The 52,819-nt window shown below is 43.0% G+C and carries 41 protein-coding genes, 1 rRNA gene and 3 pseudogenes; 16 read left to right on the top strand and 29 right to left on the bottom strand.

Features of this window, described 5'->3' with window-relative positions:
- From Phpb_RS22245 to pepQ, 5 genes are all read right to left on the bottom strand, one after another.
- Positions 1-231: ribosomal RNA gene (locus Phpb_RS22245) — 16S ribosomal RNA — on the bottom strand; the annotation flags it as partial.
- A gap of 377 nt (positions 232-608) precedes the next feature.
- Positions 609-1,145, bottom strand: coding sequence for a menaquinone-dependent protoporphyrinogen IX dehydrogenase (gene hemG / locus Phpb_RS22240; protein ID WP_065392270.1), 537 nt, complete (start codon positions 1,143-1,145; stop codon positions 609-611).
- 23 nt (positions 1,146-1,168) lie between these two features.
- Entirely contained in the window at positions 1,169-2,620 is a 1,452-nt protein-coding gene (gene trkH / locus Phpb_RS22235; RefSeq protein WP_065392262.1) for a Trk system potassium transporter TrkH, read from the bottom strand.
- Positions 2,621-2,657: 37 nt separating this feature from the next.
- Entirely contained in the window at positions 2,658-3,269 is a 612-nt protein-coding gene (locus Phpb_RS22230; protein WP_065392261.1) for an IMPACT family protein, read from the bottom strand.
- Positions 3,269-4,603 carry a Xaa-Pro dipeptidase gene (pepQ, locus tag Phpb_RS22225; protein ID WP_065392260.1) on the bottom strand — a complete coding sequence of 445 codons (1,335 nt, stop codon included), beginning with the start codon at positions 4,601-4,603 and terminating at the stop codon, positions 3,269-3,271. The genes Phpb_RS22230 and pepQ overlap by 1 nt, the downstream gene beginning before the upstream one ends.
- Positions 4,604-4,875: 272 nt before the next feature.
- Between pepQ and fadB the strand changes: the two genes are divergently transcribed.
- Positions 4,876-7,062: a fatty acid oxidation complex subunit alpha FadB gene (gene fadB / locus Phpb_RS22220; RefSeq protein ID WP_065392259.1), complete on the top strand. Its 2,187-nt coding sequence runs from the start codon at positions 4,876-4,878 to the stop codon at positions 7,060-7,062.
- Positions 7,063-7,073: 11 nt separating this feature from the next.
- A complete protein-coding gene (gene fadA, locus Phpb_RS22215) occupies positions 7,074-8,240 on the top strand; it encodes an acetyl-CoA C-acyltransferase FadA (RefSeq protein ID WP_065392258.1) in 1,167 nt (388 codons plus the stop codon).
- Positions 8,241-8,320: 80 nt separating this feature from the next.
- Here the strand turns inward: fadA and fre are convergent, their stop codons facing one another.
- Both fre and ubiD read right to left on the bottom strand, forming a co-directional pair.
- A complete protein-coding gene (gene fre, locus Phpb_RS22210) occupies positions 8,321-9,022 on the bottom strand; it encodes an NAD(P)H-flavin reductase (RefSeq protein ID WP_065392257.1) in 702 nt (233 codons plus the stop codon).
- A 10-nt stretch (positions 9,023-9,032) separates the two neighbouring features.
- Entirely contained in the window at positions 9,033-10,505 is a 1,473-nt protein-coding gene (gene ubiD, locus Phpb_RS22205) for a 4-hydroxy-3-polyprenylbenzoate decarboxylase (protein WP_065392256.1), read from the bottom strand.
- 611 nt (positions 10,506-11,116) lie between these two features.
- Between ubiD and rfaH the strand changes: the two genes are divergently transcribed.
- Entirely contained in the window at positions 11,117-11,605 is a 489-nt protein-coding gene (gene rfaH, locus Phpb_RS22200) for a transcription/translation regulatory transformer protein RfaH (RefSeq protein ID WP_065392255.1), read from the top strand.
- 49 nt (positions 11,606-11,654) lie between these two features.
- On the opposite strand, the gene hemB is transcribed toward rfaH, so the two are convergent.
- The 12 genes from hemB to udp all read right to left on the bottom strand — a co-directional run bounded on the left by hemB (position 11,655) and on the right by udp (position 21,323).
- Positions 11,655-12,668 (bottom strand): porphobilinogen synthase, encoded by a 1,014-nt coding sequence (gene hemB, locus Phpb_RS22195; RefSeq protein ID WP_065392254.1) that lies wholly within the window; start codon positions 12,666-12,668, stop codon positions 11,655-11,657.
- Positions 12,669-12,776: 108 nt separating this feature from the next.
- Positions 12,777-13,559 carry a Sec-independent protein translocase subunit TatC gene (tatC, locus tag Phpb_RS22190; protein WP_036778273.1) on the bottom strand — a complete coding sequence of 261 codons (783 nt, stop codon included), beginning with the start codon at positions 13,557-13,559 and terminating at the stop codon, positions 12,777-12,779.
- A 21-nt stretch (positions 13,560-13,580) separates the two neighbouring features.
- Positions 13,581-14,024, bottom strand: a complete 444-nt coding sequence (gene tatB, locus Phpb_RS22185; protein WP_065392253.1) for a Sec-independent protein translocase protein TatB — start codon at positions 14,022-14,024, stop codon at positions 13,581-13,583.
- Between the two features lie 3 nt (positions 14,025-14,027).
- Positions 14,028-14,288: a Sec-independent protein translocase subunit TatA gene (tatA, locus tag Phpb_RS22180; protein WP_065392252.1), complete on the bottom strand. Its 261-nt coding sequence runs from the start codon at positions 14,286-14,288 to the stop codon at positions 14,028-14,030.
- 103 nt (positions 14,289-14,391) lie between these two features.
- Complete coding sequence (gene ubiB / locus Phpb_RS22175; RefSeq protein WP_065392251.1) at positions 14,392-16,032, bottom strand: ubiquinone biosynthesis regulatory protein kinase UbiB; 1,641 nt, start codon at positions 16,030-16,032, stop codon at positions 14,392-14,394.
- Positions 16,019-16,669 carry a ubiquinone biosynthesis protein UbiJ gene (gene ubiJ / locus Phpb_RS22170; protein WP_065392250.1) on the bottom strand — a complete coding sequence of 217 codons (651 nt, stop codon included), beginning with the start codon at positions 16,667-16,669 and terminating at the stop codon, positions 16,019-16,021. The genes ubiB and ubiJ overlap by 14 nt, the downstream gene beginning before the upstream one ends.
- 1 nt (position 16,670) lies before the next feature.
- Entirely contained in the window at positions 16,671-17,426 is a 756-nt protein-coding gene (ubiE, locus tag Phpb_RS22165) for a bifunctional demethylmenaquinone methyltransferase/2-methoxy-6-polyprenyl-1,4-benzoquinol methylase UbiE (RefSeq protein ID WP_065392249.1), read from the bottom strand.
- Between the two features lie 72 nt (positions 17,427-17,498).
- On the bottom strand, positions 17,499-18,794 hold the full coding sequence (rmuC, locus tag Phpb_RS22160; protein ID WP_420848370.1) for a DNA recombination protein RmuC: 1,296 nt from the start codon (positions 18,792-18,794) through the stop codon (positions 17,499-17,501).
- 165 nt (positions 18,795-18,959) lie between these two features.
- Positions 18,960-19,496: a DedA family protein gene (locus Phpb_RS22155; protein WP_377312254.1), complete on the bottom strand. Its 537-nt coding sequence runs from the start codon at positions 19,494-19,496 to the stop codon at positions 18,960-18,962.
- Positions 19,497-19,528: 32 nt separating this feature from the next.
- Complete coding sequence (locus Phpb_RS27330; protein ID WP_276204289.1) at positions 19,529-19,660, bottom strand: hypothetical protein; 132 nt, start codon at positions 19,658-19,660, stop codon at positions 19,529-19,531.
- A 30-nt stretch (positions 19,661-19,690) separates the two neighbouring features.
- Positions 19,691-20,473, bottom strand: coding sequence for a tyrosine-protein phosphatase (locus Phpb_RS22150; protein ID WP_065392248.1), 783 nt, complete (start codon positions 20,471-20,473; stop codon positions 19,691-19,693).
- 94 nt (positions 20,474-20,567) lie between these two features.
- Complete coding sequence (gene udp, locus Phpb_RS22145; RefSeq protein WP_065392247.1) at positions 20,568-21,323, bottom strand: uridine phosphorylase; 756 nt, start codon at positions 21,321-21,323, stop codon at positions 20,568-20,570.
- Between the two features lie 710 nt (positions 21,324-22,033).
- On the opposite strand from udp, the gene pcp reads away from it, so the two are divergent.
- Complete coding sequence (gene pcp / locus Phpb_RS22140; RefSeq protein ID WP_065392246.1) at positions 22,034-22,690, top strand: pyroglutamyl-peptidase I; 657 nt, start codon at positions 22,034-22,036, stop codon at positions 22,688-22,690.
- 244 nt (positions 22,691-22,934) lie between these two features.
- On the opposite strand, the gene Phpb_RS22135 is transcribed toward pcp, so the two are convergent.
- Together Phpb_RS22135 and metE are read right to left on the bottom strand one after the other, a co-directional pair.
- A complete protein-coding gene (locus Phpb_RS22135) occupies positions 22,935-23,768 on the bottom strand; it encodes an intradiol ring-cleavage dioxygenase (RefSeq protein WP_065392245.1) in 834 nt (277 codons plus the stop codon).
- Between the two features lie 243 nt (positions 23,769-24,011).
- Positions 24,012-26,288, bottom strand: a complete 2,277-nt coding sequence (gene metE, locus Phpb_RS22130) for a 5-methyltetrahydropteroyltriglutamate--homocysteine S-methyltransferase (RefSeq protein WP_065392244.1) — start codon at positions 26,286-26,288, stop codon at positions 24,012-24,014.
- A gap of 108 nt (positions 26,289-26,396) precedes the next feature.
- Between metE and metR the strand changes: the two genes are divergently transcribed.
- Entirely contained in the window at positions 26,397-27,347 is a 951-nt protein-coding gene (gene metR / locus Phpb_RS22125) for an HTH-type transcriptional regulator MetR (protein WP_065392243.1), read from the top strand.
- A 211-nt stretch (positions 27,348-27,558) separates the two neighbouring features.
- On the opposite strand, the gene Phpb_RS22120 is transcribed toward metR, so the two are convergent.
- Entirely contained in the window at positions 27,559-29,208 is a 1,650-nt protein-coding gene (locus tag Phpb_RS22120) for a Na+/H+ antiporter (RefSeq protein WP_065392242.1), read from the bottom strand.
- Between the two features lie 197 nt (positions 29,209-29,405).
- Positions 29,406-30,752 carry an NCS2 family permease gene (locus Phpb_RS22115; RefSeq protein WP_065392241.1) on the bottom strand — a complete coding sequence of 449 codons (1,347 nt, stop codon included), beginning with the start codon at positions 30,750-30,752 and terminating at the stop codon, positions 29,406-29,408.
- 492 nt (positions 30,753-31,244) lie between these two features.
- Between Phpb_RS22115 and Phpb_RS22110 the strand changes: the two genes are divergently transcribed.
- The gene (locus Phpb_RS22110; RefSeq protein ID WP_036778251.1) at positions 31,245-31,481 is read left to right on the top strand and encodes a type II toxin-antitoxin system CcdA family antitoxin; all 237 of its coding nucleotides are present in this window, start codon (positions 31,245-31,247) and stop codon (positions 31,479-31,481) included.
- Between the two features lie 2 nt (positions 31,482-31,483).
- Positions 31,484-31,798 (top strand): CcdB family protein, encoded by a 315-nt coding sequence (locus Phpb_RS22105; RefSeq protein ID WP_065392240.1) that lies wholly within the window; start codon positions 31,484-31,486, stop codon positions 31,796-31,798.
- Between the two features lie 50 nt (positions 31,799-31,848).
- On the opposite strand, the gene Phpb_RS22100 is transcribed toward Phpb_RS22105, so the two are convergent.
- On the bottom strand, positions 31,849-33,036 hold the full coding sequence (locus tag Phpb_RS22100) for an MFS transporter (RefSeq protein ID WP_065392239.1): 1,188 nt from the start codon (positions 33,034-33,036) through the stop codon (positions 31,849-31,851).
- A 108-nt stretch (positions 33,037-33,144) separates the two neighbouring features.
- Entirely contained in the window at positions 33,145-33,897 is a 753-nt protein-coding gene (locus Phpb_RS22095) for a sulfite exporter TauE/SafE family protein (RefSeq protein WP_065392238.1), read from the bottom strand.
- A gap of 2,591 nt (positions 33,898-36,488) precedes the next feature.
- Here Phpb_RS22095 and fecI point away from each other — a divergent pair.
- The 7 genes from fecI to fecE all read left to right on the top strand — a co-directional run bounded on the left by fecI (position 36,489) and on the right by fecE (position 44,114).
- Positions 36,489-37,016, top strand: a complete 528-nt coding sequence (gene fecI, locus Phpb_RS22090; protein ID WP_065392237.1) for a ferric citrate uptake sigma factor FecI — start codon at positions 36,489-36,491, stop codon at positions 37,014-37,016.
- A 2-nt stretch (positions 37,017-37,018) separates the two neighbouring features.
- The gene (fecR, locus tag Phpb_RS22085) at positions 37,019-37,984 is read left to right on the top strand and encodes a ferric citrate uptake sigma factor regulator FecR (protein WP_065392236.1); all 966 of its coding nucleotides are present in this window, start codon (positions 37,019-37,021) and stop codon (positions 37,982-37,984) included.
- Between the two features lie 85 nt (positions 37,985-38,069).
- Complete coding sequence (fecA, locus tag Phpb_RS22080) at positions 38,070-40,430, top strand: TonB-dependent Fe(3+) dicitrate receptor FecA (protein WP_065392235.1); 2,361 nt, start codon at positions 38,070-38,072, stop codon at positions 40,428-40,430.
- A 59-nt stretch (positions 40,431-40,489) separates the two neighbouring features.
- On the top strand, positions 40,490-41,398 hold the full coding sequence (locus tag Phpb_RS22075; protein ID WP_065392234.1) for a Fe(3+) dicitrate ABC transporter substrate-binding protein FecB: 909 nt from the start codon (positions 40,490-40,492) through the stop codon (positions 41,396-41,398).
- Positions 41,395-42,393, top strand: a complete 999-nt coding sequence (gene fecC, locus Phpb_RS22070) for an iron-dicitrate ABC transporter permease FecC (RefSeq protein WP_065392233.1) — start codon at positions 41,395-41,397, stop codon at positions 42,391-42,393. Before Phpb_RS22075 ends, fecC begins: the two co-directional genes overlap by 4 nt.
- Positions 42,390-43,346 (top strand): Fe(3+) dicitrate ABC transporter permease subunit FecD, encoded by a 957-nt coding sequence (gene fecD / locus Phpb_RS22065; RefSeq protein WP_065392232.1) that lies wholly within the window; start codon positions 42,390-42,392, stop codon positions 43,344-43,346. The genes fecC and fecD overlap by 4 nt, the downstream gene beginning before the upstream one ends.
- A complete protein-coding gene (gene fecE / locus Phpb_RS22060) occupies positions 43,347-44,114 on the top strand; it encodes a Fe(3+) dicitrate ABC transporter ATP-binding protein FecE (RefSeq protein WP_065392231.1) in 768 nt (255 codons plus the stop codon).
- Between the two features lie 488 nt (positions 44,115-44,602).
- Here the strand turns inward: fecE and Phpb_RS22055 are convergent.
- A pseudogene (locus Phpb_RS22055) lies at positions 44,603-44,970 on the bottom strand (Arm DNA-binding domain-containing protein); the annotation flags it as partial.
- Positions 44,971-45,058: 88 nt separating this feature from the next.
- A pseudogene (locus Phpb_RS22050) lies at positions 45,059-45,921 on the bottom strand (IS30 family transposase); the annotation flags it as partial.
- 608 nt (positions 45,922-46,529) lie between these two features.
- Here Phpb_RS22050 and Phpb_RS22045 point away from each other — a divergent pair.
- A complete protein-coding gene (locus Phpb_RS22045) occupies positions 46,530-47,648 on the top strand; it encodes a hypothetical protein (protein WP_065392228.1) in 1,119 nt (372 codons plus the stop codon).
- Between the two features lie 382 nt (positions 47,649-48,030).
- On the opposite strand, the gene drt2 is transcribed toward Phpb_RS22045, so the two are convergent.
- A complete protein-coding gene (gene drt2, locus Phpb_RS22040) occupies positions 48,031-49,305 on the bottom strand; it encodes an antiviral reverse transcriptase Drt2 (protein ID WP_065392268.1) in 1,275 nt (424 codons plus the stop codon).
- Positions 49,306-49,950: 645 nt separating this feature from the next.
- A pseudogene (locus Phpb_RS25660) lies at positions 49,951-50,112 on the bottom strand (Arm DNA-binding domain-containing protein); the annotation flags it as partial.
- 604 nt (positions 50,113-50,716) lie between these two features.
- Here Phpb_RS25660 and Phpb_RS22030 point away from each other — a divergent pair.
- Complete coding sequence (locus Phpb_RS22030; RefSeq protein WP_065392226.1) at positions 50,717-52,750, top strand: hypothetical protein; 2,034 nt, start codon at positions 50,717-50,719, stop codon at positions 52,748-52,750.
- Positions 52,751-52,819 lie beyond the last annotated feature (69 nt).

Raw genomic sequence — 52,819 nt, 5'->3', positions numbered from 1 at the left:
ATCCGACGGCGTGAGGCCCTTTCAGGTCCCCCACTTTGGTCTTGCGACATTATGCGGTATTAGCCACCGTTTCCAGTGGTTATCCCCCACCCTCGGGCAGATCCCCAGACATTACTCACCCGTCCGCCGCTCGTCAGCAAAAGCGCAGGCGCTTTCCTGTTACCGCCCGACTTGCATGTGTTAGGCCTGCCGCCAGCGTTCAATCTGAGCCATGATCAAACTCTTCAATTTAAAGTTTGATGCTCAAAGAATTCTGACTCATTAGTTCGTAATGAATTAACTGTTGTTCACTCTTCAAGACTTTAAAACATATTTTTTGTGATACGGTCTTGTGAGTGCCCACACAGATTGTCTGATTAATTGTTAAAGAGCAGACTGAATCAAAAAATAACATTCTCGTTCAGCCGGGCTGCGTATATTACGCTTCTCGCCCGCAGAGTCAAGCGCTTATTCGCTTTCCTCTGCCTGACCTCACAATGTTTATCAGCGTTGTGTCGGTCAGTGGTGGCGCATTATAGGGAGTTCTTTGACGCTGGCAAGCGTTTATTGAAAAAAAATTGCTATTCGCAGATTTTTTCAACAAAACACTGACAAAAAGAACAAATCAGTTATTTTTCACTCACTATTTCAAGGAAATCATTAGCAAAACGATCGACTTGCTGCCAGTCGGTATATTCAATTTCTTTGGTTGTATCAGTTTCCCCACCGGTCATCTTCATAATTATTTTCACCATAACCCGATCCAACCAATGATAACGGGGATAAAGTAATGCACCAGCAAAAACACCACATAAATCTGGCTTCCAGGGAGTATTAAGCAGAAATTTACGAACATACACATTCGTTTCTGGTGTACGTTTCGCTGGCTTCCTTGCTGTCAGATTCACACCAAAAAACGCAGTTGGCATTTTATTAAGTTGTTGTTGATGACAGATCGCAAACTTTTTCAGTGCCGAATTAAAATGACCATATCTGATCGAAGCCCCAATCATAACTTTGTCATAAGCTTCCAAATTGATCATTTTTACTGTTGCTAAATCTATGAGCTCGCATACCCCCGCTGATTTGCGTAGATTTTCAGCAATGCGGGTAATAATTTTCTTAGTCTGCCCATCCCGACTGGAATAAAGTAACAAACAATTCATAGCCATACCCCTCTCCTAATAGACTATTCACGCCAGAAGGTTGGTGTAAATAAAACTAATAAAGTGAATACTTCCAAGCGACCAAACAACATCGTTATAACTAATATCCATTTGGCTGCCGGATTCATTGCAGTGAAGTTATCCGCAACAACACCCAACCCAGGCCCTAGATTATTTAGTGTAGCGGCTATTGCAGAAAACGCAGAAAGTTCATCTACACCAGTTGCAATAAGTAATAACAAGCTAATGATAAATACCAAGGCATAAGCAGAGAAGAATCCCCAAACAGCTTCAATAATCCGTTCAGGTAATGCTCTTCGCCCTAGCTTGAGGGTATAAACCGCATTTGGATGAACCAATCTCTTCAATTCACGGGAACCTTGCAGGAATAGTAATAAGATACGAATGACTTTCAGCCCTCCTCCCGTTGACCCCGCACAACCACCAATAAACGCGGAACACAACAGTAATATTGGCAAAAATGATGGCCAACGTGCAAAGCTATCTGTGCTGAACCCTGCCGTTGTCGCCATTGAAACAACCTGGAAAAAAGCTTGGTTTAGTGTCTCCATCCCCGACTTATAAACAGAGTGATGCCATAAGATCAGAGTGCAAATAATAACAAGCACTAATTGAATGGAGATAAACATGCGGAATTCAGGGTCCCGCCAATATACTGTCAGGCTACGTCCCGTTAATACCGAGAAGTGCAAACCAAAATTACAACCAGAAATCAGCAGAAAAATCGCAATAATGGTATTTATCGCGGGGCTATTGAAATAACCAATACTTGCGTCATGTGTAGAAAATCCACCAATTGCGATAGTTGAAAAACTATGAGAAATGGCATCAAAAACTGACATTCCCGCAGCCCACAATGCCAAAGCACAAGCAATTGTCAGTAACACATAAATCAACCATAAGGTTTTTGCCGTTTCAGCAATTCGTGGGCGCATTTTATTATCTTTCAAAGGGCCAGGCATTTCAGCCCGATAGAGTTGCATTCCCCCAACCCCAAGTAGAGGCAATATTGCAACAGCCAGCACAATAATCCCCATACCACCTAACCATTGCAGCATCTGCCGGTAGAAAAGAACCGCTTTAGGCAAGGAATCAAGCCCAATTAGGGTTGTAGCGCCCGTTGTTGTTAAACCGGAGAAAGACTCAAAAAATGCATCTGTAATAGAAAGATTTGGCTGTTCAGAAAAGATGAAAGGTAAAGCCCCAACACTACCAAGTACTATCCAAAATAAAGCAACGATAAGAAACCCTTCTCGGGGCTTTAATTCATGTTTTTGCTCCCGATTTGGTATCCAAAGCATCAAACCAATAATTAAGGCAAAAATAAATGTCTGACTAAATGCACGCCCAGCGCCATCACGATAGATAAGTGCTACCAATCCTGGAATTATCATGGTGACAGAGAAAAGAATGACAAGTAGCCCAACAATACGGGTTATGGCACGAAAATGCATTTAGCTGGTTCCTTAGAAATCCAGTTACAGAGAATATTTACAGATCAGGTGTTAAATGCAGTACACCACGACTTAGATCACGTAATTTATCACCGACTTCCCCCACTAAGGTAGTTGGAAGTGAAATCCGCAAAGTAACATTCTCTGCATACTCACTGGAAATAATTTGCCCTGATGATTTCTGTAATAACTGTTCAATCATAGAGATATGGGCATATTCACACTGCAAGGAACAGAGTTTCTGTGGAACCTTATATTTTGTTTCCAGCAATTTCAGCGCCTGTTGAACACCACTTCCATATGCCCTTACTAACCCACCGGTACCTAATTTTATTCCACCAAAATAACGAACAACGACCGCGGTTATTTCACCAACATTATTTCCCATAAGCTGGGATAGCATCGGTTTACCTGCGGTCCCTGAAGGCTCGCCATCATCTGAAAAACCCAACTGTTGTGAATCATCCGGCGCACCAGCAACAAAGGCCCAGCAATGATGGCGGGCATCAGGGTACTGAGCTTTGATTCGCTGGATAAACTCCTTGGCCTCATCCACCCCGCAAGTATGCTCCAACAAGGTAATAAAGCGACTTTTTTTAATCTCCTCAGTAAAACTCACTGAAGCTGCGGGTATCAAATAAGGCTTCATTATGGCAATTGAAGATCCCTAGTCATGTTTTCCACTTTATTTTCATGGATCACAATATTGTCTTCGATACGAATACCACCGAAAGGTTTAAACATCCCAATTTTATTCCAGTCAAAATGTCTGTTGAACTCACTGTCACGCCAAGGTGCAAGCAGCGACTCGATGAAATAAAGACCTGGCTCGATAGTCAGCACCATGCGAGGTTCCAGAATACGGGTACAACGCAGATAAGGATACATATCCGGAGCTGCCAAATGTGTACCTGTATCATCCTGCATAAACCCTGCCGCATCATGGACCTGTAATCCAAGAGGATGACCAATACCATGTGGAAAGAATGGCGTTGTCAGACCTTTTTCAACCATGACTTCTTCACTAACATCTTTCACGATACCATATTTTTTCAACAATTTAGCAATCCGATAATGCATCTGAATATGATATTCGGTATAGCGAACGCCTGCTTTAATTGTACTGATTAGCGCTTTTTGTTCAGCGTTCATATCTTTAATTAAAGAGGAAAATTCGTTATTGCTTTTTGCTGAATAAGTACGGGTGATATCTGCTGCATAGCCATTATATTCAGCACCGGCATCAATCAGGAAACTACGTATCTCTGAAGGTACATTGTGTTGCAATACAGTGTAATGCAAAACAGCCGCATTCTCATTCATAGCAATAATATTGTCATAAGGTACATCTGTATCACGATGACCTGTTGCCGTAAGATAAGAGATATTAATATCAAATTCACTCATCCCAACCTGAAATGCTTCATAAGCGGCCAAATGCCCGACAATAGCTGTTTTTTGTGCTTCACGCATACAAGCTAATTCATAATCTGTTTTGTATGAACGATAGAAATGCAAATAATCAAGGACAGGCTTTGGATTAATATTGTGTTCAGAGAAACCAATCTCTTTTGCTCTTTGTGGTGAGCAACCAATGTAAGCAACATTCTGCTTCACATAAGTGCTTAACTCTGCATTGATATCTCCAGCATTTGTCAGATGGATCATTTCAACTTCTTTAGTCCAGTAGCTAGTCGGTAGCGGTTCTACGCTGTGCCAATAATCTACCGGTGAGTAAAACCATAATTTAGGCTTATTAATACCATCTACCCACAACCAACAATTAGGTACTTTAGTTACTGGCACCCAAGCTTTGAAGTGAGCGTTAACTTTGAAAGGGTAGTCTCTATCATCAAGAAAAATACGCTGTAACTCACCAGAGTGAATCAGCAAAGCATCTAATTGATTACGGGCCAATGCTTCACAGGTACGTTGCTGCAATGTAGAGATATGTTCGTGGTACAGAGATGCCAACTTTTCCATTTCAATTGACCTTTTTTATTTTATGGCTAGACCATTAGCTTATCACAGCCATTGATATTTGCAGGTATCACGCAAAACCCGCTCAATTTATCGGCTCCCGCTAACACCTTATTTACCAAAATATAAAAACAATTATTGTCAATGAGATACAAATCTCACTTGTGATCACCCTTGCAAAAAACTAATCACTCATTTGCATTTACTTAACATAATAACCACAATCAAACCCATCTGGTCATACCAGATGGTATGCGCTCATTTAGGAGAACGACATGCTCTATCAAAGTGAAACAATTCAAGTAAGCTGGCTGAAAGATGGCATTGCTGAACTGGTTTTCAATGCCCCAGCCGCGATTAATAAACTAGATACCAAAACCGTTGCATCTCTCGATAAGGCTGTTGCTAGCCTGGAGCAACAAACTGGACTGAAAGGCGTTTTATTACGTTCTGAAAAAGCTGCATTTATTGTTGGTGCAGATATTACTGAATTCCTCTCTTTATTCGATTCACCTGTAGAAAAACTGCAAGAATGGCTTAACTTTTCAAATAGCATTTTAAACCGGATAGAAGATTTACCTGTACCAACCATTTCGGCAATAAACGGTTATGCTCTTGGTGGTGGTTGTGAATGTGTTCTATCTACAGATTTCCGTGTGGCCTCCCCGGATGTACGCATTGGGCTGCCAGAAACCAAACTTGGTATTATGCCTGGTTTTGGCGGCTCTGTTCGCCTTCCACGCTTGATCGGGACTGATAATGCTCTAGATATCATTGCAGCAGGTAAAGACATTGGTGCAGAAGATGCATTGAAAAACGGTTTGATTGATGCTGTTGTTCCCAAAGAAAAATTGGTTGACTCCGCAGTATCAATGCTGGAACAAGCAATTGCAGGGAACCTTGACTGGAAAGCCGCACGCCAGCCGAAATTAGAGCCTTTGAAACTCAATGAAATTGAACGAAGCATGAGTTTTAGTGTGGCAAAAGGTATGGTGATGAAAGTCGCCGGTCCTCATTATCCAGCTCCCATCGCCGCAGTTAAATCCATAGAAAAAGCCGCTACACTTGGTCGCGATGAAGCGTTGAAACAAGAAACCGCCAGCTTCATTCCTCTAGCACAGACAAATGTTGCCCGTGCCTTAGTGGGCATTTTTCTTAATGACCAATATGTAAAAGGGCTGGCAAAAAAACATCTGAAAGAAGTCACAACACCTGAGTATGCCGCAGTTCTAGGTGCAGGAATTATGGGTGGTGGTATAGCCTATCAATCTGCCCGCAAAGGGATGCCTGTCATGATGAAAGACATCAGCCAGCAAGCCCTTGAATTAGGTATGAGTGAAGCCGCGAAACTGCTAAACAAGCAGTTTGAACGTGGCCGTCTAGATGCCATAAAAATGGCGAAAACCCTCTCTTCTATTCAACCTACCTTAAATTATGCCGGTATCGAACAGGCTCAAATCGTGGTTGAAGCTGTAGTAGAAAATCCTAAGATCAAAGCGGCTGTACTATCAGAAGCTGAAACTCTGGTTAATGAAGATTGTGTCCTAGCTTCCAATACATCAACAATTCCGATTTCGGAATTGGCTAAATCCCTAAAACGCCCGGAAAACTTCTGTGGTATGCATTTCTTCAACCCGGTACACCGCATGCCGTTAGTTGAAATAATTCGCGGTGAAAAAACGTCTGAAAAGACAATTTCAACCGTAGTCGCCTATGCCAGCAAAATGGGTAAAACTCCGATCGTCGTTAACGACTGTCCAGGGTTCTTTGTAAACCGGGTACTGCTTCCTTATCTCCTTGGCTTCGGTCTGCTATTGCGTGATGGTGGTGATTTCCGCCAAATAGACAAAATCATGGAGAAAGAATTTGGTTGGCCAATGGGTCCTGCTTATCTTATTGATGTTATTGGTCTTGATACTGCACATCATGCTCAATCAGTCATGGCCCAAGGGTTCCCAGATCGAATGGAGCGTGATTATAAAGATGCCATTGATGTTCTATATGACAATCAACGTTACGGGCAGAAAAACGGCCTTGGTTTCTACAAGTACACTCAAGATAAGAAAGGTAAGCCTAAAAAAGAGCAGGACGAGCAAACAGACCAACTGCTGGCAACTATCTGCCAACAGAAGAGTAATTTCTCCGGTGAAGAGATCATTGCACGTACTATGATCCCGATGATCAACGAAGTTGTCCGTTGTCTGGAAGAAGGAGTCATTGCCAGCCCGGCAGAAGCAGATATGGCTCTGGTTTATGGCCTTGGTTTCCCTCCATTCCACGGTGGTGTTTTCCGTTATCTGGAAACAATGGGAACAGCAGCTTACGTAAAAATGGCTGAAAATTATGCTCACCTCGGTGCTCTTTATCAGGTACCACCTGGTCTGAAAGCCAAAGCTGAACGTAATGAAAGTTACTATCCTACAGCAGCAACGATTGCTGTCAGCACCGGAAAAACAGCGTGAGGTCTGGAAACATGGAAAATGTAGTCATTATTGATGGCATCCGCACCCCAATGGGGCGCTCAAAAGGTGGTGCATTCCGTCAGGTCCGGGCTGAAGATCTCTCCGCTCACCTGATGAAAGAGCTATTTAAACGTAATCCGGCAATACAGCAACATGAAATTGATGACATCTACTGGGGCTGTGTACAGCAAACTCTAGAGCAAGGTTTCAACATTGCCCGTAATGCAGCTTTACTGGCTGATATCCCTCACTCTGTACCAGCCGTGACTGTTAACCGGCTATGTGGTTCATCAATGCAAGCGCTGCATGATGGCGCTCGTATGATCATGACCGGAGAAGCCAATGTCACACTGATCGGTGGTGTAGAGCACATGGGCCACGTTCCAATGACTCATGGCGTGGATTTCCACCCTAAAATGAGTCTGAGCGTTGCCAAAGCCGCAGGAGTCATGGGTTTAACCGCTGAAATGTTGGCGAAGATTCACCATATCAGCCGTGAAATGCAAGATGAATTTGCACTTCGTTCGCACCAACGTGCAACACAGGCAACACAATCAGGCGCATTCTCCAATGAAATATCAGCAATTTATGGTCACGATGCCGATGGCATATTGAAGCTGTTTGATTACGATGAGGTAATTCGCCCGGATACTAATCTGAAAGATCTAGCCGCACTGCGTCCTGTATTCGATCCAGTAACAGGCTCAGTCACAGCAGGCAGCTCTTCTGCTTTATCCGATGGTGCGTCTGCAATGTTGATAACCAGTGAAAGTTACGCCAAGAATCTGGGGCTTAAACCTCGTGCCCGCATCCGTTCTATGGCAGCTGTTGGTTGCGATCCTTCCATTATGGGATATGGCCCGGTCCCAGCTACACAAATGGCGCTCAAGAAAGCAGGTTTAGAACTGAGTGATATTGGTGTGATGGAATTAAACGAAGCATTTGCTGCTCAGTCACTTGCCTGCCTGAAAGGTCTGAATTTGCTAGATAGTATGGATGACAAAGTTAACCTAAATGGCGGCGCAATTGCTCTCGGTCATCCTCTAGGCTGCTCAGGTGCTCGCATCACAACAACGTTGCTGAACTTAATGGAACGCCGTGATGTTCAATTTGGGCTGGCAACCATGTGTATCGGTTTAGGCCAAGGTATCGCCACCATTATAGAAAGAATGGATTAAGAACGTATCTGTAAGAATTATTATAACTGAGTCGTTGTTGCCGTAATTCCCGCCTGTCAGGGGCGGGTTTTTTTATTATTTTAAATGAATTCGAAAGCATCACCATACATGTTGTCAGCAGAAGCATCACGCTCGCCACAAAAGCGCTCACGAGCAATTTTTGCCATTTCAAATCGCCCTGCGATGTAAATATCATAATTGACCAAACTACCAAAATCCTCTAGTACTGCTTTAAGCACAGTTCCTGTACGTCCACACCAACCATTCTCTGACTGTTCAACAACCGGAACAACCTTCAAATTAGGATAGCACTCTGTAAGTAACTGTAATTCAGCAAGATCATATAAATGTTGTAATTCTCTACCTCCCCAATACATAGAGATCTGACGTTCAGGTTGTTCTTCTAACGCTGTCAGTAATATTGAACGGGTGTAAGAAAACCCCGTACCGCCGGCAATTAATAATAGCGGATTAGCGCTGCTTTGACGGAACCAAGCTTTACCATGAGGGATATCAATATTGATCATTTTCTGATCCAGAATTCTATCCATCACAGCCATTGCATACAAATTCAGTTCAGAAGCGCCAATATGTAATTCAATAAACTCCTTTTCTGAAGGCGTTGATGCCATTGAAAACGGACGTTTATCTCTCTCATCCATTACCACCATCAGGTACTGACCGGCACGGAATGAGAACGGAGAATCGGGAAGTAACCGTACCCGATAAACCGTATCAGTAATAGCCTCTACAGAGGTTACTTTGCAGCTCAGTGTTGTCATGCGTTCCCTCTTATGGTCCTAAAATATCTAATTCATCCCAGATTTTGTCGACGCGGGTACGCACTTCTTCACTCATCACAATAGGACGTCCCCATTCCCTCTGCGTCTCTCCCGGCCACTTATTCGTTGCATCCATTCCCATTTTCGAACCTAATCCTGAAACTGGCGATGCAAAATCGAGATAATCTATCGGAGTATTCTCCATTAATACTGTATCTCTCGCCGGGTCCATTCGCGTAGTGATTGCCCAAATGACATCGTTCCAGTCTCTGGCATTGATATCATCATCACAAACAATAACAAACTTTGTATACATAAATTGCCGTAGATATGACCAAACCCCCATCATGACCCGCTTGGCATGGCCCGGATATTGTTTCTTCATAGTCACGACGGCAAGACGATAGGAACAACCTTCAGGAGGCAGATAAAAATCGACAATTTCAGGAAACTGTTTTTGTAAAATCGGTACCAGCACCTCATTCAATGCAACCCCCAACACAGCAGGTTCATCTGGCGGGCGGCCAGTATAAGTCGAATGATAAATAGCATCATGACGCTGAGTAATATGTGTCACAGTGAACACCGGGAACATATCGACTTCATTATAATAGCCCGTATGATCACCATATGGCCCTTCTGGAGCTAACTCCCCAGGCTCAATATACCCCTCCAATACAATCTCAGCACTGGCTGGCACCTCCAAGTTACTTGAAAGACATTTCACAACTTCTGTTTTATATCCTCTTAATAACCCGGCAAATGCATATTCCGATAATGTATCAGGAACCGGCGTCACAGCCCCCAATATTGTCGCAGGATCAGCCCCCAAGGCAACAGCCACCGGGAAACGTTCTCCTGGATGTGCCTGACACCATTCCTGAAAATCAAGCGCACCACCACGGTGAGATAACCAGCGCATAATGAGTTTATTTTTACCTAATACTTGCTGGCGATAAATACCAAGATTTTGCCGCTCTTTATTCGGGCCACGAGTGACTGTCAGCCCCCAAGTAATCAATGGCGCAGCATCCTCTGGCCAACAGTGCATGATAGGAATACGGGTTAAATCTACATCGTCGCCAACCGAAACATATTCCTGACAAGGCGCAGTATTAAGCCGTTTAGTTGGCATATTAAGGACTTGCTTAAATTTCGGTAGCTTATCCAGTAAATCACGAAAACCTTTTGGAGGATCGGGTTCTTTCAAAAAAGCTAATAGCTTACCTACATCATGCAAAGCTTTAACATCTTTCTGCCCCATCCCCATAGCAACACGCTCAGTAGTACCGAACAAATTACACAATACAGGCATCGAATAACCTTTGGGATTTTCAAACAACAAGGCAGGCCCACCAGCGCGAAGGGTACGATCTGCAATCTCAGTCATCTCCAAATAAGGATCAACTTCAAGACTGATGCGTTTCAACTCACCTTTATGCTCCAATAAGGTTAGAAAATCTCTTAAATCACGGTATTTCATACTATTCATTTATGCCGGTTTTTAAGGGGAAAATCATTATAAGCCATCCCACTCAGCTTTTTTGTGTTTTTTTCAGAAGACTACAAAGTAAACCAATAAGTTACTAAAAAGCAACGGGGTTAATTCAACCTTGCGACCTTAAAGTCAAATACAACGAAATAGAGCCTAATGAGTTAATATTTGAGCATCAAATTACTCAGTAAGATGTTTAGTTGGAACATGTTACGCTAGAACAGTCTGATACCTTCACTCTTACCACCGAAATAATGTTATCACTATCTCCTCTGGGTTCACTGAGCAAGATACAGCCAATCGCTCACCACAAATTTCCCATATGACTGCTTAATGACTATCAAATTTTGCAATTACTCAACAGAAATACTGATATTTTTCTTTTATTAATATCTATTGAACAAATAACAATCGATTTTATATTAATTACTTTATCTGTCACTTATCAAAATATTACTTATCGCTTTTTTACTGAAAAACATAAGATCTACTCATAACAATAAATATGCATCATTAAACAATTATCACTAAGATAATGCCTGTAACGCCCTTTTCTATTTTGCTATGCTTAATAGTCATTGGATCAAGGTTAAATAAAGATGGAAAACTGGTACCTCATTTACTGTAAGCGTGGGCAAATTTCACGAGCAATAGAAAATCTGGAACGACAGGATGTTGCTTGCCTGACTCCTACCGCGAGAATTGAAAAAATAACCCGTGGTAAACGTACTGTGAATATAGAACCACTTTTTCCTAATTATCTGTTCGTTCAGTTTGACCCTGAAGTTATTCATACTACAACTATCAATTCAACACGCGGTGTTAGCCATTTTGTCCGTTTTGGCGTGCACCCTGCTATCGTACCAGAAACGCTGATTAAAGAGATCGTATCAGCAACTGAGCAAGAATACGTATCACCGGATACACCTGTAGCGGGCGATACCGTATTAATCACCGCAGGAATTTTTGAAGGATTGCAAGCTATCTACAATGAGCCAGATGGAGAAACCCGTTCTATTCTGTTACTTAATATTCTGAATAAACAATTACCTAAAGCGCTTGATAATAAGCAGTTTGTGAAAATTTAACCAAATAAAAAACGGGCAAAATTTACATTCGCCCGTTTTTTATCAAATATTAACGTTTCTGTTCATATAACTGTTGAGCAACCTGTTTCGCAAAATAGGTCAGTACACCATCTGCTCCTGCGCGTTTGAAACATAGCAGAGACTCCACAATTACCTGTTCCTGTAACCAACCATTCTGAATAGCAGCCATATGCATGGCATATTCGCCAGATACTTGATAAGCAAAGGTTGGTACACCGAATGTATCTTTTACCCTGCGGATAACATCCAAGTAGGGCATACCTGGTTTTACCATTACAGTATCAGCGCCTTCCTGCAAATCCTGTGCAATCTCCTGCAATGCTTCATCACTATTCGCAGGGTCCATCTGATAGGTTTTTTTATTACCTCCTTTCAGATTACGGTTTGAACCGATTGCATCACGGAATGGGCCGTAATAACCAGAAGCATACTTAGCGGAGTAAGCCATAATTTGAGTATTTACATGTCCTTCCGCTTCAAACAATTCACGGATTGCACCAATACGCCCATCCATCATGTCGCTCGGCGCCACAATCTCAGCACCAGCTTCGGCATGTGACAATGCCTGTTTGACCAAGATCTCTTTGGTGACATCATTCATTACATAGCCATCCTGGTCGATGATCCCATCCTGACCATGTGTCGTAAATGGATCCAATGCCACATCAGTTAGCAACCCTAATTCAGGAACAGCATCTTTCAACGCACGAACCGTACGCTGAATCAACCCATCAGGGTTATAAGCCTCTTCCGCACCCAGAGATTTTTTATCTGCTTCAATAACGGGGAACAGAGACAATACAGGAATCCCTAACCGGGCAATCTCTTCAGCTTCTTTCAGCAAAAGATCCATTGTCAGACGATATACTCCTGGCATGGAAGGCACTTCTTGACGACGATTAGTGCCTTCCATCACAAATACAGGATAGATTAAGTCATTAACAGTTAATTGGTTTTCAGCAACCAGACGGCGGGAAAAATCATGATAGCGCAACCGGCGCATACGTCGACCAGGGAAAGTCCCTGGAAATGCATAGCTCATATAGCTCTCCTAACTCAAACCCAGCGCACTCGCGCTGGGTTAATTAATATGCTATCGCTTCGTCTAATTATCTTAGCACCACAGAACAACATGTTAAGATTACTATTATCACTTTTCCGTATTCACTTCTGGCGTTTCCTGTTCATCTTCCTCTGAACGATCTCCCAATTTCCGCTGTCCGGTATAAAAACGGGAGAGCAAAATCCCCAGTTCAAACAGCAGATACATAGGAATAGCCAACAAAGTTTGCGAGAAAACATCCGGCGGCGTTAACAACATGCCAACAACAAAAGCACCGACCAAAATATACGGACGCTTTTTCTTCAAGGACTCAGGAGTAACTACCCCACTCCAACACAATAAAATAATGGCGACTGGTACTTCAAAAGAGACGCCAAAGGCCATAAACAGTGCCATCACAAAGCTTAAGTAGTTGCTGATATCCGTTGCAATCAGCACCCCTTCTGGCGCCGTTTTAGCAAAGAATCCAAAAGCAATCGGAAATACAACAAAATAAGCAAATGCCATCCCCAAATAAAACAACAAGCTACTGGAGACAAGCAGAGGGATCATCAAGCGGCGTTCATGTTTATATAACGCAGGTGCAATAAATGCCCATACTTGATAAAGAACCATAGGCGCAGATACAAATATCGACACCATAATGGTCAGTTTTATTGGCGTAAAAAAGGGAGAGGCGACATCTGTCGCTATCATACTGGCGCCTTGAGGCAATTGCTTAATCAAAGGCGCAGAAATCATTTGATAGATGTCGTTAGAAAAATAAACCAATGCTAAAAAAACCACTAATACAGTCAATAAACTGTTTAGAATTCGCTTACGCAGTTCAATAAGGTGACTGATAAGTGGTTGGGTATCATCAACAGCCATGTTTTAGTGTTCACCATTAACTTAATCAGAAGTTTTTTTCTTCGTTGCAGAAGCCGTTTGATCATCAACTGGAGCTAAAAGCTTAGATGAAGCCACAACCTGAGACGCTGCCGGCTTTTGTGCCGCCTCATTTATTCCTGATGCTTTCATACTCTCTGCATCAGGTTCATTTTGGTATGCTTTTTTCAAAGACTCAGCAGCTTCTTTTAGCTCATCCATCGAAGCTTTTAGTTCTGGGGATAAATTCTGCAACCCCGCCTCTTCTTGAACTTTTTTCAGGCTTTCCTGGAGCTCCTGCAATTTCAGCTCTTGGGCCAGCTCATTTTGGACGTTAGCCGCTAAAGAGCGCAGTGCTCTGATCCAACCAGCAACCGTTTTTACTGCCACCGGTAGCCGTTCTGGCCCCAAAACCACCAAGCCAATGACCATAACCAGCAGCAGCTCGCTAAAACCAATGTCAAACACGGCTTATACCTGCTCTTTGTTTTTGCTCTCAGATGTTTCAGATTGAGCTACAGGTTGTTTTTCAGTAATGTTTTTCGTCTCAAAATCGGCATCACTACCGGTTTTTTGGGCCTGCTGAGACTGATTATCATCCCCTATCGCCTTTTTAAAACCTTTAATAGATGCCCCAAGATCAGAACCCAAAGTACGGAGTTTATTCGTGCCAAACAACAGCACCACAATGACCGCAATAATGAGTAATTGCCAAATACTTATACCGCCCATGCTGACTTACCTCTATTTAATTAATAGGGATTATTTTGATAGCTCATTATACATACCACGAACTATAACCGACCTTCAAAAAAAATCTGCCATAAGACAAATTTTACTCGACCTTACTCAGACGACACCAGCCAAACAACCATGAAACGGTACCCGCGCCTATAAACAACCAAGGAATATTTGCCAAGCCAGACAACAAAAATAAACTGCCACAGAGAAACAATGTAGCACCAACACCAAGCAAATACTGAGACTGTCGCTGTTTTATCTGTTGCCCTTTCAAATGACCTGATAACTTCTCAATGCTCACTTGCAAATGTTTATGCTGCTGAAGACTGTCATACACTAATTCAGGTAGTTCTGGCAACTTTTCTGCCCAATAAGGCGCTTTTTCTTTCAACGCCCGAATAACAGCCGGTAATCCAACCTGGCTATGCAACCACTCCTCCAGAAACGGTTTTGCTGTTTTCCACAAATCAAGCTGCGGATAGAGCTGCCGTCCTAAGCCTTCCACATACAAAAGCGTCTTTTGTAACAGAACTAACTGAGGCTGCACCGCCATATTAAAACGACGGGCAGTATTAAATAGATTCAGAAGTACATGACCAAATGAAATTTCAGCCAGTGGCTTCTCAAATATTGGCTCACAAACTGTACGGATCGCAAATTCAAAATCTTCAACATTGGTATCACTAGGAACCCAGCCTGAATCCACATGAAGTTCAGCAACTTTCCGGTAATCACGATTAAAGAAAGCAATAAAATTCTCAGCCAGATAACGTTTATCATTTTTATTAAGAGAGCCAACAATGCCGTAATCAATACCAATATAAAACGGATCTTCGGGGCGTTCATAGCTGACAAAAATATTTCCCGGATGCATATCCGCATGGAAGAAACTATCGCGAAAGACCTGCGTAAAAAAGACCTGTACTCCCCGTTCAGCCAACAATTTCATATTGGTATTCTGCGCTTCTAATGCTTCAATATCAGAAACAGGGATACCATAAACCCGCTCCATCACCAGAACATTTTCACAGCAATAATCAGAATAAATTTCCGGTACATAAAGCGTCGCACTATTTTCGAAATTACGGCGGAGTTGAATTGCATTCGCCGCTTCACGCAGCAAATTCAGTTCATCAATTAACGTCTTCTCGTATTCCCGCACAACTTCACGAGGACGTAAACGGCGTCCATCGGGTAATAACATTGGTACCCAATTAGCCAGACGGTACATTAACCGGATATCCGCTTTGATAATCGGCAGAATATCAGGACGAATGACTTTGATAACAATTTCCTGTCCATTCTCTTTTAGCCGAGCAGTATGGACTTGAGCAATTGAAGCAGAGGCCAAAGCAATAGGTTCAAAATCATCGAACCAAGTTTCCAGTGGTCCCCCTAAAGCAGTTTCAATATATTGACGAGCCAAAGCACCATCAAAAGAGGCGACTCGATCTTGCAACAATGCCAGTTGATCCGCTATTGCCGGAGGAAACAGATCACGCCGCGTTGAAAGCATTTGTCCAAATTTAATCCAAACAGGCCCTAATTCCTGTAAGGCAAGTCTCAATCTCTCTCCAAGTGATTTATCTTTATATCTATTCGGGACCCAGAACAATAAATAACGACCAAAACGAAGAGGCCAGGTTAAGCGAATCCGAGGAATGAGTTCATCCAATCCATAAGAAAGAAAAACCCGTATGATCAAATAAAGGCGCCTTAATTCACCTGGAGTCATATTTTCCCTCTAATACTGCCAATCGTTGTTCTATTTGCCCGATATCTTTGGCCAACATGCTAACTTCTTCACTGAAATAAGCCACTTCAAGCTGATTTGGGGCCAATTTCCATTCTTCTGTTAACACTTCCGCCAAATAATTTTTCTGACATTCCATTGAACCGGAAACAAACTGAAATCCCTTTTTAATGACTTGACTAATACTTTCGGCAGCGATATCCCCGAAATAAGGAGAAAGATAATGGGCCAAATCCCATTCAACCATATCTAACAAAGCAGACCATTGCTGAACAACCTGCATATCCCCTTCAATAACCATTTCACCGCTATTGAGCAATTTGGAAATTTGTTGGCGATCCCGTAGTTTAAGCAAAGCAGCAAAGTGAGTTTTAACCGTGCAATCGGCAGATTCGCCCCATTGGCTTAATACGTCCACCTGTTTCTCACTGAACACCAATGTAAGTGGCGTGTTCATCTCTTTTAATTCGATCGACAAAACTTTGTCTACCAACCGCATACGGGCTGGCCTTAACACCGGTTCACGGTACAACAGGTAATTCAACGATGTTTCCATCACTGCGGTTAAAACCGGCGTAAGTGTGGAATTAATGGCTGTACTCAGTGATGGTCTTTCCATCTCAAAATTTAAAACCTCTGTGTAGTGCAACAATGCCGCCGGTCATATTGGTATAAGTCACCTGTTCAAAGCCAGCCTCTTCCATCATCGTTTTAAGCGTTTCCTGATCAGGATGCATACGGATGGATTCCGCCAGATAACGATAACTGTCAGCATCCCGCACAAAAACCTGACCAATTTTTGGCAGCACATGGAAAGAATAAGCATCATACGCTTTGCTTAACGGCGCGAGCAAAGGTTTAGAAAATTCAAGTACCAATAAACGCCCACCCGGCTTCAACACCCGAAACATAGAACGCAAGGCTTTTTCTTTTTCGGTAACATTGCGCAAACCAAAAGAGATAGTGATGCAATTAAAATAGTTATCAGGGAAAGGCAACGCTTCCGCATTGGCCTGCACATAGCTGACATTGCCAACAACACCAGCATCACGTAATTTCTCACGCCCAACTTTCAGCATAGATTCATTGATATCAGCAAGAACAACTTCGCCTTTTTCACCAACTATACGAGAAAATTTGGCGGTCAGATCGCCGGTACCACCCGCTAAATCAAGTATCCTCTGACCTCTTCGCACACCACTGGCATCAATAGCCACACGCTTCCAGATACGATGGATGCCAAACGACATTAAATCATTCATTAAATCGTATTTTGTCGCAACGGAATGAAACACATCAGCCACCATGCCTGCTTTTTCATCCTTTGCTACAGTACGGAAACCAAAATGTGTGGTTTGTTTCGTGTGGTCTACCATGTTATTTGCCCATTTTTTATTCAAAGCGTTATAAAAGTGTATCAGCCTTTCAGGTAAAACCCTATCCTGGTATTAATCATTAGCACAGAATGGTTGGCTGGCCTTATCAACCAGTTCGGGATCAATCGGCCGTTTCACCTCAACACCTAAATTACGAAAACTCTCTGCCTGATTTATCAGGTTGCCACGTCCCTCAGTCAGCTTTTTCATTGCCAGTCGATAATTAAGTTGAGCCTTATCCAAACTTTGCCCCAAACCTTGCATGTCATCGACAAACAAACGCATTTTATCGTACATACGGGCAGCCTTATCGGCGATTAAACGCGCATTTTGGCTTTGATACTCATAGCGCCACAAGTTATTAATAGTACGTACAGCAACTAACAATGTTGATGGACTAACTAGCATAATATTGTGTTTAAGGGCTTCATCAAGCAGCTCAGGCGCCTTGTTAAGCGCAACCAGATAAGCGGGTTCAACCGGAATAAACATCAATACATAGTCCAACGATTTCAGCCCGGGCAATTGTTGGTAATCTTTGCGGCTCAAACCACGAATATGGCCTTTAATTGAGTCGATATGTTCTTGAAGGGCTAACTCCTGCTGATGCCTGTCGCCACTGTTAAAATAACGCTCATAAGCGACCAGCGACATTTTGGCATCAATGACCACATCTTTTCCTTGCGGCAAATGAACAATAACATCGGGTTGGAAACGGCGGTTACCCTCTACCTTGATACTTACCTGAGTACAAAACTCATGCCCTTCTCGTAAACCAGAAGCTTCCAAAATACGGGATAACACAACTTCGCCCCAATCTCCCTGAATTTTATTATTACCTTTAAGGGCATTTGTCAGATTGATAGCTTCCTGCGCCATCTGGACATTCAGTTGCTGTAAATTACGGATTTCATGTGCAAGAGTATGACGCTCACGGGCTTCCTGACCAAAGCTCTCCTGTACCTGCCGATGAAGGCCATCAAGTTGTTCGCGAAATGGCGCTAAAAGCGTATTCAGACTCTGCCGATTTTGTTCATCAGTACGGCGACCCGTTTGTTCAAAAATACGATTAGCCAAATTCTCAAATTGCGTATTCAAACGTAGTTCACTGTTGATCAGCAACCGCTGTTTCTCTTCAGCCGCAAGGCGACTCTCTTCCAGACGTGTCGTCACTTCCCGCAGTTCAGATTCTTGCACGCTATTGACTTCTCTCTGAGCCCGTAATTCCTGGTTCAATTGTTCACATTCAACCCGCCAATAAGCGGATTGTTCAAGTTTCTCATTGGCAACGGCAAGCTGGCTGTCCAATTTCCGTAATTCCAGCTCTTGCTGTTGAATACGTTGATGAACGGAGAACCAAACGAGAATACCACCGCCCAGCAGGCCGCCAAGAGCGCCTATCAACGTATATAACAACTGGATACCCACCGGTACTTCCTCTATCTAATGCTTAGACCAGATAAACTAAATTGTCACTGTATAGATGTCCAGAATGATTTATACAGATGGTTCAGTCTGCGAAGCCGCTCCCAATTAACTCACCCATTTCACTAACCATTGCAAACCAAACGCGCCTGGAGCTAATACGCCAAAAGACCAGATAAGTGCGGAACAGATATTCGCTATCTGGAAATAACGCAATGGCATGGCACAAATACCCGCGACTAATGGCACAATTGCCCGGAATGGTCCAAAGAATCGCCCGAAGAAAATGCTCCAGATACCCCAACGTTCAAAGAAATGGTGTACTCGTGTCAGTAATTGCGGTTTACGGGAAATAGGCCAAATTTTACCAACATCACCTTTAAAATGGGCGCCTACAATATAAGATACCCAATCGCCCAAAAAAGCCCCCGCTGCGGCTGCCAACCAAATTGGCCAGAAATTAAGGCCACTTTCACCTATTAATGCCCCCAATCCAAGCAATATTATCGTTGCAGGTAATAACAAGGAGAAAAAAGCCAGAGATTCACCAAAAGCGAGCAAGAAAACAATCGGCATGATCCAAGTATCATGAGCTTTAACAAAAGCGATTACCAGATCAACTATTTCATGAAGACTCAAATTCATATTCCTATATTGATTAATATACCCTATGGATTTCAAGATGCATCGCGACGGTAAGGGAATGAATCCCCGGAAGCATAGCGAACTATGTGACTGGGGTGAGCGAGCGCAGCCAACAAAGAGGCAACTTGAAAGATAACGGGTAATACCACATTCAATTTAACCACCGCTGCATTAACCAGAATTAAACCAACTTTTTATTCGAGGAAATAATCTTGTAATTTCTTACGAGCAGCAAAATCAAGGCCAAGATCTTTTTCCAGCCATATATCTACACTGCCATAATGCTGGTTAATACTGTTTAATGCCGTCATTAAAAACTCTTCTCTCACGGAATAAACATAAGCGAATTTATCAACCACATCATCACTCATGGTTTTCGCATGCTCATTTAACAAATATTCACGGTAAGGAGCCAGAGTAGAGTGAGTCACTAAATAATCCTCCATTACCGTATCCAAATCAGCCCCCAATGCAAATAATACCAGAGCAGAACCTACACCGGTTCTGTCTTTACCCACCGCACAATGCTGGACGATTCCCCCCTTTTCAGGTTGTTGCAGTAACTTAACCAATGTCTTATAGGCTGAGTTTTTTAGAGGCAATAATTCATAAAGACGGAACATAAATGCCTGCGGATTAAATTGTTCCAACATCTCTGACGCTAATTTTTCCAAATTCGCATTCACTTCATCAGATAAGGGGTTGGCCGGAGCGTGATAATAATTAGCGCCATTCCATACCAAATCAGGCTTATCCTCTACTTCACTGATATCACGATAATCTATGATTTGAAAGAGATTTTTATTTGCCAGAAAAGATTGGTCTTTTTCTGTTAAGCGATCCAGAGAACCAGAACGGAAAAGTAAACCTGATTTGATTTTTCCACCATTCGCGACTTTTTTACCGCCTAAATCACGAAAATTAATCCCTCCATTGAGTGGAAGCACTGATGGATGCAATAAAGATGTTGTGATCATGATGACTCTTAATTAATTGTTAGGTGTTAAGACATTAACAGATTTCTCTTTAAAATAAGAGTGAGCCGGAATACTCCGGCCTAAAAAGTATGATTTACAACAAACGGCGAGCAGCTTCTACTACAATCCCTAATGCGTTACTTTCTGTTTTCTCAAGTAATTCAACATTAGGAATCTCCTGCTGAGTACGGTTAACAATAACACCGGCAACCATCCCCGCACGCAATCCTTGGCTTGCACACATTGTTAATAAAGTTGCCGATTCCATTTCATAATTCATGACCCCCATCGCCTGCCATTCAGCCATTGAACCTTTGAAACGGCTCACAATACGGCCAGAATAGGTATCGTAACGTTCCTGACCAGGATAAAAAGTATCGGAAGAGGCCGTTACCCCCACATGTACCGTCGCACCTAAATCTTTTGCTGCTTCGTACAAAGCAGTCGTACATTCAAAATCGGCAACCGCCGGGAATTCCATCGGAGCAAAATGCAGGCTAGCACCATCCAAACGAACAGCCGCAGTAGTCACCAACACATCACCAACATTGATATTTTCCTGAATTGCACCTGTTGTGCCAATACGCAAAAAAGTACGCACACCCAATTGCGCTAATTCTTCAACAGCGATAGAAGTTGATGGGCCACCGATACCCGTAGAGCACACAATGACAGCTTCACCATCAATTTCTGCCCGCCATGACGTAAATTCACGTAAAGAGGCAAGATGAACTGGGTTATCCATCAATCTTGCGATTTTTTCCACACGTTTCGGATCACCCGGGACAATAGCTAAAGTTGCACCTTGCAGGTCGTTTTTGGTCAGACCTAAGTGAAATACATCAGACATATCAGACTCCTCAGCAAGAAAAATTTATCATGAAATTAGTTGAGATTTACTGTATTGAGCATTTAGACATCTTTTAGTGATAAATGTCACTTCAAAGTAATATAAAAAAGAAAAACATACATTATTTTGAGACATAAATCACAAAATAGGCATGAAATGGATAAAAAAACAGGACATTTTCTTCCATCCATAAACTAACTTGAATGAATTCATATTATGGAAAAAACAATCCATTGTTTAGTTATATTTATATTTCAAACATGCCGAGAAAATATATCACAGATTATCTCATCGAAATATTTTCTCCCTGAGAGTTAATAGAGGCTAATATCCATCCCCTCAGAAAGAAAAAATTATCGTTTCACAACCCAGTCATAAAAAAATACTTATAATAAACTATCAACTTAACCAAATATAAATCACTGTTGTTATTAAAATATTCTCCTAACATTTATAAATCAACAACGCAATAAACTGGACTATTTTAAAAATAACTTTTTCTTATGATGAATATATTAAAAAATTAATTGCATCTTACTTCCATGACTAATAAACAATTTTCTTGCTTATTTACCAACATATTACAATTATATTTTCAACAAAAATAAAACAATTGCCAAATATAAATATCACAGTTATCTTTTTATAGAATGCATATTGTTTAGATATCCTAGACTCTTTCTATCTTCTATCATATAAGGGCACTATCTATGACGACACAAAAAACAGTTTTAATTACAGGTTTCGAACCTTTCGACAAAGAAAAAATTAATCCATCATGGGAAGCAGCTAAGCAATTGCAAGGGCGAGAATTATGTGGGGCTCGCGTTGAAGCACGCCAGCTTCCATGTGTGTTCGACGTCTCCCTAGCTTATCTGTATGCCGCTATTGATGATGTACAGCCTGATCTGATAATTGCTGTGGGACAAGCAGGCGGTAGACCAAATATTACCGTGGAACGCGTGGCGATTAATATCAATGATGCCAACATTCCTGACAATCAAGGCAATCAGCCTATCAATACCCCCATAGTCGCAACAGGCCCTGCCGCCTACTTCGCCACGTTACCGATCAATGCGATAGTCAAGGGTTTACGCGATGCTGGAGTCCCTGCCTCTATTTCACAAACCGCAGGCACTTTTGTCTGTAATCACGTCATGTACGGCTTGTTGCATCATTTGGCATACACCTACCCTGAAATACGCAGTGGACTTATCCATATTCCTTATTTGCCTGAACAAGCAGTTCGGTATTCAGGAACCCCAAGTATGACCCTAGAAACAGTTATAACAGCGCTGGAAATTGCTATCGATGAAGCATTAAAAAATAGTGAAGACATCTCTATTAATGGAGGCGCAACTCATTAATTTGATATTCTGCTTGCGGGACTGAAAGTTTTTCTCTGAGAAAATAACAGGCACAGACAGTATGCTCTACTGACAATATCAATCAAACAGTAAAGATAATCCTCTCTGTGCCTGCACAATATCCATATGTAAATATCAAGTACCTGATACTTTATTAAATTATTAATCAGCACACCATTTACATAAATTACTTTATAATTTCGGCTGTTATTATATTGAAATTTAGTTTATTCAATAAAACCGGTCATACCGTATGGGAATATAAATCATCTTTAGTTATAAAATTAGATACATTGTCCAAGTCTATTGATAGAATTATTTCACCCAGTATCCCACGGTTAATATCAGATTCGTCTATTTTTGTTACTTTTATTTCTGAAAGATGACCATTCATATTTTTAAAATATGTATCCTCATTATTTTTAGTTCTGATTACCCTCCGTCTTGAATACAGATCATATTTATAAACCTCTGAATTGATCTCTTCTGGAAAATACATTTGCCCCACGAAAGCAAAATGCTCTTTGTCAGTTACATTTGTGCTCAATTTTCTGATTGCAATATGAATATGAGTCGCTCTACCAGCATAAAAGCCAGGATAAATAGTCGTAAAATGAACTATCCCATTTTTATCCGATGGTTGAGCTCCTCTTAGAAAACTTTTATCATCAGTTCTATTGGAAGAAGCTATTCCCGCAACGTTAGGTACTACATCGGGGCTGATATAAGTCCAACCGGAATATTTCCCCCGACTATTACAATGCCAGATATCAACAAATAAATTATCAACGGGTTTACATGTTTTTTCATCCATGACAGTAATCTTCAATAAAAAAGGTATTCCTAATTCTGAATCAGTAATATCCCTTCTTACAATTTTGTCATTTCGGAAATACGGCCCTGATATCTGCTCTGGCGCAAGCGTACATATGCCTATTCCATGTTGCGGGGATGACTTTATTTCCGCACGAGCTAAAGCAATCGGAGCAAGCGCAGCAGTCGCCGTAATAGCCGCGCTACTTTTTAAAAAATTTCTTCGAGAGCTACTTTTCTTACCTTGCAACTTATTAACATCCATATAATCCTCTCTTTAATTATTAAGTTTCTATTACAATGCTTCCATCTTGTTAATACCTGAGTTATTTTGTTAATAAAATGCACTTTTTCAAATACCAATATGGCATATACAAGTTACCAAAAGTTTGGTAATAGAAAAGATCCCGGCTAAACCCGCATCACTATGCTTTACTGCAAAAAAAAAGATTATTTTATGAAAAATGCCTATCACCAATTAAAGGTGACAGGCAAATTGTTGGATGAGTTATTTCACTGATTCACGAAGACGTTTCGCCGCTTGTACCATGTTTGCCAGTGACTGGCGAGTTTCAGTCCAACCCCGGGTTTTCAAACCACAATCCGGGTTAACCCACAAGCGTTCGACTGGAATACGATCAGCCGCTTTACGTAGCAGTGCTTCAATCCATTCAACACTAGGTACGTTAGGTGAATGAATGTCATAAACACCCGGCCCGATCTCATTCGGATAAGAGAAGTTTTCAAATGAATCCAACAACTCCATATCTGAACGGGAAGTTTCAATGGTAATCACGTCCGCATCTAATGCTGCGATGGAAGACATGATGTCATTGAACTCGCAATAACACATATGAGTGTGAATCTGTGTGTCATCTTTAGCAATTGCAGCATTCAATTTAAATGCCTCGACTGCCCAATCAAGATAAGCCTGCCACTCTTCCCGACGCAGTGGTAAACCTTCCCGCAATGCTGGCTCATCGATCTGGATGATACCAATACCCGCTTCTTGCAAATCATCCACTTCATCACGCAGCGCCAATGCAATCTGCTTAGCAATCGTCTCACGGCTGACATCTTCCCTTGGGAATGACCAGCAGAGAATTGTCACCGGACCAGTTAACATCCCTTTGACAGGTTTCTCCGTCAGTGATTGAGCATATTTAGCCCACTCTACAGTGATAGCTTCAGGACGGCTGACGTCGCCAATAATCACCGGTGGCTTAACACAACGGGAACCATAGCTCTGAACCCAGCCATTTTGCGTAAAGACAAAACCATCCAAGTGTTCACCGAAGTATTCCACCATGTCGTTACGTTCAGCTTCGCCATGAACCAATACATCTAACCCTAGACGTTCCTGTTCGTTAATTGCCTGCTTAATATGTTCACTGATATTGGTGCGATAGCTGGCGCCATCTACCCGGCCTTTTTTGAAATCCAAACGCAAGCCGCGGATTTCCGTCGTTTGCGGGAACGATCCAATGGTTGTTGTCGGCCACAATGGCAAGTTATAGCGCTGACGCTGTATTTCCGCACGCTGTGGGTATGGCTGATTACGCTCGCTGTCCTGTCGCTTAATTGCCGTAAGGCGTTCAGTCACAGCCTGATTATTTACTCGTTTAGATTCACGACGGGCACGGATTGGCGCGCTATAAGCATCCAATTCTGCTTGTTTACCGCCATCTGGCTGATTCAATGCCGCAGCCAGCAGGGCTAACTCTTCACATTTCTGCAATGCGAACGCAAACCAGCTTTTCACCTCGGCATCAAACGCAGTCTCATCATTCAGATCAATAGGACTGTGCAGAAGAGAACAGGAAGAACCGATCCACAATGTACGGCTATCTACCAATGGCTTAATCAACTGATGTTTAGCGGTTAAATCAGCACGCCATACATTACGACCATTAATCACACCAAGGGAAAGCACCCACTCTTTTGGCAATGACTCATTCAGTTGCGCGATATCATCTTGACCAGCAACCAGATCCACATGCAGCCCTTGTACCGGCAAGGATTTGATCGTCTCTAGATTGTGACCGACGCTATCGAAATAGGTAGTCAGCAATAATTTAACCTGTCCTTGAAGCGCCTGATAAGCAACCGGATAAGCAGCTAACCACTCTGCCGGTAGTTCCAGTACCAACGCAGGTTCATCGATCTGAACCCACTCGATACCACGTCTAGCTAACTCAGCTAATACTTGCTGATAAACAGGAAGAATATCTTTTAATAAAGAGAGACGATCAAATACCTGACCTTTCACTTTACCCAGCCACAGGTAAGTTACCGGCCCCAGTAAAACAGGTTTCACTTGATGACCCAGAGCCAACGCTTCATCTACTTCTTCTAATAACTGAGTCCAACTCAGTTTAAATTCCTGCCCTTGCTGAAATTCCGGCACGATATAGTGGTAGTTAGTATTAAACCATTTAGTCATTTCCGCGGCGGCGGCAGGTTCGCCCGTCGGCGCACGACCACGAGCAATACGGAACAGTGTATCTAGATCAATCGTGCCATCTGGATTCTGGTGACGCGGTGGCACATTACCGAGCAGTAAACTAGTGGTTAGAACATGATCATACCAAGCGAAATCACCAACCGGCACTAAATCAACACCAGCCTGCTTTTGTTGTTCCCAGTGACGGGCACGTAACTCACGGCCAGTTTCCAATAATTCTTGCTGAGAAATTTTCCCTGCCCAATAGTTCTCCTGAGCCTTTTTGAGTTCTCTTTTCAAACCGATACGTGGAAAGCCAAGTGTGTGATTAATAATCGTCATTTCATTATCCCGTCATTTTTAGCCGTCTAGATGTTTACACATCCATAATCAACAGGTAAGGTATAAACCACAAGCGCAATTTATTCATTATCATCCTGAAGGTTTCTCATGATCGAAATAAAACATCTAAAAACACTACAATCATTGAGTCATTGCGGTTCATTAGCGGCGGCAGCCAATCATCTACATCAAACACAATCCGCTTTGTCTCATCAGTTCAGCGATCTTGAACATCGCCTTGGCTTCCGGTTGTTCATCCGTAAAAGTCAACCGCTTCGCTTCACGCCACAGGGTGAAATTTTATTACGACTCGCGGAACAAGTGCTCCCTCTGGTTCAAAATGCACTCCGCGAATGTAAAGAGCCGGGCCAAACAAATCTACGTATCGCCATTGAATGCCATAGTTGTATTCAATGGCTGACACCCGCACTCAAGCATTTCCGAGAAACCTGGCCCCAAGTCAATGTGGATTTCAAATCCGGCGTCACTTTTGATCCACAGCCAGCATTACTGCAACGGGAATTGGATGTCGTTTTGACATCAGATATTCTCCCGGAGAGTCATTTGCACTACACACCACTATTTGATTATGAGGTCAAACTGGTTGTCGCTCCGGATCATCCGTTGGCAAATAAATTGCACATCCAGCCAAAAGATTTAATTGATGAAACATTAATGATCTACCCCGTTCAACGTCAGCGATTCGACATCTGGCGGCGTTTCTTGCAACCCGCGGGGATCGCCCCTACGTTGAAAAATGTGGATAACACACTGTTACTGATCCAAATGGTCGCTGCCCGCATGGGAATCGCAGCCCTGCCACATTGGGTTGTTGAGACATTTGAAAGGCAAGGGTTAGTGGTAACTAAGACACTGGGAGAAGGTTTATGGAGCAGGCTGTACGCTGCCGTTCGTGAAGGCGAGCAGTATCAGCCTGAGACTGACGCATTTATCCATTCCGCACGCCAACACGCGATGGATAATCTGCCATTCGTAAAAGGAATTGCAAAACTAAACGTTGATGACCCCAGAACAACGCAGCAATCTCCCCCCTTTTAATGGTAAATTTTATCAGCCACTCCACCGGAACCAACGTATTATTCATTATTGCCAGGGGGTTCCGGTATCTATGATGGAAAAACTCATGCCACCAGCCAGATACAGGTAAACACCACAAATCAGCTATCAACCTGACAGGTGAGATACTCACCGATCAGGCTGAATAAAGTGACTCACAAGATTGTTGTAACAACCAACAAATTACAGGATATTAGTGCTCTTTCTGTACCAGTAGAGCTTCCAATAAATCCAAATCATGCAGTAAAGTTTGCAGTGTCTCATTACTGATTTTTCTGGTTGCACGCAGATGATACAACTCACCACGCTCTGCCCTTAATGCAGTCAGACGAAAACGACGTTCCAAATCTTCCACTAACAGATTATGTTCTATCTCATCCTGCCCCACAGTACGGCGACGCAAATAGCCAATTACCCTGGAAGCAACTTCAGTAATAACCTCAGCATCCAGTTGTTCTTCGGGACTAGCAGAAAGACGCTCTTCCATCTTATTCATACTGACAATCGCCACTTCCGCCATCGCTGCCCGCGCCATTCGCACCTCGCTGATATCTGCCTCTTTATCAGAAGCTTGAATGCCCCGTAACAGGAATGGTAAAGAGAGAACGCCAATTAACAACGAGAACAGAATGACTCCCGCAGCAATAAAGATAAGCTGATAACGGGCCGGGAACGGCGTACCATCCGCCAGAAACAGAGGTACAGACAGTGCGCCGGCAAGCGTGATTGCTCCACGAACTCCGGCAAAAGATGCCAGCCATAATTCACGAGTGGTATAAGTCGCAAAATTCAGTGGATTTTTTTTCATAAAAACTTTGCTGATATTCTTCATCAGCCATAACCAGCAGAAACGCAGCAGTAGAAGGGCTCCATAAATCACTGCGACCGCGGCGAACAGCATCCAGGTTTCAACAGTCGGATCAATTTCCGCCTGTACAACGGAAGTTTGCCAGATCCCCGGCAATTGCAGGCCCAACATAATAAACACCAAGCCGTTAAACACGAACGCCAACATTGACCAGACACTATCAGCGCGTAAGCGCATCGCTAATGGCGCATTACGGATAACCCCGGATTTACTGATAGTCATACCTGCGGCAACCGCAGCTAAGATACCGGAAACGCCAATATGTTCCGCAATCAAATAAGAAGCAAACGGCAACAGCAACATGAAAACAATTTGGGTTGCTGGATCGCCGCCGCTCCAACGGTTCATCAAACGCAGGGATTTACTGTACAACCAGGTTACTGCAATACCGGATAACAAACCGCCAATAGCAACCTTAAAGAATTCTATGGTCATGCCAGTAACAGAAAATGCCATCGTTCCCATTGCTATCGCTACAGCGAACTTTAAGGCTACCAGGCCGGAAGCATCATTCATTAACGCTTCCCCTTCCATCACATTCATCATGCGCTTAGGCATGCGCCTTTTTCCGACAATGGATGATAAAGCCACCGCGTCTGTTGGCGATAACACAGCAGCAAGAGCGAAAGCAGCAATTAACGGAATACCTGGCATCAGCCAGTAAATCAGATAACCAATACCGACAACAGTCACTAGCACTAATACCAGCATCAGTATGAAAATTTCCCGTCCGTACTGGAAAAACTCTCTGGTTGGCATTTTCCAGCCATCAACGAATAACAAAGGAGGAATTAGCAGAACGAGGAATAGCTCAGGATTAAAAGTAACATGTAAGCCAAAGTGCGGCCAAGCCAGCAACGCTCCCATTGCAATCTGCATTAACGGCAGAGGTATGCGGAACGGAATCACTTTAGTCAGAACACCAGAAACTGAAACCACCAAAATCAAGATCAGAATAGTAAAGAATATTTCCATGTTGCCCTTACAATTTACCTAAGAACCGTTGGTATACAGATTGAAACTCTTTTTCTTCCCGTTAACACAAAAACAAATTGCAGGAATATTGTAAACTAATCAGATAAATAGAGGGGAAATAATTGAGAATTTAAACATAATCGCAAGAATTAACAAAGTGCGCAGGGATGAACACCCCTTACACACTTTTTAATCAATCAAATAGCCCAATCACCAGCATAAAATGTTACTAAAGCGATCGTAATGACCACTGTACCGATATTCAATTGGCGCCATTCACCGGAACAGATACGACCAACAACCAATGAGCTGAAACCCAACATAATACCGGTGACAATATTGCAGGTCAGAACAATAAAGACCGCACAGAGCATACCGGACATCGCCCCAACAAAATCATCGAAATCCAGCTTTCTGACATTACTCAGCATCAGCAAACCAACATACATCAGCGCTGGCGCAGTGGCATACGCCGGTACAAGATAAGAAAGTGGAGAAAAGAACAAAATTAACAGAAACAGGATACCGACAACTGTTGCGGTTAACCCTGTTTTACCGCCGGCTGCGGTACCTGCGGCTGATTCGATATATACCGCAGCCGGAGAAGCACCGATAGCACCGGCAAAAATACTACTGACAGAATCGGCAGTCAGCGCTTTACCGCCGTTAATAATCTGTCCGCCTTTATCCAACAGATTCCCTTGCCCTGCTACCGCGCGGATAGTACCGGTAGCATCAAACACCGCAGTCATTACCAACGCCAACACACTAGGTAACACAATTGGCTGCAAAGCGCCCATAATATCCATACTAAAAATCAAGGACAGGCCGTCATCTCCCAGACTCGGCACCTTAAAGAACCCTTGATATTTCACCGCCGGATCAAAAATCAGCCCAATAACAGAAATCACCACAATCACTAACAGCACGCCACCGGGAACTTTCAATTTTTCCAAACCAAAAATAACAGCCAGCCCAAGCAGAGTCATCACAACCGGAAAAGAGGTGAACGAACCCAGAGCAACAGGCAGACCTGCCAATGGGTTCTTAATGACCAAACCAACACCGTTTGACGCAATCAGTAACAAAAACAGCCCAATACCAATCCCTGCACCATGCGCAATACCCATTGGTATATTGCGTAAAATCCAAGAACGAATACCGGTAACAGAAATCACCGTAAACAAGCATCCCATCAAAAATACCGCACCGAGTGCAACCGGAATAGTGATTTGCTGTCCTAAAACCAAGCTAAAGGCAGTAAATGCAGTTAACGAAATTGCACAACCAATTGCCATTGGCAAATTAACCCACAACCCCATTAACAAAGAACCACAACCGGCAACCAAACAAGTCGCAATAAAGACAGCAGTATGGGGAAACCCAGCTTGCCCTAACATCCCCGGTACAACGATGACTGAATAAACCATCGCCAAGAAAGTTGTGAGCCCTGCCAGAATTTCACGGCGTACCGTTGTGCCACGTTCAGTCAATTTAAAATACTTATCCAGTTTGCATTTAACTGGTGCCTGAGTGCCAGACATGTCATTCCCCTGCATTATGTTCATGGTACTTCTTCTGCTTCCTAGTCAAACGAAAACGATTACCTTGCTTAATAACACAACACTTAATGAATATTGCACCAATCGGTTCAACAAAACATAAAAGCAATCGTTTGGTTTTCAGAATAGAAAACAGAGAGAGAATTTAAGGCGAAAGATTATCCAGCGATCATAGTGTCGAAATCAATAGCTAACCGTATTATTTAGCCGAGCATTAAAAGAATGACTTCTGGAGATTAAACTTTTTACGATAGCTAATCACAATGTTTCAGCCTCAGACGACAAGGAAGATCCAACAGTTTCACCATGAAATGAATTTCATTTGCAGTTATTGTGAGCCGGACGAAATGAAATGCGAGCCGTTACAAGTAACGAATGGTAACGTTGAACAAGCCGAAAAAACCGACATTCAGAACTACAATTCGTGTACATATACGTGTAAACTACACGCACACTCAATACCGGAGATAAATCATGACAGCAAGACAACGCAACACACAGAGCGTCACAATGACTGTAGAACGAGGCTTACTGAACCGGGCACGTGAAGCAGGTATTAACTTTAGTGCCACACTGACCGCTGCCTTAGATGCCGAATTACGCCATCGCGAGGCGCTGAAATGGCAGGAAGATAATAGGGAAGCTCTGGAGGTATTAAACCGTTTCCATGACGAACATGGTTGTTTCAGTGATGAATACAGGACATTTTAGCGATGCAATTCACCGTTTATCGTAATACTGGGAAAACTGTTGTTTATCCCCTGTTACTGGACATCACGAGTGACATTATCGGGCAGTTAAACCGCCGAATTGTGATCCCACTGCTACCAATTGAAAAATATCCTGACAGCAGTCGCCCTGTTCGAATGATCCCGCTTATCAGGCTGATAGACGACAAAGAATATGCTGTCATGACTCACGAACTAGCCAGTATATCTGTTCATGCTTTGGGTGCTGAATTTTGCGATGCATCGCAATACCGTAATCAGGTGAAGGCGGCTCTCGATTTCCTCTTTGACGGTATTTAAGTCGGATAAGTGCTGACTGCCATTCACAGCCAGCTTTTACACCAGTACAGCTATCGACTGAACACTTCACTTTTATCACACTGTGGATTAAACCGATCCATTGTTGAAATCAGAAACAGTGCTGCAATGATGACAAGTAGAACAGGTAAACCTGATGACGTCATTGAACTTGCTATACCGGCAAGCAGCGGCCCGAACAAACTCCCAATCCCCCACAACATAGCCGCCGCGGCATTAGCTACTATCAGATCATTTCCTGAAAAATACTGACCAATTTGGACCAATGCAATGGTGTAGATAGCCCCCGCAGTTGCCCCTAAAGCAATCAACAGAGGCCAGATAAGATAGTGATACGCCATAGCAAATGGCAGCAACGCACTTGCTCCGAGCGTTGCTACACCGCAAATCTGGTACAAACGCATACGATTCATATGATCCGCCAGCCAACCAAACGGGAGCTGCATCAATGCATCGCCAGCAAGAACAACACTTATCATTAGTGCAGCTACAACTTCGACATACCCACAACTCATTCCATATATGGGTAACATAGAAAGAATGGTCCCGTCGAAAAAGGAAAAAAACAGCACACCACCACAGATCGCCGGTGCAACCCTCACAAATTGCACAATAGAGAAATTGGATTGCTTACTGTGTTGCGGCAATTTATCGCCTTTCTTCTGATCTAGCATGATAAAAAGCACCAGGGAGAAAATATGGATCAGAGTACAAATCAGTATCGGCATTTCATCTGCAATACCATAAAAAGCAATGATAGAAGGACCAAGTAACTGACTGATAGTAAAAACCGTCGTATAAACGGCCAATATCCTGCCCCGTTTATTCTCTTCAGAAAGTTCATTAATCCAGGTTTCGCCTAGACAGATCATTAAGCCGTTAGCAGCACCAGTCATTAGCCGCAGAGGAAAAAGCACCTCCATCGGCAACGAACCCAAAAGTGGGAGCAAACTGCCAGCAGAAACCCCTGTTGCAATCATCATGGCGTGTTTCTTACCTACCAGAGCTACAATTTTCTGGACTACCGGAGCACTCAAAAGAACCCCCAACGCCGGAGCCGCAGAAATTAAACCAATGTACAACTCATCAATACCTTGGCTATTCAAGCGTAACGCTATCATTGGGATCGTCAAACCAATGACAATGCCAATAACAGCGACACTCGTGGTAATAGTAAAAATGGCAAAAAAATTATTATTTCTATAATCACGACTGTTCATTTTATTTATATCTATCCAGCAAAAATAAAAAGAATAAATATGAAATGAACTGAAAACAACAAATTAATAATATTATATTGAATATATTAATTCCGATTAGTTATTATTTTAAAGAGTAAATATATAACGATATATCAGCATTAAGCCCGAAGCCAGCACAATAACATTGATAAACTTCAAGAAAGCTTCTCTGGAGATTTTCAATGTCACCTGGCGGCCAAAATAGATCCCCAACAACATGGCTGGAATAAATACCAGTATCAATAACAAAAATGAGGTGTCCAGATAAATACCCATGAAAACAAAAATAATCACTCTCGTCAGGGTACTGAAACCAATTAAAGTTGTCTGAGTGATCCTGAAAATTTCCTTATCTGATATCCGCCCGGTTAGATAAATTGCATAAAGAAACCCGCCACTACCAAATAGCGCACTGAAAATACCGCCACTCAGACCAAATGGAATAGCGGCTTTAGAGGGGAACTGACGGTAAGTTTTACTGAAAAATAACGAATAAATTGAATAGAAAACAACAAATAACCCCAACACTAGAACTAAAAAATCAGGTTTGGCTATCAACAAAATGGCGGCACCAATCAAGCTACCGACAACCATTAATGGAATAACTAACTTGATCTCACTAAACTCTGATTTTTTACCCTCTCTAGTAATATTAATCACTGCGGCAGTTAAATCTATCAACGCGAGCATAGGAACAATTTTCGCTACAGGAATATAAAATGCCAGAATTGGGCTAGCAATCAGTGCAGAACCAAACCCAGCCATACCAAAAACCAGATAAGCAAAGAAAACGACAAAAATACAAACAAGCAGATCAGGCCATGCAAGTAGATGTAACATTTCTATTTCCCTGAAAATAGTTTTTAAACTAAAGTGATCATTTTCCCAATACTAATAGTTTTTCCTATCATTTGTCAGGTCAGTCTGCAAAAAACGGGACACTCCAGTTAAAGATGTACTTAATGTACGCATGATGCTGGTATGATTCTGATGGAAAAATAACATGTTATAATTATAATCTATTGAAAATATTTCCTAACAATAAATAATTTACCGTATATTGGGGAACATATAAGGGTATTGGCAAGATAAAAACAATACCACCAACAAACTAGAGGGCGATCTTAAAAAGAATGGTATTTCGTTAGATTGGATTGATATTGTCATTAATACCATTCATACAACGATGGTGAAAGGTCTAATGGATTAACCAGCTAAGGTTATAACGGTTGAACAGATATTTAAGCGTTAACAGATTGATAAAATAATCTTTAAAAACAAAGATATGAAATGGTTTTAGCATGTTAAAAGCATAAAAGAGGAATGGTTTAAATCAATAAATGCTATTCAACGCAGGTTAAAGCAGAGTAAAACAAGTTTAAACTGACGTATTTATAGGCTACCAATTTGTATTCGGTTAAATCATTTATCTGGGGATTTTGTTATACCGATTTTTTATCATCGATTATTTAATTGGTTTATGACAGGGTTTATTCTCCGATTGAAAATGTTATTAAAACGGCTCATTTTGAAAAATAGATTATCGAATTAACCGATTCATATTCTCATTTATCCTTTTTCCCGAAAACATAATCATTAACCAAACCCATTTTTATTTCTCAGTTTTCATTGATAGCTTTATGATGGGCAGGCTTTAAACTATTATTAAAAGCCATCTTTTCAACCACTGATTTCAGCCAGCATAAAGCTTTAACAGTTGTTTTTATTACTTTTGACGCCTGATTTTTACTAAGTTTAATCATTATGAAATATCTTATTTTACGTTTACCTAGTGCAGATTACCCCGGCTTTTTATCTTTAATGACACTATTTTATCGATAATTTAAATCTGTTTTTATAAGTCACCACCATTTATTTTTCTAAATAAATTAGCCGGTAAATAATCTGATGATATAAAGATACCCATTTATGTTTTTTTCAGATAATCACTTCTCTTTCAGAGCTTAAATCCTACCAGATTAACTGTTTTATCCTTTCTTTATTACATCATTTTTTACAGATTTATTCATAAAATAATGGTGAGAAAATACTTTCATATCATTCTGTTAGAATAATATTATTTTACATGCTGGTTTCTTTTCAACTCTCTGTTAATAAACTTAGACTCAATTAATCATTCTTATTAAAAATTAACTTATTTAATAAATCACTTAAAGTTACACCATCCCTGCATTTGCATTTTTAAATAGCCATAGCAGGTTAGTTAAAATAATACCATTGCTGATAAATACATTAAACATAGTAGTAAATAGGCCGTTTTTAATCACTCTTCACCTTTTAAAAACCTCGCATTAATGGAGCACCTGTTTTTTTACTCTTAGCTGATTAATCACTGTTAAAAATAAGCGTATAATCACAAAAAAAAGAATATGCAGGTAAAAAGAAATGGTGAACCACGTTAATAACGATAATAAACCTATAAAACAATTTCCATTACGAGGTTTTTCATATTTTTAAATAAAAATTCATTTAACAAATGGTTTTCATTAGATAGTTTATGCAAATATAATAGTTTTTTTCATCTCCTAACGCGGTTTAAAACCAGAAAGGGTAAAAGGTATGTTAATGGTATTAAAATCAACGCCCATTTCTTTAATAAATTTTAATCCCGTTAATCCCGTTAATCCCGTTAATCCCGTTAATCCCGTTAATCCCGTTAATCCCGTTAATCCCGTTAATCCCGTTAATCCCGTTAATCCCGTTAAATGTTTTGATATAACATCGTATTATTGGGTTAACACTATTATTTTATCACTTTGGTTAATCAATTTAAAACCTGTTTTCTCCGATATTTTCTTTTTCAATGTCAATATAACATCAGATCTTTTACCCGCTTTTAAAAATCCTTAATCACTTCTTTTTACCTTTAATGATTTAGGTTTTTACCTATTTATTCATGATACGCTGGCCTCTTTTCCAGATTTCAAAACCACACTGATAGACAAAAGCAATTTTTCTTAATACCTGTTTTACCACGTTCAGGATAAGACGTATTTACTTTTACTTGAATGAGAGAAAATCTCTATAACCCTTTGCTTTCAGATAGACGAAAAACGATAAACCACACAATCTAACCCGAACAAATCGGGATCTGCGGAGTAAATAAAAAGCGCTCTTTAGGTTAATTAGCTCAGTACATCAATCCGTTTTCTGAATCGGTTGTACTGACTTTCTCCTTTCTTTACCTCTCCTTATATAACTGGCTTCAGTTTTTTTCCAACCACAGCTCAGTCTTCATTAACCACTTGCTCCAACCTTTTAAAGAAACTGAAAATAGATTTTCGGGCCACACCGACTTAAGTCACATCAATATGAAATAAAAAACCTTAGTAATGATTGTAATGATTGTAATGATAACTATTCTCACATTAAGATGATGCCGTGATTATTGATTTTTGATGCTATAGGTTATGTCTGACCACATTGTTGTTTCCGCTAACTCTGAGCTAACCCTTGAATCGCTTTATGGCGCGCATCATGGCTGGCTGAAAAACTGGCTCACGCGCAAACTGCAATCGTCCTTTGACGCCGACGACGTGGCACAGGATACCTTCCTGCGCGTGATGGCCGGCGACTCGCTACAAACCATTCGCGACCAAAAATCCTTTCTCTGCACGATCGCAAAAAGGGTAATGATCGATCTGTTTCGCCGCAACGCGCTGGAAAAAGCCTATCTGGAACTGCTGGCACAACGGCCCGAGGCGCTTATGCCCTCACCGGAAATCCGTCAGTGTCAACTTGAGACACTCCAGCAAATCGACCAGATGATCGATGGTCTGAGCAACAAAATGCGCCAAGCGTTTTTACTGTCTCAGCTTGAAAATCTCACTTACAGCGACATTGCTTCACGCCTCAATGTGTCCGTCAGTTCCGTGAAAAAATATATAGCTAAAGCCACTGAACACTGCCTGCTGTTTCGCCTGGAGCATGGACTCTGATAATGAACACCATGTTGACCCATTCTCGCCGCCAGGCATTAAAAGCAGCATCGCACTGGTATGCGATACTGAGTAGCGATCAGGTAAGTCCACTACAAACTGAAAAATGGCAGCGCTGGTACGAACAGCATCAAGATCATCAGTGGGCATGGCAGCAAGTGGAAAATCTGCGTAACCAGATGCTTGTCGTGCCAGGTAATGTAGCAAGCCACGCACTTCAGGAAACTCACCTGTCGCGACGCAGAATGATGAAAAGCATACTGTTGTTACTAGGAGCCGGCAGTGGCTGGCAACTGTGGTGTTCGGAAGTAGGAGAAGGTCTGCGGGCCGATTACCATACTGCTAAAGGGGATATCCAGCATCATCGACTGAGCGATGGTACGCTGCTTACACTCAATACCGACAGTGCCGTAGATGTCCATTTTAACCCTCAACAACGTCTGGTACATCTCTGGTATGGAGAAATTGCCATCACTACCGGGCATGATACCGGAGCAAAGCTGCTGCGTGTGCAAACCCGCCATGCACAACTGACCGCGCTAGGTACCAAGTTTACGGTTCGTCAGGAAACCAACACCACACTCCTTAGTGTGCAGCAACATGCCGTAGAGGTGATACTAACTGGCACTGACCGCAAATGTATTGTGCGTCAGGGTGAAAGCCTAAGATTCAGCGCCACCGATTTTGGTGAATTGACCGCGACAACCGACGAAGACAACGCGTGGACGCAGGGTATACTAAGCTTTAGCGATAAGCCACTGAGTGAAGTGATAGCAACTCTCGCCCGTTATCGAAGCGGTATATTACGCTGCGACCCAGCCATCGCCTCGCTACGGTTAAGCGGTACTTTCCCGATAAAAAATACCGATACGATATTATCCGTCATAGGGAAGACACTTCCCATTAAAATTCAATATATTACCCGTTATTGGGTGAATGTTCTGCCTGTAGAACAATCGTTAATGTAAAAAATAATCATTTTCAATTGTCCCTTTTTGTTTCCTCGTTCGACTTCATTAGTGAATACAGCAACAAAATGATTATGGAGACGTTATGATGCCTTTACGTGCACAGCCACTGCGCGCGCTTCACAAAGCAACACCGCTGGTAATGGCGATTCGTTTGAGCCTGTTACCGGCGGCTTGCCTAACCTCAGGGATAACGTATGCTGCGGTAGAGCCAGCTAGCGTACACTATGACATTAATGCAGGCGAACTGGATAAAGTTCTTAATCAGTACTCCACCCACGCCGGTATAACCCTTTCAGTCGATGCCAGCTTAACCCACGGCAAACAGAGTAGCGGTCTACACGGCAATTATTCCATCACCGATGGGCTGAACACCTTGCTGGCCGGCACTGATTTGCAGGTGAAAACGTTGGGCAATAACGCGTTCACACTCAAACCCGCCCCTGTTACACAGAAAGACGTGCTGACCGTGGTAGGCGACTGGCTAGGTAGTGCGCGTGAAGCTGACGTGTTTGAACATGCAGGCGCACGTGATGTCATCCGCCGGGAAGATTTTGCCAAAACAGGCGCCACCACAATGCGTGAAGTGTTGAACCGCATTCCCGGCGTCAACGCACCAGAAAACAACGGTACCGGCAGCCACGACTTAGCGATGAACTTTGGCATTCGTGGCCTGAATCCACGCCTTGCCAGCCGCTCTACGGTTCTGATGGATGGCGTTCCGGTACCCTTCGCGCCTTACGGCCAGCCACAGCTATCGTTAGCGCCCGTATCTCTCGGCAACATGGATGCAATAGATGTGGTACGCGGCGGCGGTGCCGTGCGTTACGGGCCGCAAAGCGTAGGTGGCGTGGTAAATTTCGTGACCCGCGCTATCCCACAGGATTTTGGTATTGACACCAGTGTGGAAGGCCAGCTTAGCCCCACATCCTCACAAAATAATCCCAAAGAAACCCATAATCTGATGATTGGCGGTACGGCAGATAACGGTTTAGGCACAGCGCTTCTCTACTCCGGCACACGCGGCAGTGACTGGCGCGAGCACAGCGCCACGCACATTGACGACGTGATGCTCAAAAGCCGCTATGCACCCAATGAAGTGCACACCTTCAACAGCCTATTGCAATATTACGATGGCAGCGCGGATATGCCCGGCGGCCTTTCACGCGGCGATTACGATGCCAATCGCTGGCAATCCACTCGCCCATATGACCGCTTCTGGGGCCGCCGTCAGCTCGCAAGCCTCAGCTATCAGTATCAACCCGACCAGCAGCACAAATTCAATATTCAGGGCTTATATACTCATACCTTGCGCAGCGGTTATCTTGAACAGGGCAAGCGCATTACCCTTTCCCCACGAGAATATTGGGTGCGCAGCATCGAACCACGTTATAGCCAGCTCTTCAATTTAGGTCCTTCGGCCCACGAAGTAGGAATTGGCTACCGTTATGTGAATGAATCCAGTCACGAAATGCGTTACTACACCGCCACTATCAGCGGTGAATTACCCAGCACATCAAGCCCTTATGATCGTAACACCCGATCCGGCACCGAGGCACACACTTGGTACATTGATGACCGCATTGATATCGGCAACTGGACCATCACGCCTGGGATACGATTCGAACATATCAAATCCTTCCAAAACAACAATGTAAAAGGTACCCGTCAGGAAGTAAGTTACGATGCGCCGTTGCCCGCACTCAATGTTCTTTATCATATTACTGATAGCTGGAATCTTTACGCCAATACGGAAGGCTCGTTCGGTACCGTACAGTACAGCCAAATTGGCAAGGCGGTGAAAAGCGGTAATGTAGAACCTGAAAAGGCCCGAACTTGGGAAGTCGGAACTCGCTACGACGACGGAGCATTGGCTGCGGAAATGGGGCTGTTCCTGATTAACTTCAACAATCAGTACGACTCCAACCAGACTAACGATACCGTTACGGCACGTGGAAAAACCCGACATACTGGGCTGGAAACTCAGGCACGTTACGATCTTTCCGAACTTACGCCCAAGCTGAAAAACGTTTCGGTTTACGCCAGCTACACGTATGTGAACGCGGAAATTCGTGAAGAGGGCAACACCTACGGGAATCAAGTGCCGTTCTCACCAAAACATAAAGGCGCATTTGGCATAGATTACAAACCGGGCAACTGGACCATCAACCTTAACAGTACATCTCAGTCCAGCCAGTTTGCAGATAACGCTAATACCGTGCAGGAAAACGCCAATGGAAGCACCGGGCGCATTCCGGGCTTTATGCTGTGGGATACCCGCGTGGCGTATGACTTCGGCCCACAAATGGCTAATCTGAGTCTAGCCTTTGGGGTGAAAAACATTTTCGACCACGAGTATTACACCCGTTCCTATGATGACAATAACAAAGGCATCTACGCCGGGCAGCCACGTACGTTCTATATGCAAGGATCTGTAAAATTCTGACGTTACATTAATCCGTTTGCCGGGCCATTGCCCGGCTTTGCTATTTCTGGAGTTAAGTTATGTTTGCACCGATTCACGTTATGTTTATCGTTTTGCTCTTCTTTACTAGTCTCCCCCACGCCATCGCGGTCACGGTACAGGATGAGCAAGGCAGTTTTACCCTCAATATCGTTCCCCAGCGCGTGGTTGTGCTGGAATTGTCGTTTGCTGATGCGTTGGCCGCCATCAATATCAGCCCGGTGGGTATTGCCGATGATAACGATCCGCAGCGCATCCTCACGGATGTTCGCCAGCGTATTAAACCCTGGCAATCAACGGGCACTCGCGCCCAGCCAAGCCTTGAAGCCATCAGCGCGCTGAAACCTGATCTCATCATTGCAGACAGTCAACGCCATGCGGGGATTTATCGGGCACTCAAAGGTATCGCCCCTGTTTTGCTGCTAAAGTCCCGTAACGAAACCTATGAAGAAAACCTGCAATCTGCCGCGATCATCGGCAAAGTAATGGGGAAAGAGAGTGAGATGCAACAACGGCTGGCAAAGCACCATGAACGCATGAAAGGCTATGCCAGCCAGTTGCCACAAGGCGTCAGTGTGGCTTTTGGCACCTCGCGCGAACAGCAATTTAACCTGCATTCCAGCGATACCTATACTGGCAGCGTCTTAACGGCATTAGGGCTAAAGGTTCCTACTCCTGTTAATCATGCCGCAATGGCTTCTCTCAGCCTTGAACAATTATTGGCGCTCAATCCTGACTGGCTTATCGTGGCCCACTATCGCCAGGAGAGCATCGTGAAGCGCTGGCAGCAAGATTCGCTGTGGCAGATGATGACGGCACAGCACAAACATCAGGTAGCAACAGTAGACAGCAACACTTGGGCTCGTATGCGCGGGATATTTGCCGCTGAACGTATTGGCAGTGATGCGGTAAAAATCTTCCATCATCAGCCAGTTAATGAAACACCATGAGACGCCGCCATCATCCGGTCTGGCTTTGGGGGTTACCGCTGGTTGCACTGTTTAGTGCGTTCTGGCTAAGTCTGTTTTGCTATTCCGCTATTCCCATTCCCGCCATCAGCGCGCTCAAGGCACTGGTGCCAGGTCATACACCGACATTACCTGAAGCACTGGTTATCAATCTGCGACTACCACGCAGTCTGGTCGCTATTCTGCTCGGCGCAGCTCTGGCTCTGGCCGGCGCGCTACTCCAGACGCTCACTCATAATCCTCTGGCCTCACCCTCCTTACTGGGCATTAACAGTGGCGCAGCTCTGGCAATGGCGCTGGTCAGCGCTTTCAGTCCAGCAACGCTGGCCGGATATTCCATTTCCCTGGTGGCGGCTTGCGGCGGTGGAATTAGCTGGCTGATGGTGATGGCCGCAAGTGGTAGCTGGCAGCAAAAATACGATCGCAACCAGCTAATTCTGGCGGGCATTGCCTTATCGGCCTTATGTATGGCACTAACACGTATTACGCTACTGCTTGCCGAAGATCATGCTTACGGCATTTTCTACTGGCTGGCGGGTGGAGTTTCCCATGTCCGCTGGCCTGAATTCTGGCAACTATTCCCTTTCGTGGTGGTCACTGTACCTGTGGTTTTATTGTTGGCGAAATCGCTTAATCTGCTCAACACCGGCGATGTCAGTGCCCATACGCTTGGCGTGAATCTAACTCGCCTGCGTATCTTCGTCAGTTTGACGGTACTGACTCTGGTGGGAGCTGGCGTCAGTGTGGCGGGGCCGATCGTGTTTATTGGCCTGCTCATGCCCCATCTGGCGCGTTTCTGGGTTGGCTATGATCTGCGCCGCACGCTGCCAATGTGCATGCTGTTGGGAGCGGTGTTTATGCTACTTGCCGATTTACTGGCCCGTGCGTTGGCCTGGCCAGGAGAACTTCCGGCAGGCGCAGTACTGGCTCTGATTGGCGCACCTTGCTTCGTCTGGCTGACAAAGAGGCGAACATGAACCGTCAGGTTATCCCACTGTTAGTAATGTTGCTGGCAGTTACGCTGGTGCTATCGCTACGCATGGGTGCGCAACCACTTCCCTGGGACGCATTAATAAGCGGCTGGCAACCCAGTGACAAATACCACTTTGTGCTAACGCAGTACCGCCTACCGCGCATTCTACTCGCCATCGCTGTAGGCGCCGCACTGGCGCTTTCCGGCGTCTTGGTTCAGGGTATTATTCGTAATCCACTGGCCTCCCCTGATGTACTGGGGGTAAATCATGCAGCAAGCCTGGCGTCGGTAAGCGCGCTGATCCTCTTCCCTTCTCTGCCGGTACAGTGGCTTCCGCTACTCGCTTTTTGCGGTGGAATGGCCGCGCTAATCCTACTGCGGGCAATTGCCGGCTCCTCTTCGCCGCTGCGCCTTGCACTGGTTGGCGTGGCACTTTCAGCTACCTGGACAAGCATCACCGATTACCTAATGCTCTCACGCCCACAAGATATCAACAACGCGCTTTTATGGCTGACCGGCAGTCTATGGGGACGCGACTGGCAGTTTGTGGCTATAGCCTTGCCGGTATTGATGATACTGATACCGCTCAGCCTGCGCTTTTGTCGCGATTTAGATTTGCTGGCACTTGGTGATGACAGCGCCAGCACACTGGGCGTTTCGCTCCTGCACGTACAATCCTGGGGGTTAATGCTGGCAGTAGCGCTCGCCGCAACAGGCGTCGCCGTTTGCGGGCCGATTGGCTTTATCAGCCTCGTAGTGCCCCATCTCGTTCGCAGACTTGTGGGAGGACGGCATCGCTGGCTTATACCAGCATCCATGCTTATGGGCGCACAGGTTCTGCTGCTAGCCGATTTGCTGGCAAGGAGCATAGCCCCACCAATGGAACTGCCTGCTGGCGTGTTGACCGCCATCATTGGCGCCCCTTATTTCTTCTGGCTTTTAGTGAGGACACGTTAAATGCAACTGACTACGGAAAAATTATCTGCGGGCTACGGGGAGAAACGCATTCTAAATGATCTGTCGCTCACTCTCCCGACCGGGAAAATCACAGCGCTGCTCGGTCCCAACGGTTGTGGGAAATCGACATTACTGAAATGCTTTTCGCGGCTATTAACGCCATTATCTGGAAAGATAACAATAGATAGTGAACCTTTAGCACACTTTTCCTCACGCAAGCTCGCCAAACATCTGGCGCTTTTACCACAACATCCTCTCACACCAGAAGGGATCGCCGTCCATGAACTGGTTGCATACGGACGTAGCCCTTGGCTTACATTTTGGGGGCGTTTAGCACCTCATGATCATCGTCTTGTACAACAAGCAATAGAAAAAACGCAGATCAGCCATCTTGCCGATAAACGCGTTACCGATCTTTCAGGCGGGCAACGCCAACGCGCTTTTCTGGCGATGGTTCTGGCCCAAGATACACCGGTGGTACTGCTCGACGAACCCACTACGTATCTTGACATCAACCATCAGGTGGAATTGATGAAGCTACTGCGTGAACTGAACAACGAAGGAAAAACAGTCGTGGCCGTACTTCATGACCTCAATCAAGCTAGCCGGTACTGTGACCATCTGGTGCTGCTTTCGCAAGGACAGGTTGTCGCCCAAGGCTCACCCGAGGAGGTTATGACACCGAAATTATTACAGCAAGTATTCAGCATCGAAGCAGAAATTCACCCCGAGCCAGTTTCAGGTAAACCAATGTGTGTAGTGTGTTAGGAGGGGAGCTAGTGTAGCGTGTTGGTTCTTTTCTCCAGTACGACTTAATATTCTCGGTTTTTTGTTAGAAGTTGTGTTGGGATTCATTCCTTATACCACCCAACACAAAAAGCCAAGCTTGAATTTATGTGATGCTAAATTTGCTGTTCTTAAGTAAAGTTAACGTTAATTTACACTTTCAAAGTAATGGTAATGCTACTTATCGTCGTATCTCGTCACCTCGCTCAAAAGGCTGCTGTGATAAACGTTCATTGGAAGAAAGTCAGATTGGCCAGGAGTGAACAAAAGAAAGAAATAGTTTCTGAACAGGAATAAAATTCAGACTGCTGACAAACCTCGTTGAAAATAACGGGGTTTGTTTCTTTCATTATGAATAATAATGCAACCTATTTTCTTCATTAACCCGGTTTCATCACCCGCAAGATCGTTATGTTAGCTTCTGCTACATTGAATATTTTTGCCATCCAGAGATAAAAATAACAAAACACGAGTACACACGCCCAGTAATAATCACTCCACTGCTTATTACTGGAGTGCCATTTCCTAGCAATAGTTTCAAAATTAAATTCTCTTGATGCCTCAGCTTGTACCTCTTTCTGTATTGCTTTGGGATCATACCATTAGCTATCAGTTTCTTAGCCTCATCACGTTTAGCTCTGGCATCAGCAAGAAAAATTACCGGGTAAACCCCAAATGCTAATCTGTCTTCTTTTTTATCAGTAGGTCGGCGGTATTTCATACGCCAGTATTTTGAACCTCTCGGAGTAATTTCCAGATACAACCCGCCACCATCAGCAAGTTTATAGGCTTTATCTTTTGGCTTTGCTGTCTCTATTTGCTTGGCATTGGGTTTCATTTTGGGAGCACATTATTAATCGAATCGGAAGATGCCCCCACAGATATGTGGATTGCAACGGACGATAATAGACCTTGATAGACTATTTTATTTCCTGATCAGAGACTTCATTAAAATCGGTTCCCTTTGGAAAGTATTGTCTAATTAACCCATTGATATTCTCATTACACCCTCTTTCCCAGGGCGAGTAAGGGTGAGCAAAGTAAATTTGGGTTTCTAATCTTTTACTCATGATTTCATGATCTGCAAACTCTAAACCATTATCGAATGTGATGGTCTTAGCCATTTGTTTTAATGGGTATAATACTTTCACTACCGCTTTTGCGACTTCTGATGCCCGCTTGCTATCAAGTTTAACAATAATAGTATACAGCGTTTTGCGGTCAACCAGGGTTAATAAGGCACTTTTTTTGTCTTTCCCCATTATCGTATCCCCTTCCCAGTCACTAATACGTTCTTTTTTATCAACGACTTCCGGGAAAACATCAATACTGACCCGATTTTTAATTTTGTCTCTCTTTTCATAGCGACCATAGCGTTTACGATAGGGTTTTCTGGCAATTCGCAGATGTTGCCATAAATCACCCCCCTCTATTTTATCTTGATGAATCAGCCTATAAATCGTCTCATGATGCAAAAATATCCCTTTATCCCGCTTCAAACAATCAACCACCTGTTCAGGACTTAAATCTTGCCAAATTAACCGTTTTATCCATTTTTTGACTTCCGGCGTTATTTTTATAGCTTTTTTAGCAAAATGACAACGAGCCAATCCCTTCAAATGAGCCTGTTCAGGGCAATAGGTTTTAACTTCTTGATTTCTCTTCAATTCTCTGCTGATGGTCGACGGGCTTCGCTTAAGTGACTCAGCAATGAAACGCTGTGAAAAACCTGCTTTTTTAAACTGGAAATCTGGTATCTTTCTGTTTCGGTCAGTTGTATATAGGTAATTGTGCATTTTCCTGTGGCGGGAAAGATGCCTACTATAGCAACTGACCGTCCTTCTGAAAAATTGCACTTATTAGTTGAATCCGCCTCCCCGGCTAATGTTTAGTCACGATATCATTCTGATCTTATCTACGAACAATGAACACAGAGCTAAGCAAGGCTCTGGTTTTCAAATTCGCCACAGTACGACACAGACCTACTAGCAATCATTCGTGGTGACATTGACCATCGATAACAGCACGCGACCACACGTCTACCCTCACCGCCAAGTAGAGCCAGCTTTCATCCGTGCACAAATACGTAATGCCATCCGGCTATATCTGTAGGGTGTCAGCCCATAAAAACAGTTTGGCACGATATTAGGGGGCTCCAAATTTAAACCAAGGGGTCCTTTCAGCGGAGTAACTGCTGATGGCCCTCCGTTGGAAGATGGTATTTATCATCGCTGATAGTACTTATGCCGCTATGAGCGAAAAGCAGCCCTAAAGTGCCAATCTTCTATTCCATCCAAAGATAAACACTAAAAACATTTATGCTAGAGTTACGAAGGCAGGATTTTGAAAAAAGATTGATTACATGTTAATAAATTACGATTTTTAAAAAGGTAAATAATGAGCAACCATTCTGATATAACACGTTTGTACACTATGGAAGGGGCAACACATTTATATTCAAGTGCACCAACCTTACTGACCACGGCAGATCTTTACCAGATTAATCATAATCCAGCCTATCTAGAAGCATTGAAGGACTGTAATATTTATCTTATCGTTTGCCGTGAGCGGATTGTCATTAACCCAGCAAAATTTGAACTTACCGGTAGAATCGTTACTGGTTCATTTCTCGTAAACAGGGCTACAGAAATAGCAGAAGTGCCCTTTGAATATCATATCCCTGAAGATATAGTGCCTGATGAAAAGCAAATCATTGACATTGCAGTTGATCTGAACGGAACTAAACTCATTGTAATAACCAGCAAAATCAAACAAATTGTGGCCGTCAACAATCTGGTAGCAAATGCCCATTCAGATTTGCTCCTCACTGATACTGATTTAAAGGTTCTGTATGTTGGACAAGGTATTGGGCGCAAAGGAACACGTACTGCTGTTGACAGGTTGCACGCGCATTCGACTCTACAACGTATTCTCGCAGAAATGAGCACTCATTTTCCGTCAATTGAAATATTACTTCTACTTTATCGATTTGAACATGGCAGAACCATCATAAGTAATGGAGGCGACATGAATGCCGAACCGCTGTCCTCCGCAGAAGAGGATACCGTTCATTTTAACAGGCTAAGCAATGTGAAACTCAATAGAGCTGATACAGTTTCTCTGGCTGAAGCCGGGTTAATCAATTACTTCAAGCCTCAGTATAACGTTTTGATTAAGCACTCCAATTTTTCATCAAAATCGCGAATAAAAATCCTCAACCGTCTTTTAAATAGTGGTATCACCGGATTGATAATAGAGATTGGTGGTGCGACTATTCGTTCCAGGATTAGGACTGAACATGCGATACCAAGGGACATGACGGATTTATATACACCAGATGTTTTAGCGGGGAGAAATCTTCCGGATACGGAAATGCGTAAACAATGGCAGCAGGAGCTGTATATCCAGAACCATACACATTACGCCTCATTTCCTTTGACAAATCAGTCAGAGCGAAATACTTTTCTACACGGGACAGTATTTATTGATAGCACTGAAATTCCTTTTACGGAATAATACAGGGCTTCTACCGGATTCCCCAAAAAGTGCGATCAGATAAAGATACGTAGAAACGTCTGTTTTTGACATCAATCTATCCGGTGGAACAACTTCAGTCAGCTAAGAGCGAGAAGCGGCCATACAGACGCTACAGTATGAAAATGCCTCATTGTCGATTGCATTGTGTTTTTTCAACTCCGACGTCTATATTGCTTACTGAAATCTTGTCCAAAAAAATAACCAATAAAGGCGTTTAATGCCGAAATCACATTACAAATAATCACAAAATTTTGAGGGCGGCAAATATGTGAAGTATATTTGCCGTGATAACTGGACTTATGAAACTAGTGACTGCATCTAGGAATGTACGGGCAATTGCATTAAGCCGCTACAAGTAACGCTATTTTTCCAACTCTCTTTGCAACCTCTCCCAAAGTGGTTTTAATTGTTTCCTAATGCTTTTAGAATTCATTGTACGCGCAGCTCTATAACCATAACTTAGAAAATTTCTTTTTCCAACATGCGCATAACGAGCATAAATTTTTTCTTTGAATAAGTCTTTTTCAGGTAAATTTTTGCTTATGCGAACTTTATTTTTAGAACGCATCGTTGATTTCGCAAGTTTAACACCTCTTTTCATCCTATCAGAGTATCGAGATAACGAAGAGGAACGTAAATAGATGTTGTTACCATCAAAAAGAAAACCAAGGTATTGAAGTGGTTTATCGCAAGATATTTTCCCACTAACATGAGCAGTAAACTCTCTTATCTCCGTTTTATCCGTATTTAAATCAACTTTTAATCCCTTTAGTCTTTTTTTAGCCTCACCTGCAACTTTATTTTTTTGCTCTATGGGCACAATAAATAGCATGTCATCACAATAGCGAAAGTATTCACCACCTATACTTTCAACATACGATTTCATTTCAATATCAAAATTCAACATGTATATATTAGATAATAAAGCGCTGATTGGTGAACCTTGAGGTATTCCTCTCCCTGACTTATTAGTGATAATTAAAGACCGTGCCTTTACACGGAACTCATCGGATGAGCATATTTTCCTTCTGTTATGTTTGGGATTGTGCTTGGATATACCAAATAATGGGTAGAGCTGATCTTTATCAACCTTTGAGAATTTAGTTATATTTTTAAAAACTGCATAATGATCAGCCGGTAGGCTAGACTCTGAAATCAGTTTGCACCAAGCGTTCTTTAAAATATTGTGGTCAAGTGTATCAAAAAACTTTGACAAATCTAGAGATACGGCACTACAGTTTTTTCTTATTTTTATTTCTTCAAAAGCTTCATAAGCGAACTCTATATTGCTTTTCTCTAGCTTCCTGAAGGCCAGTATATTTTTATCCACGCCATGCTTTTTTACCTCCAACTCATAAAATGAATCCAAGATAGAAGCATAATATGAAAATATATGACTATCCATATGAGATGAATACGCTATCTCTCTTGGTTTGCACTTCCTTGCGAGCAAGTTAGTAAGGGGATCCTTTCTTATTTTATAAGATTTCGCTGTAAAACTGATGAAAGGTAAAAAAGAATGGGTAGCAATATATTGAGGATTAGTTACCACATCTAAAGCATGAAGCAGTGTAACTGGATTATCAAAGTGCAGGTATCCTCTGCTTTTATACCAAGGATGATCTGGATATTTCATATTAATATCTCTGGTATTTGTGAAACCGGGGTACGATTGAACTGCGGTCATCCAACAACTCATACCCCGGCTTAACAAATTGGTTCTTCCAACCTTCTCATGTACGGTAACCCTAAAGTTACGTCCATTTCACCGCAAATGTTAGAAACACTGTATAATGTAATCAGCGTGATGGAGACCGTTATGAGTATCGTCCACCTGTTAGTCAGCCTCTGGTCGGTGTTCAGCGAAGGTCGCTGGCCGGGAGTTGCCAAACTGTACATCACCCCTACGTCTATACGTAGGGCATGAAATTTATAACATTTCTGATGTTCTAAGTGCAACCCTAAGAATTGATAGCAATGTGCGCTTCTGGCACAAAGCCGACTGGATGACGGATTTTTCTGTGCCAAAAGTTCAGGCCCAAAGCTGCGTGCCGTGCCATATAACGAGAGTAACCGATCTCGGGATGGGCTGATCTAACCAAAGGCGCAGCGGAGTCGAACCCATAGTTTATTTATCGCGAATACTCATCATTGACGTTGCCACCAACGCCACGAATCCTCCCATACTCCGCTGCCTATTCCCGTCCTTTTTGAGGAAATGCAATCGCCGTGAATCACTCGTCTGTTATCAGACAGAGCCAAAATGCCAAGAGCCTACTGCCCTAACATCCTCGGATAATGTTTTGCGATGATATCGTTCATTCGCTCCACTAAATTTTGAACCTCGCGGAGTAATTTCCAGATACAACCCGCCACTATCAGCGAGTTCATAGGCTTTATCTTTTGGCTTTGCTGTCTCTATTTGCCTCGCATTGAGTTTCATTTGGGGGGCACATTATTAATCGAATCGGAAGATGCCCCCACAGATATGTGGATTGCAATGGACGATAATAGACCTTGGTGGACTACTTTATTTGATTTATAAGGAGTTTTCTTAGGTAAGCCGGACTTTGGTGAACTGCTATGAACATAGTCATGGTGCGAAGGCCGGACTCGAATTTCATATCCAATAGACTGACATCAATGCATTTTAGTAACAAACTTAAATAGTTATACCCTCACTTGTACCCACAAGTCAAAATCCGTACAAAAAATAGACATTATAGGTGAGTATAAAGCCATACCAGTACAACACCGATATGGCTATCAAAGCAAGATTTAGAGAGTTAAGAGGCCTTTCCTCGAAAATTACTGAAGATTGCTCAATTCAGCGGACTGCAAAAGGTCCTCATGAAACAGGTAGCTTTTGAGCGCCTACTACGCCTACTGTGGAATAAATGGGGACAAGTATGTAAATGCCCTTTTACACCATAAAGCCATTACTCGCAGTGGTCATAACTGCATATTTTCTTTGTCATATTCTGTTCATCTTGAGACACCAAAAGAGCTATAGTGCCAATCGGTATACGTTCTGACAGAGAGAAAACATGCAGCCCATCCATCCCCTGATCAAAGCGGTAAGAGATAAGAAATTGCCTCATCCCGCGCAGCTGAATCAATTCAATCAAAAGCACTGGATTGAATTCATGAACAAAATAGGTCCGCTAAATGCAGAGGCTTCAGCATACATTTCAGGGGCTACGTGGCTTAATAATAACTTCCACAGTGTGGAAAATACTCGAAAGCAAATCTGTTTTTTTAAAGGCTGCAGACCTGAATATCAAGAAATGATCAGGGCACATATCGCCAGCGCTAATTATGCATTCTGGCAGGTATGCGACGAACAGAAAGAAATCTTTGGAGATATAAGCAATACGGCCATAGAACAGATGATTATCACCAAAACCTCGAAGGTAGGGGAAAGCGATCCGGTAAGTGTTAACAGTGTAAATATGCATAGGCTTGACAGCCTAAGAGGTCCATTATTCGAGCTATTTAAATATAAAGATCGTATGCATCTGCTCTTCCCTGATGATCGCCCGGTCAAGTTATCCAAGCTCGACTTTTATCTAGCAGAAATGAGGATGTCTCAACACTTCCATAGTTTTTCTTCCCTGTGGCAAGACTTACTCTATGGTCGTGCAGTATTCGCTTTCCAGCCGAAACGAGTCTTTTTCATTCAATGCCATTCTGACTATCACCGCATAAAAACAATTGCAGAATTTCGTCGTGATCATTTTTTAGTAACTTCGATGACTGAAGCACACACAGTGATGGACAAATTTCAGGGTAGTAATTTTGGATCAAATTATCTGCATTATGAACCTGGTAAGCCGTTGAGCCTAACTCCGTGGCAATCATTATCTCAACGGTCGCAAATGATCGCCAGATTTCAGCCTTTATCGGCTTTTATTCAGCTTGATGACCACCTCAAATCGTTATTAAAGCGCAAATCGCTTCCTTGTATAGAACGTAAATTGCAAAGTGTTTTAGATGTATGGGTTCATTTATCTGTGCTAGCTGTTCAGATTGATGAACATCTGCATACAGATGAGGAAATCAATGACTGGTCAAAGTTAGTTCAACTAGCGCCTCAATTTGAACGTTCTAATCTTATCGTCGCACTTATCCAGTGCTGTGAATATAGCGAAACTGAGATCACCTATGCTATCGATTTATTGACCTGGAGGGGAAAATCTCCACAGGAAGATTTATGGGTGCAACCTCTGGTGTCCATTGAGGATAAATATATTTTCCCGATCAGTGCATTTCTAACTGCTAGTCTCACCCGCAATATAGATTGCTGGATGGCCAAAATCGATCCCAAAGATACTCGCCGTGGAAAGCTGTTTGAGAAAGATTTGGTTCGAGTATTAGAAGAGTGCCGGAATGGAAATCCGGTAATGAAGGAGCATTTGCGTTATACAGCTGCAATTGAACCAAACTATCATGGGCATAGGGAAGAAATAGATCTGACTTTCTCTTTCGGGAATTTACTAATGGTAGTGGAAGCTCGCAGCCGTAAAACATCCATCACTCCACTCGATTATGACAATGAACTTTTCGATTCTAACGGACTGATGCATAAAACTAAGCAGGCCGTTAGAAAAGCGGCCTTTGTAAGTGATCATCTTGAGCATTTTTGTCAGAATTATTATCCCCATTTATCTGGTACAGAAGGAGTAGAAGTAGTCCCGCTAGTAATCATCAATGGTCAATTTCATGCTGGTTTTCCGCTAAACGATGTGCCCATCATAGATCCAGCGCTTCTGTTGCATTTTCTTCGGGATCGTGAGGTACGTTTTATGGCAGCTGCACCTTATGACAGACATCAGTATGGCATTCCGCTCTGGCAAAGCCTCGAAGAAGCACAGACACGCTTTAGAGATTATCTTTCATGTCCTACTTTGATAAAGGTTTACAATTCCATGTGCAGCGAGTCAGAAAAACGCTCCAACAATCTCGGGGAGGAGTGTGAAGAAGTTGTCTCACTTACATTTGAAATTGGTTTCGTGGGATGGGAAGAGCAATTGGCCCATGTTGAGCGAACCTTTCCAAATCAACTAGTAAAATATTACTGACAGATAGAGCATATCTTCGTAGGTACCTGCCCGCAAGATACAGTCAATATTGATTGAACAAATCAGCTC

Source organism: Photorhabdus namnaonensis (assembly GCF_001684335.1).
Taxonomy (GTDB): domain Bacteria; phylum Pseudomonadota; class Gammaproteobacteria; order Enterobacterales; family Enterobacteriaceae; genus Photorhabdus; species Photorhabdus namnaonensis.
Note: the sequence above shows the minus strand (reverse complement) of the source record. Positions and strands in the feature narration are given on the sequence as shown.

Coding starts and splice junctions, on each gene's coding strand:
- hemG (WP_065392270.1), bottom strand. CDS start 1,145: ATGAATTGTTTGTTACTTTATTCCAGTCGGGATGGGCAGACTAAGAAA.
- trkH (WP_065392262.1), bottom strand. CDS start 2,620: ATGCATTTTCGTGCCATAACCCGTATTGTTGGGCTACTTGTCATTCTT.
- Phpb_RS22230 (WP_065392261.1), bottom strand. CDS start 3,269: ATGAAGCCTTATTTGATACCCGCAGCTTCAGTGAGTTTTACTGAGGAG.
- pepQ (WP_065392260.1), bottom strand. CDS start 4,603: ATGGAAAAGTTGGCATCTCTGTACCACGAACATATCTCTACATTGCAG.
- fadB (WP_065392259.1), top strand. CDS start 4,876: ATGCTCTATCAAAGTGAAACAATTCAAGTAAGCTGGCTGAAAGATGGC.
- fadA (WP_065392258.1), top strand. CDS start 7,074: ATGGAAAATGTAGTCATTATTGATGGCATCCGCACCCCAATGGGGCGC.
- fre (WP_065392257.1), bottom strand. CDS start 9,022: ATGACAACACTGAGCTGCAAAGTAACCTCTGTAGAGGCTATTACTGAT.
- ubiD (WP_065392256.1), bottom strand. CDS start 10,505: ATGAAATACCGTGATTTAAGAGATTTTCTAACCTTATTGGAGCATAAA.
- rfaH (WP_065392255.1), top strand. CDS start 11,117: ATGGAAAACTGGTACCTCATTTACTGTAAGCGTGGGCAAATTTCACGA.
- hemB (WP_065392254.1), bottom strand. CDS start 12,668: ATGAGCTATGCATTTCCAGGGACTTTCCCTGGTCGACGTATGCGCCGG.
- tatC (WP_036778273.1), bottom strand. CDS start 13,559: ATGGCTGTTGATGATACCCAACCACTTATCAGTCACCTTATTGAACTG.
- tatA (WP_065392252.1), bottom strand. CDS start 14,288: ATGGGCGGTATAAGTATTTGGCAATTACTCATTATTGCGGTCATTGTG.
- ubiB (WP_065392251.1), bottom strand. CDS start 16,032: ATGACTCCAGGTGAATTAAGGCGCCTTTATTTGATCATACGGGTTTTT.
- ubiJ (WP_065392250.1), bottom strand. CDS start 16,669: ATGGAAAGACCATCACTGAGTACAGCCATTAATTCCACACTTACGCCG.
- ubiE (WP_065392249.1), bottom strand. CDS start 17,426: ATGGTAGACCACACGAAACAAACCACACATTTTGGTTTCCGTACTGTA.
- Phpb_RS22155 (WP_377312254.1), bottom strand. CDS start 19,496: ATGAATTTGAGTCTTCATGAAATAGTTGATCTGGTAATCGCTTTTGTT.
- Phpb_RS22150 (WP_065392248.1), bottom strand. CDS start 20,473: ATGATCACAACATCTTTATTGCATCCATCAGTGCTTCCACTCAATGGA.
- udp (WP_065392247.1), bottom strand. CDS start 21,323: ATGTCTGATGTATTTCACTTAGGTCTGACCAAAAACGACCTGCAAGGT.
- pcp (WP_065392246.1), top strand. CDS start 22,034: ATGACGACACAAAAAACAGTTTTAATTACAGGTTTCGAACCTTTCGAC.
- Phpb_RS22135 (WP_065392245.1), bottom strand. CDS start 23,768: ATGGATGTTAATAAGTTGCAAGGTAAGAAAAGTAGCTCTCGAAGAAAT.
- metE (WP_065392244.1), bottom strand. CDS start 26,288: ATGACGATTATTAATCACACACTTGGCTTTCCACGTATCGGTTTGAAA.
- metR (WP_065392243.1), top strand. CDS start 26,397: ATGATCGAAATAAAACATCTAAAAACACTACAATCATTGAGTCATTGC.
- Phpb_RS22120 (WP_065392242.1), bottom strand. CDS start 29,208: ATGGAAATATTCTTTACTATTCTGATCTTGATTTTGGTGGTTTCAGTT.
- Phpb_RS22115 (WP_065392241.1), bottom strand. CDS start 30,752: ATGTCTGGCACTCAGGCACCAGTTAAATGCAAACTGGATAAGTATTTT.
- Phpb_RS22110 (WP_036778251.1), top strand. CDS start 31,245: ATGACAGCAAGACAACGCAACACACAGAGCGTCACAATGACTGTAGAA.
- Phpb_RS22105 (WP_065392240.1), top strand. CDS start 31,484: ATGCAATTCACCGTTTATCGTAATACTGGGAAAACTGTTGTTTATCCC.
- Phpb_RS22100 (WP_065392239.1), bottom strand. CDS start 33,036: ATGAACAGTCGTGATTATAGAAATAATAATTTTTTTGCCATTTTTACT.
- Phpb_RS22095 (WP_065392238.1), bottom strand. CDS start 33,897: ATGTTACATCTACTTGCATGGCCTGATCTGCTTGTTTGTATTTTTGTC.
- fecI (WP_065392237.1), top strand. CDS start 36,489: ATGTCTGACCACATTGTTGTTTCCGCTAACTCTGAGCTAACCCTTGAA.
- fecR (WP_065392236.1), top strand. CDS start 37,019: ATGAACACCATGTTGACCCATTCTCGCCGCCAGGCATTAAAAGCAGCA.
- fecA (WP_065392235.1), top strand. CDS start 38,070: ATGATGCCTTTACGTGCACAGCCACTGCGCGCGCTTCACAAAGCAACA.
- Phpb_RS22075 (WP_065392234.1), top strand. CDS start 40,490: ATGTTTGCACCGATTCACGTTATGTTTATCGTTTTGCTCTTCTTTACT.
- fecC (WP_065392233.1), top strand. CDS start 41,395: ATGAGACGCCGCCATCATCCGGTCTGGCTTTGGGGGTTACCGCTGGTT.
- fecD (WP_065392232.1), top strand. CDS start 42,390: ATGAACCGTCAGGTTATCCCACTGTTAGTAATGTTGCTGGCAGTTACG.
- fecE (WP_065392231.1), top strand. CDS start 43,347: ATGCAACTGACTACGGAAAAATTATCTGCGGGCTACGGGGAGAAACGC.
- Phpb_RS22045 (WP_065392228.1), top strand. CDS start 46,530: ATGAGCAACCATTCTGATATAACACGTTTGTACACTATGGAAGGGGCA.
- drt2 (WP_065392268.1), bottom strand. CDS start 49,305: ATGAAATATCCAGATCATCCTTGGTATAAAAGCAGAGGATACCTGCAC.
- Phpb_RS22030 (WP_065392226.1), top strand. CDS start 50,717: ATGCAGCCCATCCATCCCCTGATCAAAGCGGTAAGAGATAAGAAATTG.